The organism is Streptomyces silvae (genome assembly GCF_016745505.1).
Lineage (GTDB): Bacteria > Actinomycetota > Actinomycetes > Streptomycetales > Streptomycetaceae > Streptomyces > Streptomyces silvae.
In genome coordinates this window covers 1-56,339 of sequence record NZ_JAERUC010000140.1, presented here as the reverse complement: position 1 = coordinate 56,339, position 56,339 = coordinate 1, and the positions used below count along the sequence as shown (strand labels likewise).

The window sequence follows — 56,339 nt, the reverse complement described above, 5'->3', positions numbered from 1 at the left end:
TGGCCAGCTAGTGTGAGCGCTCCGGTGCAGCCGCCCTCCCAGGTCGGCACTGCCGTAAGACACACCGCGCGCCTTGAAGGGGGAGGCGCCGCGTGGCCCCGACGGAGGACGCAGCAACCGTGGACGCGCAAGGCCGTGGGCGGGACGAGGGCATCGACCCCGCAGACCAGTGGGTACTCAACCCCGACACCGGTGATTACGAACTGCGACTGACCCCTTCCTCAGGGCGATCGTCCGCACCGGCCGGTACGTCCGGGGCCAGAACACCTGGGCCGCGCCGCAGGCCGAAGCCGGAGGCGGCACCGTCCGGCGACCGGGCCTCGGTGCCCGGCCAGCGCGGCGGCCGCCGGGCCGCCGGCGGCGGACGCGGGGGCCGGGACGAGGGGCGGAAGGCGGGCAGCCGGGCGGCGGCACCCACCACCGGGCGCCGCAAGGCGAAGCCCGGCAAGTCCCGCAGGAAGAAGGCCCTGGTGTGGACCGGCGGCGTGCTCGCCTTCCTGCTGGTGGGCACCGGCACCGCCGGCTACCTCGTGTACCAGCACTTCAACGGGAACATCACGGCCGTCTCCACCGACGGGGCCGGCACCGGTGGCTTCAGCAAGGACCGCGCGATCAACGTCCTGGTGATCGGGACCGACAAGCGGACCGGCGAGGGCAACGAGGGCTACGGGGACGCGGGCAGCGTCGGCCACGCCGACACCAACATCCTCTTCCACGTCTCCAAGGACCGTACGAACGCGACCGCGCTGAGCATCCCGCGTGACCTGATAACGGACATCCCGAACTGTCCGACGACCCTGGAGAGCGGGGAGAAGAAGGACATCCCCGCGACCACCGGCGACCGCTTCAACACCAGCCTCGGCCAGTCCGACCGCACCCCCAGCTGCACCATGCGGACCGTCACCGAGCTCACCGGCCTGGAGGTCGACCACTTCATGGTGGCCGACTTCAACGCGGTCAAGTCCCTGACGACCGCGGTGGGCGGCGTGGACGTCTGCCTCGCCAAGGACATCGACGACAAGGACTCCCACCTCAAGCTGACCAAAGGGGAGCACACCCTCGAGGGCGAGCAGGCCCTGGCATTCCTGCGCACCCGGCACTCCGTCGGCTTCGGCAGCGACCTGAGCCGCATCGAGATCCAGCAGCAGTTCCTCAGCTCGCTGATGCGCAAGCTGAAGTCGAACGACACCCTGACCAGCCCCACCAAGATGTGGACGCTCGCGGAGGCGGCCACCAAGGCCCTCACCGTCGACGACAAGATCGCGGACATAAACCAGCTCCGCAAGCTGGGCATGGAGCTGGCGTCGGTCGACCCGAAGAACATCACGTTCACCACGGTCCCGGTGCTGGACAACCCGGACGACAAGGCGACCGTCATCCTCGACAAGTCCAAGGCTCCGCAGGTCTTCTCGATGATGCGGGGGGACGTCTCCTTCACCGCGGTGGAGAAGCAGGAGAAGGCCGCGGCGAAGGCCAAGAACGACGCCAAGCTGAAGGGCGCGATGGCCGACGCGGCGGACGTGCGGGTCGACGTCTACAACGGCGGCGCGCCTCCCGGCTCCGCGCAGAGCGCCCTGGACTGGCTGCAGAACGAGGAGGGCGTGCTGAAGTCCACGAACAAGGCGAACGCGCCCGAGGACGTGAAGAAGACCCAGCTCGTCTACGCCCCCAACCAGGCGGACCAGGCCCGGCGGCTGGCCGACATGATGGGCCTGTCGGCCTCGGCCCTCAAGCCGACGACGACGGACGCGGGCGCGATGGACCCGATGGTGCTGACCCTGGGCCCGGACTTCACGGAGGCGGGCAGCCCGCTCTCGGCCCCGCAGAAGGCACCGGACAACATCCAACGAGTGGAAGCGGACAAGGCGGTCTGCGCGAAGTAACCCGCCCCACCCGGGCCGGCCACTCCCAGCGGGCCCGGGCAATCCCCGTCAGCCGGGCCACTCCAGCCTGTCCGGCGTTTGAGGACGGAACCCTGGAGCAAGGTCCGGGCGAACTGACGCGGCACGCGGACGCGGCACGCCCAGCCCGTCCGGCGCCTGAGGACCCCACCCCCGCCCCCACGACCGGCATGCTGGCCCCATGCCCGCCACCGACCTCACCCGCGCCCTGGCCCAGGCCCTCCACGGCGACGTGGAGTCCGACGCGACCGCCCGCGCCCTGACGACCATGGACGCGTCCAACTACCGCCGCGTCCCCCACGCCGTCGTGGCCCCCCGCGACACCGCGGACGTCGCCGAGGCCCTCCGCATCTGCCGCGAGCACGCCACCCCCGTCGTTCCCCGTGGCGGCGGCACCTCCATCGCGGGCCAGGCCACCGGCACCGGAGTCGTCCTGGACTTCACCCGCCACATGCGGCGCATCCTCGACCTGGACCCCGCCTCCCGCACGGCCGTCGTCCAGCCCGGCGTCGTCCTGGACGACCTGCGGGCCGCCGCCGCCCCGTACGGCCTGACGTTCGGCCCGGACCCCTCCACCCACAGCCGCTGCACCCTCGGCGGCATGATCGGCAACAACTCCTGCGGCGCGCACTCCGTCGCCTGGGGCACCACCGCCGACAACCTCCGCAGCCTCCGCGTCGTGCGCTACGGCGGCGGCGAGACCCTCCACCTCGGCCGGGGCCTGCCCGACGCCCCGCCCGGCCTCCACGCGTTCGCCGCCGACCACCTCGCCCTCCTGCGCACCGGCTTCCCCGAACTCCCGCGCCGTATCTCCGGATACGCCCTCGACGCGCTGCTCCCCGAGCACGGCCCCGACCCCGCCCTCTGCGGCAGCGAGGGCACCCTCGCCGTCGTCACCGAGGCGACCGTCCGCCTCGTCGCGACGCCCGGCGCCCGCGCGCTCGCCGTCCTCGGGTACGCCGACGAGGCGGCCGCCGCCGAAGCCGCCCCCGGCCTCCTCCCGTACGGCCCGCTCACCGTCGAGGGCATGGCCGCCGACCTCGTACGCGAGCCGGCCGGTCTGCCCCGCGGCGGGGCCTGGCTGTTCGTCGAGACCGGCGGCGACACCCCCGCCGAGGCCCACGCCCACGCGGCCCGGATCCTGCGCGCCGCCGACGCCCTCGACTCCACCGTCGTCACCGAGCCCGGGGCGATGCGGACCCTGTGGCGCATCCGCGAGGACGCGGCGGGCACCGCGACACGGATGCCCGACGGTGGGGGCACCTCCCGCGGGAGCGGAGCCGGACGTGGGGGAGAGGCATGGCCCGGCTGGGAGGACTGCGCCGTACCGCCGGCCCGCCTCGGCCCGTACCTCCGCGACTTCCGCGCCCTGCTCGCCGCACACGGCCTGCGCGGCACCCCGTACGGGCACTTCGGCGACGGCTGCATCCACGTACGCATCGACTTCGACCTGCTCACCGACGACGGCATCGCCCGCTTCCGCCGCTTCTCCGAGGACCAGGCGGACCTCGTCGTCGCCCACGGCGGCTCACTCAGCGGCGAACACGGCGACGGGCAGGCGAGGGCCGAACTCCTGCCCCGGATGTACGGGGACGAGATGGTCGGCCTGTTCACCCGCTTCAAGGACCTCTGGGACCCCGACGGCGGCCTGAACCCCGGCATCCTCGCCCGCCCCGCACGGCTCGACGAGAACCTCCGCTTCGCCGTGCTCCCCCGCCGCCCCGTGGACGTCGCCTTCGGCTACCCGCACGACGGCGGCGACTTCTCGGCCGCCGTACGCCGCTGCGTCGGGGTCGCCAAGTGCCGTACGCAGACGGCGGGTCCGGACGTGATGTGCCCCTCCTTCCGGGCGACCGGCGAGGAGGCCCACTCCACCCGGGGCCGCGCCCGGCTGCTCCACGAGATGCTCGCGGGCGAGGTGATCACGGACGGCTGGCGGTCCACGGAGGTACGGGACGCCCTCGACCTGTGCCTGTCCTGCAAGGGCTGCCGCACCGACTGCCCGGTCGGCGTCGACATGGCCACGTACAAGGCGGAGTTCCTCCACCATCACTACAAGGGCCGGCCGCGCCCCGCCGCGCACTACGCGATGGGCGGCCTCCCGAGGTGGCTGCGGCTGGCGGCTCCCTTCGCGGGCCTGCTCAACGCCCTCGCCCGCGTCCGACCCCTCGCCGCCCTCGCCAGACGGCTCGGCGGCATCGACCCGCACCGGACGCTCCCGGTCCTGGCACGGCGGACGTTCCGCTCCTGGGTGCGCACCCGCCGGGCCCCGGGTGCCGGGCCGGACGTCGTCCTCTGGCCGGACACCTTCACCGACCACCTCTCACCGGAGGTCGGCCGGGCGGCGGTCCGGGTCCTGGAGGCGGCCGGCCGTACCCCGGTACTGCCCCGGCGGGGCGTCTGCTGCGGTCTCACCTATGTGTCCACCGGCCGGCTCGACGCGGCCCGCGCCGTCATGCGCCGCACCCTCGACCGGCTGGACCACGCCCCCGGCACCCCCGTCGTCGTCCTGGAACCGAGCTGCGCCGCCACCCTGCGCATGGACCTGCCCGAGCTCCTCCCCGACGACCCGCGTGCCGCCCGGCTCGCCGCGTCCGTACGCACGCTGGCCCAGTACCTGGAGGAGTACGCCCCCGACTGGACGCCACCTCGGCTGGACCGCCGGATCGCCGGCCAGACCCACTGCCACCAGCACGCGGTGCTCGGCGACGCGGCCGAGCGCCGGCTCCGCGAGAAGGCCGGGCTGACCGGGGAGCTGAGCGGCGGCTGCTGCGGGCTGGCCGGCAACTTCGGCTTCGAGAAGGGCCACTGGGACGTCTCGGTGGCCTGCGCCGAGGACCAGCTGCTGCCCTCCGTACGGGCGACGGAACCCGGCACGGAGCTGCTGGCCGACGGCTTCTCCTGCCGCACCCAGCTGGACCAGCTGGCCGGCCGCCGGGCCCGCCACCTCGCCGAGGTGCTGGCGGAGGGCCTCGACGGCTGACCACCCGACGGCTTCTGGCACACCGGCGTCAGAGCTTCGCGACGGCCTCGCTCACCGCCGCCGACAGCCGCTCGTTCTCCGGGGCCGCCCCGCCGGGGAGGGCGAAGCGGCGCCGGGTGTAGCCGTAGGCCACGCCGTTGACGGGATCGGCGTACGCCTGCGAGCCCGCCGCCCCCGAGTGCCCGAAGGCGCCCTCGCCCAGGGCCGGGTAGTGGCCCCGCTGCGCCTCGAAGCCCAGGGCGAAGGGGTCGGCGACGTCGGTCACCACGTCGGTCCCCTTCCACCGCACCCGGCCCACCTCGGCCACCGTCTCCGGCGTGAGCAGCGGTGCCCGGCCGTCCAGCCCGGAGACGGCCGCCGCGTACATCCCCGCGAGGCCGCGCGCCGAGCCCACCCCGCCGACCGAGGCCGGGCCGAGCGCGCGTACCGCCCGGGTGTTGGCGAGGGCGACCAGGTCGAGCGGCGGGTCCTCGGCGAAGCCGAAGGCGAGCGCCATCAGGCCGTCCAGGTCGACCGGGTTCGCCGCGGCCTCGGCGGCCTGCTCGGGGGTGGCCACGCCGGGCCGGATGTGCGCGTAACGGGGTTCGAGCTCCTCGGGCAGACCCAGGTGGAGGTCCAGCCCGTACGGGACGCGGACCCGCTCCTCGTAGATCTCCTGGATGGACCGCCCGGTGGCCCGCCGTACGACCTCGCCGGTGAGGGCGCCGATCGTCAGCGCGTGGTAACCGGCCTCCGTGCCCGGCGTCCAGTACGGCCGCTGGCCCGCCAGCCGCGCGGCGATGACGCGGTCGTCGGCCAGCTCCTCGACGCCGAAGCCGCCGTCCGCCCAGATCAGTCCGGCACGGTGCGACATCAGCTCCCGCACGGTCAGCTCGCCCTTGCCCTCGGCGGCGAACTCCGGCCAGTAGGACGCGACCGTACGCTCCAGATCGATGACGCCGTCCTGGACGAGCAGCGCGACGACGAGATGGGCGGCTCCCTTGGTCGAGGAGTACACGGCGGGCAGCGAGTCCCCGGTGATGCCCTCGCCGGCCCACAGGTCGACGACGAGGCGCCCCTGGTGGTACACGGCGAGCTGGCTGCCCGGCTCGGTGTGGTCCGCGGCGAGCACGGCGGCGTACTCCTCCCGTACGCCTTCGAAGCCCGCGGCGACCGTGCCCCGCACGGTGATGGTGGTGTCGACGGTGTCCGTCATGGAACGCCCCCTGGAGTGATGACCCGACCGGTACAGGAACCCCCAACTCCCGTACGTCAGGCCTTCATTCCCGCTCGGCGCCGGAATTTCGCGGCCGTGTCCGCTGTTCACGCGCGACGATCTCCCGGGCCAGCGCGGCCAGTCGGGGCAGCGCGGGATGGCCGGGCCCGTCACGGCGGGCCAGCAGGACGGGCAGCGCGGGGGCGTTGTCCAGCGGGAGATAGGCGACCCCCGCGTGCGGGTGCATCTGGGCGGTGGACGCCCCCGAGACCCCGGCGCCCCGCCCGGCCGCGATGGCGGTGAGCCAGTCGTCGGTGTTGGCGACGGTGACGGTGGCCGCCGGCCGGGTGTGCGGGGGCCACAGGGCGAGCGTGGTGGCGCCCGAGACGGTGTTCAGGACGACCGCGTCCCCGGCCAGATCGGCCAGCGACAGCGAGGCGCGCGCGGCGAGCGGGCCGTCGGCGGCGACGGCCGCCACCCGGGCCTCCGTGAACAGCACCTCGGTGACGAGACCCGGGGTGTCCACGGGCCCGCGCAGCAGCGCCGCGTCCACCTCCCCGCGCGTGAGGCCGGCCGTGCGGTCGTCGATGCGCAGCAGTTCGAGCGGGGTCCCCGGGTGCCGTTGCTGCCAGGTCCGCAGCAACGGCGTGGTGTACGGGCCGAACGCCGACCAGGCGTGCCCCACCCGCAGGGGCCGTGCGTGCAGCCGTCCCGGGTCGAGGGCCTCGTCGAAGGCGCCCACCGCCGCGGCCGCCCTGTCGCGGAAGGCGACGCCCTCGGGCGTGAGGGCGAGGTGGTGGGTGGAGCGGTCGACGAGCCGGACGCCCAGGTGCCGCTCCAGGGCGGCGAGCGTGCGGGAGACGACGGGCTGGGTGACCCGGAGCCGGGCGGCGGCGCGGGTGACGCTGCCCGCGTCGGCGACGGCGAGGAAGGCCCGCAGATGCCGGACCTCGATGGCGCGCCCACCGCTGCCCGTGCCCTGTCCAGTGCTCATGCCTGCGGAGCATAACGGGAGCGCAATCGGCATTTCACGGGAGGCGCGCGGGTCCCTACCTTAAGGAGGTGACCGACGCCGTCCCGGTGCCGTACTGTAAACCTTCTGGTGCACTGTATTGAACTCGATGGAAGGTTCCCGGTGAATGACCCGCGTGCTGCCGCAGAGCCGGCAGCTGCCGTTGCCGTACCCGAGGCGGTGTCCGCTCTCGACGAGCCCGGACACGGCCGGCCCGGGCGCCCCGGCGCCCGGAGAGCGGCACTCGGTCCGGTCGCGCTGGTCGTGGCCGGCGGGCTCTCCGTGCAGTTCGGTGCGGCGGTCGCCGTCCTGCTGATGCCGAAGGCCGGCGCGCTCGGCGTCGTCAGCCTGCGCCTCGCCGCCGCCGCGCTCGTGCTGCTCGTCGTGTGCCGGCCGAAGCTGCGGGGGCACTCGCGCGCCGACTGGGGCACCGTGCTCGCCTTCGGCGTCGCCATGGGCGGCATGAACACGCTCTTCTACCAGGCCGTCGACCGCATCCCGCTGGGCGCGGCCGTCACCCTGGAGGTGCTCGGCCCGCTGGTCCTGTCCGTCGTCGCCTCCCGCCGCCTGGTCAATCTCCTCTGGGCGGTCCTGGCGCTCGGCGGCGTGGTCCTGCTCAGCGGCGGCGGCTTCGACCGGCTGGACCCGGTCGGCGCGGTGTACGCCCTGAGCGCGGGCGCCATGTGGGCGGCGTACATCGTCTTCAGCGCCCGCACCGGGCGCCGCTTCCCGCAGGCCGACGGGCTGGCGCTGGCCATGGTGGTCGCGGCGGTCCTCTCGCTGCCCCTCGGCATCATGGAGTCCGGCTCGAAGCTCCTGGTCCCCAGCACCCTGGGGCTCGGGGCGGCCGTGGCGCTGCTGAGCTCGGTCCTTCCGTACACCCTCGAACTCATGGCCCTGCGGCGGCTGCCCGCGCCCACCTTCGCGATCCTGATGAGCCTCGAACCGGCCATCGCGGCCACGGCGGGCTTCCTCCTGCTCGACCAGGCACTCTCCACCACCGACGCGCTGGCCATCGCCCTGGTCATCGGCGCGAGCATGGGCGCCGTACGCAGTCAGACACGGCGCTCCCGGAAGGGGTGAGCGCGCCACTTCCGGGGACCTGTTCCGTTCCGCCTGCGCGGCCGGGCATCCGCTCCTAGGGTGGTCGCGACGGCCGATCTGGAGGAACGCCCATGCCTGAACGCGACGACCTGCTCGCGCTCGTGACCGATCAGCGCACCAATTTTCTCTACACCGTCGCGGAACTCGACGACGCGGGCGCCCGCGCCCGGACGACGGTCAGCGAGCTGACCCTCGGCGGACTCCTGAAGCACCTCGGAAGCGTGCAGCGCAGCTGGCTCGACGTCGTCGAGGGCACCGCCCCCGCCAAGATCGACTGGGCGGACCTCGACCCCGACGGCAACCGGATGACCGACACCGAGACCGTGGCCGGGCTGCTGGAGGCCTTCCACACGGCGGCGGCCGCCTTCGACCGCACGGTGCGCGAGGAGGCCGACCTCGACCGCGAGGTCACGCTGCCCGCCTACCCCTGGTCGCCGCCCGAGCCGGTCGTCTGGACCGTCCGCCGCGTCCTGTGGCACATCTTCCGCGAGATCGCCCACCACAGCGGTCACGCCGACATCATCCGCGAGGCGCTGGACGGTGCCAGCACCACGGCGAAGATGGCCGAGGCGGCGTCGAAGGGCCAGTAGCGAGCGCGCGGGGAGCGGGGCCGGGGGGCACGATGGAAGGGAGCGGAGGAAGGAGGCCCGCGCATGGGATCCGTGAAGGGAACCGACGAGTACGACGGGCTGTACGCGCACACGCCCTCGCAGGCGGAGGGTGAACGCGACGACCCGGCCGTGCGCGGCACCGCCGCCGACACCCACCCCGACGTCCCCCGGACCGAACCCTCGCAGGCGGAGGGCGACCGCACGGAGTAGGCCGCGGACGGCGTCAGCCGTCGACGGGCAGGATCCGGAACGCGGTGAAACCGGGCGTCAGCGGCCTGACGGCCCTGAAATCCCGCTGGTCGAGGGTGAAGATGCGGTCGGTCCTGTACCGGTGGGCGAGGACGACACCCACCGCGTCCGCGAGGTCCAGCCGCAGTCCCTCGTAGTCGCGACGCACGTCGTGTGCGGCGGCCAGGTCGGCCGGCTTCAGTTCGGCGAGTCTGTACTGCCCGTCGGCCATCCGCGAGTTGAGTGCCTCCATGACCTGCATGGTCGCCGAAAAGCCGAGGTCCCGGTGCACCAGGTGGTCCAGCTCCGTGACGACCAGCGGGGAGACGGCCAGCGACTCGTTCTCAAGGATCTTCGCGGCGCCCGAATGCTCCGGTTGTGCGGTGTCGAAAGCCGCGTAGAGCGCGGATGTGTCGGCGACGATGATCAACGGCGCGCTGCTCGTTCCTTGATGTGCTCGTACACCGCGTCGTCCATCGCCTCAGGGGTGAGCGGGCGTCCGCTGTCGAAGACCGGGAGCTTGCGGCTGCGCTTGGGCCGTTCCGCGTCGTCGAGGACCATGGCGATGCCCCGCCTGATGAGCTCCGCCTTGCTGACACCGGTGGCCGACGACTCGGCGTCCAGCCGTGCTTCCAGCTCCTCCGGAAGGTACACAGTCGTCTTTATCATGCCCCCAGACTACCACCCTGCCCTACGTAGGGCAGGGTGGAACAGGCCGCGTCCGCCCTGTGAGCCGGAGCGGGCGGGCTGTTACGTTCCGGGTCATGAACGACGGCGTGTACGTGGGTCACGCGGCGGAGGACGCGGCGCTGGACCGGGGATGGCTGCTCGGCCATTTCAAGGACCCGGAAGACCCGCGCCACAGCGAGGCCCTGGAGATCAAGTGGGGCGTCCACCCGCGGGGTGACCGGCGCGCGGAGTGGGTCAGGGGCGAGGAGCGCACCGCCCTGCTCGTGCTGATCAGCGGCCGGTTCCGGATGCGGTTCCCCGGGCGCGAGGTGCTGCTGGAGCGCCAGGGCGACTACGTCGTCTGGGGCCGGGGCGTCGACCACTCCTGGTGCGCGGACGAGGAGTCCGTGGTGCTGACCGTGCGCTGGCCCTCCGTCCCGGGCTACCGGGCCGACTGATCCCGCCGCTGTCCCCGGGAGGGCGCGTACCGCTCATAAAATCATGCAAGCATGCTTGCTTGTTTCCTGGGGCGCTGGCATGCTCCGGGGCACACCGCCACGCCCCGAGGGGAGCGCACCGTGCCCGACGCATCGGCCGTGACCGCCGCCGTGCTCGACGACATGCGTGAGGAGAGCGACGAACTCGACCTGCTGGTAGCCGGGTTGAAGGCCCCCGAGTGGGCCGCGCCGACCCCCGCCGAGGGGTGGACCGTCGCCCACCAGATCGCCCACCTCAACTGGACCGACGAGGTGGCCCTGACCGCCGCCACCGACCCCGACGCCTTCGCCGCCGAGGTCGAGAAGGCGCTCGCCGCACCCGGGACCTTCGTCGACGAGGCCGCCGAGGAGGCCGTCACCGCCCTGACCCCCGAGGCGCTGCTCGTGGAATGGCGCGAAGGCCGCGCCCGGCTCCGGAAGGCACTGCGCGAGGCACCCCCCGGGACGAAGATCCCCTGGTACGGCCCGCCCATGAGCGTCGCCTCGATGGCGACCGCCCGCCTCATGGAGACCTGGGCCCACGGCCAGGACATCGCCGACGCCCTCGGTGTCACCAGGAAGCCGACCGCCCGGCTGCGGCACGTCGCCCGGATCGGCGTACGGGCCCGGGACTACGCCTACGCCGTACGTGGAATGCGGCCGCCCGCCGAGCAGTTCCGCATCGAACTGCGCGCCGAGGACGGCGGACTGACCGTGTACGGGCCCGAGGACGCCGCCCAGCGGGTCACCGGGCCGCTCCTCGACTTCTGCCTGCTCGTCACCCAGCGCGCCCACCGCGACGACCTCGCCGTCGAGGCCGTCGGCCCGGACGCCGGGCAGTGGCTGGACATCGCGCAGGCCTTCGCCGGGCCCGCAGGACCCGGCCGCCCCCGGAAGGCGGACCGGTGACCCGGCCGCTGCGCATCGGCAACGCGTCCGGCTTCTACGGCGACCGCTTCGACGCGCTCCGCGAGATGCTCACCGGCGGCCCGCTCGACGTCGTCACCGGGGACTACCTCGCCGAACTCACCATGCTGATCCTCGGCCGCAGCCGCCTCAAGGACCCGGCGCGCGGATACGCGACGACCTTCCTGCGACAGCTGGAGGAGAGCCTCGGCCTCGCCCACGAGCGCGGCGTGAAGGTCGTCACCAACGCCGGCGGGCTGAACCCGGCCGGACTCGCCGACGCCGTGCGGGAGTTGGCCGACCGTACCGGCGTACCCGTACGCGTCGCGCATGTCGAGGGCGACAGCCGGCCCGTGCCCGACGGTTACCTCACCGCCAACGCCTACCTCGGCGGCGGAGGCATCGCCGCCTGTCTGCGCGCCGGGGCCGACATCGTCGTCACCGGGCGGGTCACCGACGCCGCCCTCGTCACCGGGCCCGCCGCCGCCCACTTCGGCTGGGCGCCCGACGCCCACGACGCCCTCGCCGGGGCGGTCGTCGCCGGGCACGTCCTGGAGTGCGGAACCCAGGCCACCGGCGGCAACTACGCCTTCTTCGGCGACCACGACGTCCGCCGCCCCGGCTTCCCGCTCGCCGAGATCCACGAGGACGGCAGCAGCGTCATCACCAAGCACGACGGCACGGGCGGCGTCGTCGACACCGGCACCGTCACCGCGCAACTGCTGTACGAGACGGGTGGCGCCCGCTACGCCGGACCCGATGTCACGGCCCGGCTCGACACCGTACGGCTCACGCAGGACGGGCCCGACCGGGTGCGGATCAGCGGCGTACGCGGCGAGGCCCCGCCGCCCACCCTCAAGGTCGGGCTCAACCGGCTCGGCGGGTGGCGCAACGAGGTCGTCTTCGTGCTGACCGGACTCGACATCGAGGCCAAGGCCCGGCTCGTGAAGGACCAGTTCGCCGACGCCCTCGACCGCGCCGGCTCGAAACCCGCCGAGGTGCGGTGGGAGCTGGCCCGCACCGACCGGACCGACGCCGCGACGGAGGAGACCGCGAGCGCCCTGCTCCGGCTCGTCGTACGCGACCCGGACGCGGAGGCCGTCGGACGGGCCGTGTCCGGGGCGGCCGTCGAGCTGGCGCTCGGCAGCTACCCGGGCTTCCATGTGACCGCCCCGCCCGGGAAGGGCGCGCCGTACGGGGTGTTCGAGGCCGCGTACGTACCGGCCGGCGAGGTCGGGCACGTCGCCGTACTGCCCGACGGGACCCGCGAGGCCGTGCCGGCGGCCGGTGCCTGCCGGGAACCCGACGAGGTGGAGGCGCCGGCCCTCCCCGAACCGCTGCCCGCCGGACCCGCCCGTACCGCCCCCCTCGGCCGGATCGCCGGTGCCCGCAGCGGCGACAAGGGCGGGGACGCCAACGTCGGAGTCTGGGTCCGCGACGACGACGCCTGGCGGTGGCTGGCCCACGAGCTGACCGTCGCGCGCTTCCAGGAACTGCTGCCGGAGACCGCGGGACTCACCGTCGTACGCCATGTCCTGCCGCATCTGCGGGCGTTGAACTTCACCGTCCACGGCCTGCTCGGCGAGGGCGTCGCCGCGCAGGCCCGCTTCGATCCGCAGGCCAAGGCGGTGGGGGAGTGGCTGCGGTCCCGGCACGTCCCCGTGCCCGTACGGCTGCTGGACCGACCGGAGGTGCACGCATGACCGTCCTGCCCACCGCCCTCGACACCACGGGGCCCGAATACGCGGCGAACCGCGAGGCGATGCTCGCGAAACTCGCCGAGCTGGACACCGAGCACGCCAAGGCCCTGGCCGGCGGCGGCGAGAAGTACGTGGCCCGCCACCGGGGGCGCGGCAAGCTGCTGGCCCGCGAGCGCATCGAGCTGCTGGTCGACCCGGACACCCCGTTCCTGGAGCTGTCCCCGCTCGCCGCCTGGGGAAGTGACCACGCCGTCGGCGCCTCGCTCGTCACCGGGATCGGGATCGTGGAAGGCGTCGAGTGCCTGATCACCGCCAACGACCCGACCGTGCGCGGCGGCGCCTCCAACCCCTGGACCCTGAAGAAGGCCCTGCGCGCCAACGAGATCGCCTTCGCCAACCGGCTGCCCTGCATCTCGCTGGTGGAGTCCGGAGGCGCCGACCTGCCCTCGCAGAAGGAGATCTTCATCCCCGGCGGGGCGCTCTTCCGCGACCTCACCCGGCTGTCGGCCGCAGGCATCCCCACCGTGGCCGTCGTCTTCGGGAACTCCACGGCGGGCGGCGCGTACGTCCCCGGGATGTCCGACCACACCGTGATGATCAAGGAGCGGTCCAAGGTCTTCCTCGGCGGCCCGCCCCTGGTCAAGATGGCCACCGGCGAGGAGAGCGACGACGAATCGCTCGGCGGCGCCGAGATGCACGCCCGCACCTCCGGCCTCGCCGACCACTACGCCGTCGACGAGCACGACGCCCTGCGGCAGGCCCGGCGGATCGTCGCCCGGCTCAACTGGCACAAGGCCCACCCCGATCCGGTCCCCGCCGCACCACCGAAGTACGACGAGGACGAGCTGATCGGGGTCGTGCCCGGCGACCTCAAGGTCCCCTTCGACCCGCGCGAGGTCATCGCCCGGCTGGTCGACGGCTCCGACTTCGACGCGTTCAAGCCGCTCTACGGGCCCAGCCTGGTCACCGGCTGGGCGCGCCTCCACGGCTATCCCGTCGGCATCCTCGCCAACGCGCAGGGCGTGCTCTTCAGCGAGGAGTCGCAGAAGGCCGCCCAGTTCATCCAGCTCGCCAACCAGCGTGACATCCCGCTGCTCTTCCTCCACAACACCACCGGCTACATGGTCGGCAAGGAGTACGAGCAGGGCGGCATCATCAAGCACGGCGCGATGATGATCAACGCCGTGTCCAACTCCAAGGTCCCGCACCTGTCGGTCCTCATGGGCGCCTCGTACGGCGCCGGGCACTACGGCATGTGCGGCCGCGCCTACGACCCGCGCTTCCTGTTCGCCTGGCCCAGCAGCAAGTCCGCCGTCATGGGCCCCCAGCAGCTCGCCGGGGTCCTGTCGATCGTCGCCCGCGCCTCGGCCGCCGCGAAGGGACGTCCGTACGACGACGAGGCGGACGCCGGACTGCGCGCCATGGTCGAGCAGCAGATCGAGTCCGAGTCCCTGCCGATGTTCCTGTCCGGGCGGCTGTACGACGACGGGGTCATCGACCCGCGCGACACCAGGACCGTCCTCGGGATGTGCCTGTCCGCCATCCACACCGCACCGGTCGAGGGCGCCCGGGGCGGATTCGGCGTCTTCCGGATGTGAGGGTACGCATGATCAGCACGCTGCTCGTGGCCAACCGGGGCGAGATCGCCTGCCGGATCTTCCGCACCTGCCGTGAGCTGGGCGTCTCCACCGTGGCCGTGTACTCCGACGCGGACGCGGACGCCCTGCACGTACGGGAGGCCGACACCGCCGTACGCCTGCCGGGCGCCGCCCCGGCCGACACCTATCTGCGCGGTGACCTCGTCGTCGCCGCCGCGCTCGCGGCGGGCGCCGACGCCGTGCACCCCGGGTACGGCTTCCTCTCGGAGAACGCCGGGTTCGCCCGGTCCGTGGAGGACGCCGGTCTCCTCTGGGTGGGGCCGCCGGTCAAAGCCATCGAGCTGATGGCCTCCAAGACCCGGGCCAAGGAGCTGATGGCCGCCGCCGAGGTGCCGCTGCTCGCCCCCGTCGACCCGGGGAACGCCACCACCGCCGATCTGCCCCTGCTGTTGAAGGCGGCGGCGGGCGGCGGCGGACGCGGGATGCGGATCGTACGGGAACTGGCCGCCCTGGAGGCCGAACTGACCGCCGCCTCGGCAGAGGCCGCCTCCGCCTTCGGGGACGGCGAGGTCTTCGCCGAGCCGTACGTCGAACGGGGCCGGCACGTCGAGGTCCAGGTGATGGCCGACGCCCAGGGCACGGTCTGGGCGCTCTCCACCCGGGACTGCTCGCTCCAGCGCCGCCACCAGAAGGTCATCGAGGAGGCCCCCGCTCCCGGCCTCGACGACACGCTCCGCCGGACGCTGCACGACGCCGCGGTCGCCGCCGCGCAGGCGGTGGGCTACCGGGGTGCGGGGACCGTCGAGTTCCTCGTGTCGGCCGAAGGGCGCCCGTACTTCCTTGAGATGAACACCCGCCTCCAGGTCGAACACCCCGTCACGGAAGCCGTGTTCGGCCTCGACCTCGTCGCCCTGCAACTGCGGATCGCGGAAGGCGCGGCCCTCCCGGCCACCGCACCGCCGCCGCCCACCGGACACGCCGTCGAGGCCCGGCTGTACGCCGAGGACCCGGCGCGAGACTGGCAGCCACAGACCGGAGCACTGCTCACCCTCGATGTGCCCGGCGGCCCCGGCATCCGCCTCGACACCGGATACACCGGCGGCGACACCGTGGGGGTGCACTACGACCCGATGCTCGCCAAGGTCATCGCCCACGCCCCCACCCGCACCGAAGCCGTCCGCCTCCTCGCCCGCACCCTGGAACGCGCCCGCATCCACGGCCCGGTCACCAACCGGGAGCTGCTCGTACGCTCCCTGCGCCACCCGGACTTCGCCGCGGCCCGCCTCGACACCGGCTTCTACGACCGCCACCTGGCCGCCCTGACCACGTCCGCCGCCCCCGGTGGCGAGGAGGCCCGCCGCCTCGCCGCCACCGCCGCCGCGCTCGCCGCCGCCTCGGCGGGGCACGGCGGTCCGGGCCCCGCACGCTTCGGCGCCTGGCGCAACCTCGCCTCCCAGCCGCAGACCAGGCGCTACCGGAGCGAGCCCGACGGCACCGAGCACGAGATCGCCTACCGCACCGGCCGAGACGGCACCCCGGCCCCCGTGTCCGGCGAGCGGGTCCTCACCGCACGGCCCGACACGGTCACCCTCGAAACCGGCGGGGTGACCCGGCACTTCACCGTCACCGCCCACGGCGACCGGGTGTACGTGCACACGGCCGCCGGCGCGCACACCTTCACCGCCCTGCCCCGCTTCACCGACCCCGCCGCACGCACCGAGCCCGGCTCCCTCCTGGCCCCCATGCCCGGCACCGTCGTCCGCCTCGCCGACGGCCTCGCGCCGGGCGCGGCCGTCGAGGCCGGGCAGCCGCTGATCTGGCTGGAGGCGATGAAGATGGAACACCGCATCCTCGCCCCCGCCTCCGGCACCCTCACCGCGCTGCACGCCGCCCCCGGACTCCAGGTCGAGGTCGGCGCCCTGCTCGCCGTCGTGCAGGACGCGGCGCCCGGTGCACAGGACGCCGCGCCCGACCCCGCGCACCCCACCGAGGTCACCGCGCCCGCGCACTCCACCGACGTCACCGCGTCCGCGCCCTCGCACGCCGCCGCGCCCGCGCACGCCCCCTCGCACGCATCCGCGCACCAGGAGGAGACGACCCCATGAGCACCGTCCTCGAAACCGAAGAGCACCAGGCACTCCGTGCCGCCGTCGCCGCCCTCGGCAAGCGCTTCGGCCGCGCCTACGCCACCGAGCTGTTCCGCAACGGCGAGCACCCCCGCGAACTCTGGGAAGAGGCCGGCAAGCTCGGCTACCTCGGCGTCAACCTCCCCGAGGAGTACGGCGGCGGAGGCGGCGGCATGGCCGAACTCTCCATCGTCCTGGAGGAGCTCGGCGCCGCCGGAAGCCCCCTGCTCATGATGGTCGTCTCCCCGGCGATCTGCGGCACCGTCATCGCCCGCTTCGGCACCGAGGAGCAGAAACAGGCCTGGCTCCCCGGCCTCTCCGACGGCTCCCTGACCATGTCCTTCGGCATCACCGAGCCCGACGCCGGCTCCAACTCCCACCGCATCACCACCACCGCCCGCCGCGACGGCGGGGACTGGATACTCAACGGCCGCAAGGTCTTCATCTCCGGCGTCGACAGCTCCGACGCCACCCTGATCGTCGGCCGCACCGAGGACGCGAGGACCGGCAGCCTCAAGCCCTGCCTCTTCATCGTCCCCCGCGACACCCCGGGCTTCTCCCGCACACAGATCGACATGGAACTCCAGGCCGCCGAGAAGCAGTTCGAGCTGGTTCTCGACGACGTACGCCTCCCCGCCGGCGCACTCGTCGGGGAGGAGGCGGACACGGGACTGCTCCAGCTCTTCGCCGGACTGAACCCCGAGCGCATCATGGGCGCCGCCTTCTCCATCGGCATGGGCCGCTACGCGCTCGAACAGGCCGTGGAGTACGCGAAGACCCGCACCGTCTGGAAAGGCGCCCCCATCGGCGCCCACCAGGCCATCGCCCACCCGCTCGCCCAGGCGCACATCGAGCTGGAGCTCTCCCGGCTGATGATGCAGAAAGCCGCACGGCTCTACGACGCCGGCGACGACATCGGCGCCGGCGAGGCCGCGAACATGGCCAAGTACGCCGCCGCCGAAGCCTGTGTCAGGGCCGTCGACCAGGCCGTCCACACCCTCGGCGGCAACGGCCTCACCCGCGAGTACGGGCTCGCCTCCCTCATCACGGCGGCGCGAGTCTCCCGTATCGCCCCCGTCAGCCGGGAAATGATCCTGAACTACGTCTCCCACCAGACCCTGGGCCTGCCGAAGTCGTACTGACGGCGCAGGGACGGCGCACGGAACGGCGCACGGAACGGCGTACGGACGGCGCACGGACAGCGGACCGTCCGGAATGCCGTCCCGACGAGTCCGGACACGTCCCAGGTCTCCCCATCCGCCCCGGCAGGGGCGATTCTGGCTCTCCACCCGCGTCGAAGGGGACCGAAATGGTGTTCCACAGCGAGTACGCAGACGTCACGCCCCTCGAAACACCCATCCACGAAGCGGTCCTCGGGAGCGCCGCCGACTTCGGTGACACACCCGCGCTGATCGACGGCACCAACGGGATGACCGTCACCTACGGCCAGCTCGACACCTTCCACCGGCGCATCGCCGCCCACCTCGCCGCGAACGGCCTGCGCAAGGGCGACGTCCTCGCCCTGCACAGCCCGAACACCATCGCCTACCCGCCCGTCTTCTACGGGGCGACCAGGGCCGGCGCCACCGTCACCACGATCCACCCGCTCGCCACCCCGGAGGAGTTCGCCAAACAGCTGGCGGACTCCGGCACCCGCTGGATCGTCACCGTCTCTCTCCTCCTCGACGTCGCCCGCCGGGCCGCCGAACTCGCCGGCGGCGTCCAGGAGATCTACGTCTGCGACCAGGCCGAGGGCCACACCTCCGTACTCGACATGCTGGGCTCCACCGCGCCCGAACCCGACATCACCTTCGACCCCGCCGAGGACATCGCCGTCCTCCCGTACTCCTCCGGCACCACCGGAACCCCCAAGGGCGTCATGCTCACCCACCGCTCCATCGCCACCAACCTGGAGCAGCTGCGGCCCCTCGTCCCCCTCGGCGAGAACGAACGCATCCTCGCGGTCCTCCCCTTCTTCCACATCTACGGGCTGACCGCCCTCATGAACGGGCCACTGCGCTACGGCGCCACGGTCGTCGTCCTGCCCCGCTTCGACCTCACCCAGTTCCTCGAAACGATCCAGACCCACCGCATCACCGGCCTCTACGTCGCCCCGCCCATCGTGCTGGCCCTCGCCAAACACCCGCTCGTCGGCGACTACGACCTCTCCTCGATCGACTACATCGTCAGCGCCGCCGCCCCGCTCGACGCCGAACTCGCCGTCGCCTGCTCGAAACGGCTCGGCGTCCCCTCCGTACGGCAGGCCTACGGCATGACGGAACTCTCGCCCGGCACCCACGTCGTCCCCCTCGACGCGCAGAACCCGCCGCCCGGCGCCGTCGGGAAGCTGCTGCCCGGCACCGAGATGCGGATCGTCTCGCTCACCGACCCCGGCATCGACGCGGGCAGCGGCACCGACGGCGAGATCCTCATCCGCGGCCCCCAGGTGATGAAGGGCTACCTCGGCCGCCCCGACGCCACCGCCGCCATGATCGACGAGGACGGCTGGCTGCACACCGGCGACGTCGGCCGCGTCGACGCGGACGGCTGGCTGTACGTCGTCGACCGGGTCAAGGAACTCATCAAGTACAAGGGCTACCAGGTCGCGCCCGCCGACCTGGAGGCCCTCCTCCTCACCCATCCCTCGATCGCCGACGCCGCCGTCATCGGCGTCCACGACGCCGACGGCAACGAGGTCCCCAAGGCCTACCTGGTGCGCGGACCCGGCGGGGGCGACCTCACGGAGGACGACGTCATCGCGTACGTCGCCGAGCGCGTCTCCCCGTACAAGAAGGTCAGACAGGCCGAATTCATCGAGGCCGTACCCCGCGCGGTGTCCGGCAAGATCCTGCGGCGCGAGCTGCGCGACCGGGAGAAGGCGCGATGACCCTGGCACCCACCGTCCACGAGCGGGGAATCACCACCCTCACCCTCGACTCCCCGGCCAACCGCAACGCGCTCTCGGCCGGCCTCGTCGGCGAACTCACCGAGGCCCTCGCGCAGTGCGCGGCCGACACCTCCGTAAGGGCCGTCGTCCTCACCCACACCGGCACCACGTTCTGCGCGGGCGCCGACCTGACCGCACCGCCCGAACCCGCCGCGTTCGTCGCCCTGATGCGCGCGATCGTCGCCCTGCCCAAGCCCGTCGTCGCCCGGGTCACCGGGCACGTTCGCGCCGGCGGCCTCGGGCTCCTCGGGGCGTGCGACATCTCGGCGGCCGGACCGGACGCCACCTTCGCCCTCACCGAATCCCGCCTGGGCCTCGCCCCCGCCGTCATCTCCCTGCCCCTGCTGCCCCGCCTCGACCCGCGCGCCGCCACCCGCTACTACCTCACCGGGGAACGCTTCGACGCGGCGGAGGCCGCCCGGATCGGCCTCATCACGCTCGCCGCCGGACCCGAGGAGGTGGACAAGGCGCTCGAACCGGTACTCGACGGACTCCGCAGAGCCTCACCGCAGGGGCTGAAAGCATCCAAGGAGCTGGTCACGGCTACTGTGCTGAAGAGTTTCGACAGTCACGCCGAAGACCTCATCGCCCGCTCGGCCGCGCTCTTCGCCTCCGACGACGCACGGGAGGGGATGACGGCCTTCCTGGAACGACGGGATCCCCCATGGGTGCTGTGACACCCCCCAGAACCCCCGCCTCGAAGCCCCCCGCGAAGTCCGCCGCAGCGACGTCCGCAGCCAAGTCCGCCGCGAAGTCCCCCAAGCAGGACCGCAGCCGTGCCACCCGGCAACGGCTGCTCGAAGCCGCGGTCGCCTGCCTCGCCGAACACGGCTGGGCGGGCTCCACGGTCTCGGTCGTGGCCGAACGCGCCGGGGTCTCACGCGGCGCGGCCCAGCACCACTTCCCCACCCGCGAGGACCTCTTCACCGGCGCCGTCGAATACGTCGCCGAGGAACGCTCCGCCGCCCTGCGCGCCCTGCCCGTCCAGGGCCGCACGGCGGTCCTCGCCGCCCTCGTCGACCTCTACACCGGCCCCCTCTTCCGCGCCGCCCTCCAGCTGTGGGTGGCCGCCTCCAACGAGGCCCAGCTGAGGCCCCGGGTCACCGAACTCGAAGCCCGCGTCGGCCGCGAGACCCACCGCATCGCCGTGGAACTCCTCGGCGCCGACGAATCCCGCCCCGGCGTACGCGAAACGGTCCAGGGCCTCCTCGACATGGCCCGCGGCCTCGGCCTCGCCAACCTGCTGACGGATGACACCGCGCGCCGCGAGAGGGTGGTCACCCAGTGGGCGGCCCTGCTCGACGCCGCCCTGGACTGACGGCACCGGAGGCACGGATGACCCCTTCCCGCGACACGCCCTCACCCCGGCGGCGCCCCCGGTACCGCTCCGCGCCGACGAGCTCACGCACCTTCGTGCTCGGGATGTGCATGGCGGTCGGCGGGATCGCCGGCTCCATCCGGGGTGTCATGGAAGGCGCGCGGTTCCTCGAAACCGCCGCTCTGCTCGGACTGGGCCTGCTCGGAGGGCTGCTGACGGTCGCCTGGATCCTGAACCACTCCTCGAAGCGGTGACGGCCCGCCGGTGCGGAGGGCCGCGGCTCAGGCGTGGCCGGTCACCCGCGTACGGAGGAAGTCCAGCAGCGCCGCGTTGAACCGCCCCGGCTGCTCCACGCCCGGCAGATGTCCGGCCCGGTCGATGACGGCCAGCGTGGCGTGCGGGACCAGGCGCCGCATGTCCTCCGCGCTGCTGACCGGGGTGTAGAAGTCGTCCGCGCCCACCACGATCAGGACCGGCGCCTCCACACCGGCCAGCGTCTCGCGGTAGTCGGGGCGTTCGGCCCGCCCCCGCAGCGCCGCGGCGGCGCCCTCCGGGTCGGTGGACCGGATCATGCCCAGCACATGCGCCGCCACCTCGGGCAGGGCCGTGACGTTGTACGGGGCGAGCATCTTGTCGATCACCTCGGCCGCGTACCCGTCCATCCCCTCCGCCAGCAGTCGGTCGGCCAGGGCATTGCGGAACGCCCTGCCCTCCTCCGTCTCGGCGGGCGCGGACGTGTCGGACAGCACCAGCGCCAGCACCCGCCGCGGATGGCTGCGCTGGAACTCCATGGTGATCTGGCCGCCCATGGACACCCCGCCGACGACCGCACGCTCCACGCCCAGATGGTCGAGGAGCGCGGCGAGGTCATCCGCGAAACCGGAGAGGAAGACCTTCCCGGGGGTGACGTCGCTGGCGCCGTACCCCCGCAGATCCGGAGTGATCACGCGGTACCCGGCCGCCGTCAGCGCCTCGACGGACGGTGCCCACAGGGTGCGGTTGAACGGATGGCCGTGCACGAGGACGACCGGCAGGCCGTCGGACGGCCCCCGGTCGTCGTAGTGCACCGTGCAGTCGCCCGACACGAAGTGACTCATGCCGGTCACCCTAACGCGGTGAACGGCGGCGCCCCCGGGGAACAACTGCCTTGGCCGGAAAGGTCAGTTACCCAGGTCCGCCAGCTGGTCGTACCCCTCGATCGAACGCGGGTCGCGGGTGCCGGGACCGACGTACGTCGCCGAGGGGCGCACCAGACGGCCCGTGCGCTTCTGCTCCAGGATGTGCGCCGACCAGCCCGCCGTACGGGCACAGCTGAACATCGACGTGAACATGTGCGCCGGGACCTCCGCGAAGTCCAGCACGATCGCCGCCCAGAACTCGACGTTCGTCGCCAGCACCCGGTCCGGGCGGCGCGCGTGGAGCTCCTCCAGGGCCGCCTTCTCCAGGGCCTCCGCCACCTCGAAGCGCGGCGCGGCCAGCTCACGGGCCGTACGGCGCAGGACGCGGGCCCGGGGGTCCTCGGCACGGTAGACACGGTGGCCGAAGCCCATCAGCCGCTCGCCCTTGTCCAGCGCCTGCTTCACGTACGCCCGGGCGTCACCGGTCCGCTCGATCTCCTCGATCATGCCGAGGACCCGGGACGGGGCCCCGCCGTGCAGCGGGCCCGACATCGCGCCCACCGCCCCGGACAGCGCCGCCGAGACGTCCGCGCCGGTCGACGCGATGACCCGGGCGGTGAACGTCGACGCGTTCATCCCGTGCTCGGCGGCCGACGTCCAGTAGGCGTCGACGGCCTTGACGTGCTTCGGGTCCGGCTCACCGCGCCAGCGGATCATGAACCGCTCGACCACGGACCCCGCCTTGTCGATCTCGCTCTGCGGAACCATCGGCAGCCCCTGGCCACGGGCCGACTGGGCCACGTACGACAGGGCCATCACGGCGGCCCGCGCCAGGTCGTCACGCGCGGTCTGCTCGTCGATGTCGAGCAGCGGTTTCAGGCCCCACACCGGCGCCAGCATGGCCAGCGCGGACTGCACGTCGACCCGGATGTCGCCGGAGTGCACGGGGATCGGGAACGGCTCGGCGGGCGGCAGACCGGGGTTGAACGCCCCGTCCACCAGCAGACCCCAGACGTTGCCGAACGACACATGGCCGACGAGGTCCTCGATGTCGACGCCGCGGTAGCGGAGCGAGCCGCCTTCCTTGTCGGGTTCGGCGATCTCCGTCTCGAACGCGACGACTCCTTCAAGTCCGGGTACGAAGTCGGACATCGGGCGGCTCCCTCGACTCGGCGGCTGCGATACGGCCACGAAGGCCGTTCCACGATACTGGCGGGTTACCACGACGCGGGGAAGGGTGACGTCCGGCACAGCCCACGCGGCTCGCGGACCGGGGATCGAGCCCCTCCCTGGGGGATTCCGGCCCGCTGCGGCAGGATGGCCCCGTGCCCACAGCAGATGCCACTCCGTCTTCCGCTTCCGCCTCCTCTCGCGTCCCGTCATCCGATTGCACCACCGATCCGGCCGCGATGCGCGAGCAGTACCGCTCCGAGGACTTCACCGAGAAGGACCTCGCCGCGAACCCCATGGACCAGTTCGCCCACTGGTTCCGCCAGGTCGCCGGGGGCGGCGCGCTGCACGAGCCGAACGCGATGGTGGTCTCCACGGTCGGCCCCGGAGGCCGCCCGTCGTCCCGGACCGTCCTGCTCAAGCACTACGACGACCGCGGCTTCGTCTTCTTCACGAACTACGGCTCCCGCAAGGGCCGCGAGCTCACGGCGAACCCGTACGTCTCGCTGCTCTTCCCCTGGCACCCGCTCGCCCGCCAGGTCATCGTCACGGGCACCGCGGACCGCGTCGGGCGGGAGGAGACCGTCGCGTACTTCCGCACCCGCCCCCACGGCTCCCAGCTGGGCGCCTGGGCCAGCGACCAGTCGACGGTGGTCGGCTCCCGCCAGGAGCTGGTCGACCGCTACGAGGAGCTCGCCGCCCGCTACCCGGAGGGCGAGAAGGTCCCCGCACCCCCGCAGTGGGGCGGCTTCCGCGTCGTACCGGACGCGATCGAGTTCTGGCAGGGCCGCGAGAACCGCCTGCACGACAGGCTCCGCTACGTCCGCGAGACCCCGGCCGCGGACTGGCACGTGGAGCGCCTCTGCCCATGAGGGCCTGAGCGGCCGGCCCCGCCCCCGGCGGGGCGGGCACGCCCCGGACATGCAGAAACCCGCAGGCTCTGGTCTCTCCTTGCGGAGGAGCCGGCCGGACTTACCGGCGAGCCTGCGGGTCGGTGACTGCTTGGGATTGGCCGGCGACCGGCCTGCACTGCAAAGAGCGCGACGACGGGCGTCAGCCCGCAGTCACCTCACGAGTCCGAGAAGAAATCACTTCCGGAACACCTCCTTTCTTCGCTGCCCACAGCCTAGGAACGTCCCCCGGTACCGCACAAGCGAATTAACGGATCCCTCGGTGGACACCGGATTTCCTGGAAGTGGCTGTGTGGTGGCTCACGTTCGAGTTCAATGGTCTGACGTGCGGCAATGCGGAACGCGAAGCGGAATACGCCCTGCAGGAGGTACGGAGTGAGTGCTTCCAGGAGCACCGGGACCACCGACGCGCTGGGCCCCGACGAGGACCCCGGGCGGGAGCCGTCGGCGATCCCGGGATCCCGGCTTCTCGCCGCGCTGCTCGACGGCATGGACGCGGCGCTCTGCGCGTTCGACGCCCACGGCACCATCACCCACTGGAACCGTGAGGCCGAGCGGATCCTCGGCTGGACCGCCGACGAGGCCGTCGGACGCCGGGGCTTCGCGGGGTGGGCCGTACGGAGCGCGGACGCGGGGGACGTGCAGGGGCGGCTGCTCGCCGTCATGGAGACTCCTGGGCGGCAGGTCCACGAGTTCGCCCTGCTACGCAAGGACGGCGGGCGCGTCCTCGTGCGGACCCAGTCGTCGGGGGTGCGCGGCGAGGACGGCAAGCCCGCCGGGGTGTACTGCGCGTTCAGCGAGGTGCACGCGCAGATCGATCTGGAACGGTCCATCGCGCTCAGCGAGTCCCTCTTCGAGGACGCGTCCTGGGGTGTCGTCGCCGTCGACGTCGACCTGCGCCCGACCGTGGTCAACGCGTACGCCGCCCGGGCGCTGGGCGGCGGGCGCACCACGCTGCTGGGGCGGCCGCTGGGCGAGCTGATCGTGCGGGGGGTCGAGGACCTGGAGGGGGCGTTGCAGCATGTGCTGGCCGAGGGCGCCCCGTCCGCACCGGCCGAGCTGTGGGTGACCCTGCGGACCGCCGAGGGCGAGCGGCGGCGCTGCTGGCGCAGCGGGTTCCTGCGGCTGGCCTCGCCGCTGGCGGAGGAGCCCGTGCCGCTGGGGGTGGGATGGCTGTTCCGGGACGTCACGGCGGCGAAGCTCGCGGAGCAGGACGCGGACCGGGTGCGGTTCCGGTCCAACCAGCTGCACCGGGCGGCCCGCCAGGCGGCGGAGTGCGAGGACCCCATGGAGGCGGCGACGACGTCGCTGGACTACGCGCTGGCGGGGTTCGCCGACCATGTGGTGGTGGACCTGCTGGAGGACCTGGCGGTGGGGGTGAAGCTCGTACGGGCCGCGTCCACGCCGTCCGACGCGCCGGGGCCCTGCCTGCCGGTCTCCGGGGGCTCGCTCCCCGTGCGGTACGCGCCGGGGCATCCGGCCCTGCAGGCCGTGGAGCGTACGGGCTCCGTGCGTGCCGTGGCGCCGGCGGGCGCGGGGGAGACGTGGGCGGTGGAGCACCAGTGGCCGGGCGACTCGGTGCACGCGCTGTGCGCGGTGCTGCGGAGCCGGGGGCGGACGCTGGGCGTGGTGACGTTCCTGCGGGCGGCGAGCCGGGGCGCGTTCGAGCGGCCCGACGTGATGTACGCGGAGAGTGTCGCGGTCCGGGTCGCCTCGGCGGTCGACCTGGCCCGGCTGACGGCGAAGCCGGGAGTCTGAGGGGTCCGGGGCCGGCGGCCTGGGCCCCGGCCCTGTGCTGCTCCTCAGTGCCGGTAGAAGATGCGGTCGCCGTACTCCCGCATCACGCGCCCGTTCCACTCGTGGCCGCCGTCGACGTTGCCCGAGCGCAGCAGCGGCGGTTCGATCCCCCGGGCGACGAGCTCCTCGGCCGCGGTGGCCATCATGGCCTGCATCAACGCGCTGGTGACGACCGTCGAGGCGGGTGCGAACGGCGCCTCGACGCCCTCCGCGCTCAGCTCCGCGTCACCGATCGCGATCTTGCTGTCGAGCACGATGTCGCAGTGGTCCCGGAGGAATCCGCCCGAGACGTGCCGGGACTTGGTGCCCGTCGTGTACGCGACCGAGGTGACCCCGACGACCGTCAGCCCGAGCGCTCGCGCGTTCTGCGCCATCTCCACGGGCAGGGCGTTGCGCCCGGAGAGCGAGATGATCACGAGGAGGTCGCCGGCCCGGGCGGGGCTGGAGTCGAGCACGGCGCTCGCCAGGCCGTCCACCCGCTCCAGCGCGGAGCCGAGCGTGGCCGGCATGACGTCGACGCCGACGGTGCCCGGTACGGCGAGCAGGTTCATCAGGGCCAGTCCGCCGGCGCGGTAGACGACGTCCTGGGCGGCGAGCGAGGAGTGCCCGGCGCCGAACGCGAAGAGCCGGCCGCCCGCGGCGACGGTGTCGGCGATGGCGGCCCCGGCGGCGGCGATCGATCCGGACTCCTCGTCGCGCACCCGCTCCAGCAGGCCGATCGCTGCGTCGAAGAACTGACCGGCGAGCTTGCTGTCGCTCATCGAGGAGGCCTTTCCTGCGGGGTGTGGGGCGGGGCGGGGGTCCGTGCGGTGCCCGTGTCGCGGATCACGTTGCGGTCTGGACCAGTGGGCTGTCAATAGCGCTCGGGGCGGGCCGTGGGGACGGACTCCCGACGGCGGGGCACGGTTGTCGGTGCTATGCGTCAGAATTGGCGCAGGGCCATCGCACGACGACTTCATGTCACAGCATCGAGGGGCACGTATGTCCGGACTGATCGATACAACGGAGATGTATCTCCGCACCATCCTCGAGCTCGAAGAGGAAGGCGTGGTCCCCATGCGCGCCCGGATCGCCGAACGGCTGGACCAGAGCGGTCCGACGGTCAGCCAGACGGTGGCGCGTATGGAGCGGGACGGGCTGGTCCAGGTCGCGGGCGACCGCCATCTGGAGCTGACCGAGGAGGGGCGCAGGCTGGCGACGCGGGTGATGCGCAAGCACCGGCTCGCCGAGTGTCTGCTCGTCGACGTCATCGGCCTGGAGTGGGAGCAGGTCCACGCCGAGGCCTGTCGCTGGGAACACGTGATGAGCGAGGCCGTGGAGCGCCGGGTTCTGGAGCTGCTGCGGCACCCGACGGAGTCTCCGTACGGGAACCCGATTCCGGGGCTGGAGGAGCTGGGCGAGAAGTCCGAGGCCGATCCGTTCCTGGACGAGGGCATGGTGAGCCTGGCCGAGCTCGACCCGGGCGCGGAGGGCAAGACCGTGGTGGTGCGCCGGATCGGTGAGCCGATCCAGACCGACGCACAGCTGATGTACTCGCTGCGGCGGGCGGGCGTGCAGCCCGGCTCGGTCGTCAGCGTGACGGAGTCGGCGGGCGGCGTGCTCGTCGGTTCCAGCGGTGAGGCGGCCGAGCTGGACGCCGAGGTCGCCTCGCACGTCTTCGTCGCGAAGCGCTGAGCAGCGCGTTCGTGCGCACCGGTGACCTGCCCGCACGTGCAGGCGCCGGTGCGGATGCACGTGCAGATGTGGGCGGGTAAGCCCGCTTTCTGTTTTCCGTCCGGAATCGCAGCGCCCGGGCGAAACGCGTGCCAGGCTGTGGCCAGGCATATGACCTGAGGGTGCCGGCAGAGGCTGCCGCGCGGTCGGGGAGGGAGCAGGGAATGCGCCCGTCGCACTGGCACGTGCACCAGGAGGTGGCTGCCGGGCTTTCCGGCGCCCCTGTTCGAATCACCCCGGAGGGCCACGGCCCCGCTCCGGTGGCCGGCCGGGCTGCTCCGGTGACCCGTGGGACCGCTCCGGCGGCCGGTCGCCGAGCCCTCTCCGTGGTCCGCCCCGAGCGCGGACCCGTTCGTTCCGTAACGGTGGAAGGCCCCGGCGCCCGAAGGTGCCGGGGCCGGTCCTCCCCTGCGCTGACCTGGAGCCCCGAGCTCTCGAGGTCAGTCCCCGCGGACCCCTGTCCCCGAGTGGTCCGCTTCCCGGAGAAGGTCTCCCCTGGGGGGCCGTCGTCAATCCTGAACCGCTGTCACTCAAACGTGGGATGTTGCGAGCCGGAAGCGAGTTTTCGAATAAAGGTTCGATAGTCTGGCGTGCACGCACACACGGTGATCGAGGACGAGAAGGGGGTGCCAGAACCTATGGTGCGGCGCATCGATGTGACCGGATCGGACGGCGTACGCCTGGCGGCCTGGGAGTTCGCCGATCCGCCCAAGGGGCGCGCGGAGGCCGGGCACGCCCCCGGGGTCTTAATGCTCCACGGGCTGATGGGCCGGGCCACGCACTGGGCCTCCACCGCCCGCTGGCTCTCCGAGCGGCACCGGCCGGTCGGCCTCGACCAGCGCGGCCACGGGCGCAGCGAGAAGCCCGCCGACGGCCCGTACACCCGCGATGCCTACGTCGCGGACGCCGAGGCCGCGATCGAACAGCTCGACCTCGGCCCGGTCACCCTGATCGGGCACTCGATGGGCGCGCTCACCGCCTGGCAGCTCGCCGCCAAGCGCCCCGACCTCGTCAAGGCCCTGGTCATCTGCGACATGCGGGCGTCCGCGCTGGGGGCGGCCTCGCAGCGCGAGTGGGCGGACTGGTTCGACTCCTGGCCGCTCCCCTTCGCGACGCTCGCCGACGTACGGAAGTGGTTCGGCGAGGACGACCCCTGGGTGGAGCGGCCCAACCCCTCGCGCGGTGAGTTCTTCGCCGAGGTGATGGCCGAGAGCTCCGACGGCTGGCGGCCCGTCTTCTCCCAGGAGCAGATGCTGACGTCCCGGGCCACCTGGGTCTACGACGCCCACTGGGAGGAGCTGGCGCAGGTGCGCTGCCCCACCCTCGTGCTGCGCGGGATCGACGGCGAGCTGGGCAGGGCCGAGGCCCAGGAGATGGTCCGCGTCCTGCCGCGCGGGCAGTACGCGGAGGTGGAGGACGCCGGCCACCTCGTCCACTACGACCGGCCGGAGGGCTGGCGCAGGGCGGTGGAGCCCTTCCTGGAGCGCCTCGGCGACGGCTTCCGGGACGACCGGGAAGCCGTCAGCCCCTGACCCCGGCGGCCTGTTCGGCCCGTTCGGTCCGGGCGATCAGGATGTCCCGGCGCCCCGGACGCAACGGCACCCCGGCCCCGTCCCGGCGGTCCGCCCCTCAGCCCTTGCTGACCGCCGCCAGGATCTCCGGGAGCCGGCCCGCCGCGCGCGGCGCCGCCAGCCGTACGCCCAGCCACCCGATGAACGCCCCGTACACCGCGCCCACCGGCAGCAGCAGCCACAACTGGTCCTGGTGGTCCGCCACATGCAGCCAGATCGTCAGCGCGATCACGGGACCGCTGAGCACCGCGGCCGCGATCATGCCGCCGAAGATGGAGATCCAGGCGAGCCCGGCCTGACCCGGCACGACGTTCTTGAACGCGCCGTCCTGCGGGATGGAGTACGGGAACTGCGCCGAGGCCAGGGCGCCCGTCGCCAGCATCGCGCCCAGCAGGGCGAACGACAGCCCCATGGCCCCCGGCAGCGCCGTCCAGCTGCCGAGCACCGCGGCCGTCACCACCGTCACCAGCACCGTGTACGGCAGGGTGATCAGCAGCAGCGCCAGGGCCCGCGCCCGGAGTTCGAGATAGGCGTCCCTGGTCGAGGAGACCGAGAGCGCCACCATCCAGAAGGCGGAGGTGTCCTGCCCGAACTGGTTGTACATCTGCATGCCGAGCATCCCCGCGGCGAAGCACGCGAAGTACACCGACCCGGATCCCTGCACCGCGTTGAGCACCGGCACGATCATGCCGATCGCCAGCGCCGTCACCCAGGACGCCTTGGTCTTCGGATCGCGTACGACATAGCGCAGGCTCCGCTGCATCACCGGGCCCGTGCGCCCCTCCGGGAACAGCGAGAAGAGCCCGGAGCCGGAGGCGTCCCCGCCCGACCGGCGGGCCGAGGGTTCGGCGGCGGCGAGCGTGGAGCCGTCAGGCGACGTCATCAGCTTCACCAGGCTCCGCTGCCACAGCCACATCAGGCCGCCCAGCGCGAGCACCGAGACCAGCAGCTGGCCGAACGCCGTCCCGTACGCGCCCTCGGAGGCGGACCCCACGGCTCCGAGCGCCGAGGCCGGCGGCAGCCAGCGCACCACGTCCGCGAGCGGCTCCAGCGAGGACAGCCCGCCGGCCCGGCCCAGACGCTGCGCGCCGAAGTTCACGAACTGGATGCCCACCGCGATCACCAGCCCGCTGAGCACCGCCAGATCGCGGCCCTTGCGCGAGGTGAGCAGCCGGATGTTGGCCGTGGCGACGGACCGGGCCAGCGCCACACAGACCAGCAGTGTCAGCGGCACGGCGACCACGCCGAGGACCACGGCGGCGGCTCCGTGCGCCACCGCGATCACCGAGCCCAGGGCCAGGGCGAGCGTGAAGAGCGGGCCGATACCGATCAGCGAGGACACCAGCAGCGCCCCGATCAGGGGGCGGGGCCGCAGCGGCAGCATCACCAGCCGGCTCGGGTCCAGGGTCTCGTCGCCGCTCGGGAAGAACAGCGGCATGACCGCCCAGCCCAGCGCCACCACCGCGGTCAGCAGCACCACCAGGGTGCCCGCCTGCGCATGGCCGCGGAGTGCGACCAGGCCGATCACCTGGGCCACCGCGAACAGCAGGGTGACGACGAGGGAGGCGACATAGGCGGCGCGCCGCCCGGACGACTGGCGCAGCCCGTTGCGCAGGAGCGTCAGCTTGAGCCGTACGAAGACGGGGACGATGCCCCGGCCCGGCACGGCCGGGACGGCGGAACCCGCGGGCGCGTCCAGCACCGTCATCGGGCACCGCCCAGCCAGTCCAGGGAGTCGCCGGTGTCCCGGGCGCCCGCGCCGACGAGCTCCAGGAAGGCGTCCTGGAGGGAGGCCGCGTCGCCGCGCACCTCGGTCAGCGTGCCCTGGGCGCGGATCCGGCCCGCCGCCATGACGGCCACCCAGTCGCAGAGCGACTCCACGAGCTCCATCACATGGCTGGAGAACACCACGGTCGCGCCGGAACGGGTGTAGCGCTCCAGCACCCCCCGGATGGTCTGCGCCGACACCGGGTCGACGCCCTCGAAGGGCTCGTCGAGGAACAGCACCTCGGGGTTGTGCAGCAGCGCGGACGCCAGCCCGATCTTCTTGCGCATGCCGGTGGAGTAGTCGACGACCAGCTTGTGCTGCGACCCGGCGAGATCCAGCACGTCCAGGAGCTGGGTGGCCCGCTTGTCCACCTCGGCGCCCGGGAGCCCGCGCAACCGGCCGGTGTAGCCGAGGAGTTCGCGCCCGGAGAGCCGCTCGAAGAGCCGCAGGCCCTCCGGCAGCACCCCGATCCGGGACTTCACCTCGACCGGGTCACGCCATACGTCGTGGCCGCCGACCTCGATCCGCCCCATGTCGGGCCTGAGCAGCCCGGTCACCATGGAGAGCGTGGTCGTCTTGCCCGCCCCGTTGGGTCCGACCAGTCCGATGAACTTGCCCGCGGGCAGGTCGAGATCGATCCCGGCGACCGCGACCTGCTCCCCGAACCGCTTCCACAGCCCCTCCACCCGCACCGCGGGCGGTGGCGCCGGAGCCACACCCGCCGTGTCCGTCCCGCCCGCACTCTCCGCCTGGTCCGGCATGGCACTGCCTTTCGATATCCCCGCGTGTGGGGACCACCCTACGAAAGACGGGTACGGGCGTCGGCCGCCTCCCGTGCGCAGGCGTACGCGAGCGGGCTGATCAGCTGGTCGGCGTCGGGCAGCCACAGATCGGCGCGGGAGGGGCGGCGGGCCCACTGCACGGCGCCGCGGCCGGCCACCCGGGTCGGCGGCGCGGCCACGTAATGACCCTCGCCGCGCCCCACCAGGCCGATCGCGGCGCTGTCCCAGCCCAGCTGCCGTACGAGCGCGGGCGCCTCGGCCGCCGCGCCCGGTAGGGCGAGGAACAGCATCCGGCGGTCCGGGGTGCGGGTCACCGGGCCCGTCGCGAGGCCCATCCGCTCCATCCTCGCCAGCGCCAGGAAGCCGGCGGGCTCCGGCACGTCCAGGGCGTCGAAGGTCCGGCCGGCCGGCAGGAGGACCGACGCCCCCGGCTGCCTGGACCACATCCGGCGGGCCGCGGCGGCGCTGCCGGTCGCCAGGCCCGCCCAGTCGGGCCCGGCCGGATGGGCCCCGGGGGCGGCGCAGCCCACGTCACCGCACGAGCAGCGCTCCGTCCCTCCGGCGGCCTCCAGCCAGGTGCCGGGGAACACGTCCCAGTGCCGCTCCTGGGCGTACCAGGCGGCGGCCTCGCGCAGCTGCTCACCTCGCTGTTGGGGGATCCGGGCTGCTTCCGTCACTCCGATGGGCTCTTCCACGCCCCGCTCAACTCCCTTTGCAATGAAGGGTTACGGGCGCGCGTGCGCCCTTCGGGAGGGATCGATCCTGCATATGGGGCGCACGGATGCATGGCCGGGGGCGCGTGGGCTGAAAGGCCCCGATGTGGGGGTAATCAGGTGCAGGACTGTGCCAACTCGCCACCACTCGTACCCGATACAGATGAATATGCGCATTTCTTGTGCCGTGCCGGGCAGTGATCTCCTCATCGAATCACTGCGGTCTCAGGGGGAAATATGGCAGCCAGGCCTCTCGTCGCCCGCCAGCCGAACGAACGGCTCCAGACGCTCATCCAGGAGGCGGCGTGTTCCAACGCCGGTCTCGCCCGCCGGGTCAACATGGTCGGGGCGGAGCGGGGGCTCGACCTGCGCTACGACAAGACCTCCGTGGCCCGCTGGCTGCGGGGGCAGCAGCCGCGCGGACGGGCGCCGGGGATCATCGCCGAGGCGATCGGACGCAAGCTCGGCCGCACGGTCACGATCGACGAGATCGGCATGGCCAACGGCAAGAGCCTGGCCTCCGGCGTCGGCCTGCAGTTCGCGCCGACCGTGCTCGGCGCCGTCGAGCAGGTCTGCGAGCTCTGGCGCAGCGACGTGGGCCGCCGCGACCTGCTGTCCGGATCGGCGGTGGCCGCCTCCGCCCTGGTCGAGCCCAGCCGCGACTGGCTGATCACGGGCGCCGACCCGCAGGTGGCGCGGACGGCCGGGAGCAGGGTCGGCATGCCGGACGTGGCGGCGGTGCGGGCGATGACGGCCGCGCTCGTCGATCTGGACCACCGCTTCGGCAGCGGGCATGTGCGGCCCGTCCTGGTGCACTACCTCAACAGCGTGGTGTCCGGGCTGCTTTCGGGCTCGTACCGCGAATCGGTCGGCCGTGAGCTGTTCGGCGCCGTCGCCCGGCTCACGGAGCTCGCCGGGTACATGGCCGTGGACACCGGCCAGCCGGGCCTCGCCCAGCGGTACTACATCCAGGCGCTGCGGCTGGCCCAGGCGGCGGGGGACCGGGCCTACGGCGGCTATGTGCTGGCCGCGTCGATGAGCCACCTCGCGGCCCAGCTCGGAAACCCGCGTGAGATCGCCCAGTTGGCGCGGGCCGCGCAGGAAGGGGCGCGGGGGCGGGTGACCCCGCGGGCGGAGGCGATGTTCCACGCGGCGGAGGCCCGGGGGCACGCGCTTATGGGCGACGCCCGCACCTGCCAGGCCGCCGCGGGCCGCGCGCTGACCGCGCTGGAGCAGGCCGACCCGGAGAAGGGCGACGACCCGGACTGGATCAGCCACTTCGACGCGGGCTACCTCGCCGACGAACTGGCCCACTGCCACCGGGACCTGGGGCAGGCCGAGCCGGCCGCCCGCCGGGCGAAGGAGGCCCTGGCGGCCCTCCCGGAGTCCCGCACCCGGCGCCGCGGCATCGGCCTGGTGCTGCTGGCCACCGCGCAGGTGCAGCAGCGCGAGGTGGAGCAGGCGTGCCACACGGGGCTGCGGGCGATGGAACTGCTGGGGACGGTGCGCTCCAGCCGGGGTGCCGAATATCTCGACGACCTCCAGCAGCGGTTCGAGCCGTACGCCGACGAGCCCGCGGTGCGGGAGTTCGGCGCCAGGCTGGAGTTGCAGGCCGCCTGACCGGCGTATTCGGCGAGTTGACCATGAACAGCGCCGTGGGTGCCGCATGTGTTACCCGCGGTGTGAAGGGGTGGTGAGCGCTCCTGGGCGCTTGGCGCCGGGCTCCGGACACCCGGTAGCGTGAGCCGACGATTCCATAGGTTCACACGTAGGAGTCCCGGTGACGCAGAGCGGACAGGGTGACGAGCGGCAGCTTCCCGCTGTACGGCCCGCGCACGAAGGTGTCGTGCTGCCCGCGGAGGGTGGTGCCCCCTGGAGCGCGGGCGGGCCGGCGGGCGGGCAGCCGGACCAGGCCGTCCCCGCGGGCGGGCAGCCGTGGGGCCAGCCCTGGGGGCCGGGGGCCGCGCACCAGGACGGTCCGGGGCAGCTGCCACCGGAGCAGCACCAGCAGGGCGGCTACCAGCAGCAGGGGCAGTACCAGCAGCCCCAGCAGCCGTACGCCTCCCAGCCGGGCGCGTACCAGCAGGAGTCGTACCAGGACCCCTACCAGCAGCAGCCGCAGCAGTTCGCCCAGCCCCTGCCGCCCGAGGCCGCGCCCACGGGGCAGCAGGGCATGGGCCAGGGCGGGGACGCGGACGCCACGCAGTACATCGCGCCCGTTCCCGGCGGGCCCCTCCCCGGGGGGCTGCCGCCCGAGCGCCAGGCGGAGTCCACCCAGTACCTGGGGCAGTCCTCCGGTGCTCCCGGGCAGCCGTCCGACGCCGACGCGACCCAGTACATACCCCCGGTTCCCGGCGGCGCTCCGTACGGGATCCGGCCGGGAGCCCCGGGCGACCGGCAGCCGCCCGCGGAGTTCGACAGCCTCTTCCGCAGCGACGAGCCCGCGGGCGCCACGCAGCAGATGCCCCGCTTCGACGGGCCCCCGCAGCGGCGCCCCCCGCAGGCGCACCAGCCCCACCAGGGCCCTCAGGCCGCCCAGCAGCCGCCCCAGGCCGCCCAGCCGTACCAGTCGGGCCTCCAGGGCCTCCAGGGCTTCCACGGCGGGCACGGGGGCCATGACACGGGCGAGCAGGACCAGGGCGGTGAAGCGCCGCGCAGGCGGTCCGCGCACATCCCGCTGATCGCGGCCGTCGTCGTCGGCTGCGCCGTCGTCGGACTGGGCGCCGGAGCCCTGATGAGCGGGGGCGACGACAAGGCCTCGGACGACAAGCAGCCGGTGGCCGCGCAGAGCTCGTCCGCGGGCGAGGCGTCCCCGAAGGCCGCCGACGACCCCGCCGAGCCCCAGGCCCAGGAGCTCGACAAGCTCCTCGCGGACAGCAACAACAGCCGCTCGGCCGTGATCAGCGCCGTGGAGAAGATCAAGACCTGCCGCGAACTCGACCAGGCGGCCACCGACCTGAAGGGCGCAGCGGCCCAGCGCCGGGACCTGGTGACCCGGCTGGAGTCGCTGAACGTCGACCAGCTGCCGAAGAACGCCGAGCTGAAGGACTCCCTCACCAAGGCGTGGCAGGCATCGGCGGAGGCCGACGACCACTACGCCACGTGGGCGGGCCAGGCCAAGAACAACAAGAAGGTCTGCAAGGGCGGCAAGGCCCGTTCGACCGACGCGACCGCCAAGGCCGGTGCGTCGAGCAGCGACGCCACCATCCAGAAGCGCAAGGCCTCCGGGCTGTGGAACACCATCGCGCAGAAGTACGGGCTCACCGAGCGGGCCCCCACGCAGCTCTGACGCGACGGCGAGCGGTTCCCCGGAGGCCACCGGGGGACCGGAGGCGGGGCGGCCGGGTCAGGCGCCGGGCCGGGCGCCCACCAGGGTCTCCGTGACGTCCACGAAGCCCTTCTTCTCGGCGGTCAGACGCCCCTGGCGGACCACCTGGAACGTCACTCTGCCGTTGACGATGCGGCCGTAGGCGGCCGTGCCGATCATGTCCTGGAAGCGCCAGCGCAGGACCGGGGTCAGCCCGCCGGTGTCCACCTCGGTGCCGCGGTTGAGGCTGACGGAGATCCCGCCCGCCGTGATGTCGGGCCGGTCCATCGCCTCGACGACCGCCTTCAGCGCGGTGTACGCGATCCAGGTCGTCTGCACCCCCGTGTCCGTCGGGTCGATCCTGTTGTCCCCGAAGGCGTACTTCTCGATCACCTCGCGCATCTCGTTCCAGCGGGAGTCCCCGGACTCCGGGTACCAGCCGGTGACGAGGGCCCCCTCGAAGGGGCTGTCCGGGCCGCCCGACCGGTTGATGAGGCCCTGCCCGACGCTGCCGAGCACGGACGAGATCCGCACCTGGCTGCCCTCGGGTTCGAGCCGCCGGAAGGAGTCGAAGAAGGTCTCCGTGCCCTGGCCGAGCACCGCGGTCACACAGCCGTCGCCCGCGTTGTCGAGGGCCCGGGCCGCCTCGGAGTCGTACGAGGTGGCCCCCTCGGCCGCACTGATGTCGTACGACGCCGGGCGGTCGCTGCGGCCGAGGCTCGCGTCAAGGAGACCGGGCATGCTGTCGCCGACCAGCGTGTCGGGCCGCACGAGCGAGACCCGTTCGCAACTGGCCGCCAGCTGCTCGCCGTTGCCCGCCATGAGCGCCGGCTGGCCGCCGTTGACCGGGTAGGAGAGATAGCTGGTGAACTCGTCGGACGAGGCGCCGTAGCCGCCGATGTACGGGATCCCGGCCGCCTCCAGCGGAGCGAGGAACGCCCGCCCGTGCCGGCTGTACGAGCCGACGACCGCCGCCACGTCCGCGTCGGCCGCCCGCCGGGCGCACTTCGATGCCCCGGCCGAGGTGTCCTGCTCGTTGCAGGTGAGCACCTTCAGCTCGTGGCCGTCGATCCCGCCGTTCTCGTTGATCCAGCGCGCGTAGGTCCGCGCCATGGCGGGCATGCCCGCCATGTTCACCAGGTCGGCGCCCGTGGTGTCGGGGGCCCACGTCATCACGGTGACGGGCTCCCTGGAGCCCCCCGAAGCTCCAGGGATGACGCCGCAGCCGGACATCAGCAGCGCCCCGGCCGCCACCGATGTGAGGAATCCGTAGGGACGGGGGGAGGTGAGGCGTCGCCATCCGGTCATGGGCATGAACCTTTGCGGTCCCCGGGTAACGCCTCGGTGTGGGGCGGTCAACGCACGGTGACGTGGAGGTGAATTACGGGGGGCCGCGCACGGGCCCGGGGAGGGAACGTACGATCGGCAACCGTGCAGCAAGGTTCGGAGAACACTTCCCGTCGCGGCCGTCGCTCCTCCACCATGGGCGGCATGCCGCTCAACGACATGCCGTGGTGGCGCTGGCGCAGCAACGTGCGCTCGGCGCTGCACATGCTCTCCGACCCCGTCTTCCACCACGAGTGCTGGCTGGCCGGCCGGGAAGGGTACGGCGACGTCACCGACGCCGTGTACCGCCTGGTCGAGGACACCTGGCTGGACAACTGGTCCGCCGAGAAATACGTGGGGACGATCTTCCGCGACTCCGCGGAGGCCGCCCTCGTGGACGTCGCCGCCCTGCGGGTGCTGCGCATCATGCACCAGATAGGCGCCGACGCCCCCGTCTCCGCCTACCTGGAGCACCCGGGCTGGCAGGAGGCGGTCGTCGCCGCCCGCGAGGCCCATGTGATGCTCGCCACCAATGACGCGGAGGACCCCGACACCCCGCCGCGCTCCCTGGACGTGCTCCGCATCATGACCAGATCGGCGTGACCTGCGGACGGTGTGGCACCCTACGGGGATGACCGCGCCGCAGCCCGCCGAATCCGTACCCGCTGCCTCGGACACCGCCGCCGAGCAGTACGTCCTCACCCTGTCCTGCCCCGACAAGCAGGGCATCGTGCACGCCGTGTCGAGCTATCTCTTCATGACCGGCTGCAACATCGAGGACAGCCAGCAGTTCGGCGACCACGACACCGGTCTCTTCTTCATGCGCGTCCACTTCTCGGCGGACGCCACGGTCACCGTGGACAAACTGCGCGCCAGCTTCGCCGCGATCGGGGACTCCTTCCGGATGGAGTGGCAGATCCACCGGGCGAGCGACCGGATGCGGATCGTGCTGATGGTCAGCAAGTTCGGGCACTGCCTCAACGACCTGCTGTTCCGCTCCCGCACCGGCGCGCTGCCCGTCGAGATCGTGGCCGTGGTCTCCAACCACACGGACTTCGCCGAACTCGTCGCCTCCTACGGCGTTCCCTTCCGGCACATCCCCGTGACCAGGGAGAACAAGCCGGAGGCCGAGGCGCAGCTGCTGGAGCTGGTCCGCGGGGAGAACGTCGAGCTCGTCGTCCTGGCGCGCTACATGCAGGTGCTCTCGGACGATCTCTGCAAGCAGCTGAGCGGCCGGATCATCAACATCCACCACTCCTTCCTGCCGAGCTTCAAGGGCGCCAAGCCCTACCACCAGGCCCATGCGCGCGGGGTGAAGCTGATCGGTGCGACGGCGCACTACGTGACCGCCGACCTCGACGAGGGGCCGATCATCGAGCAGGAGGTCGAGCGCGTCGGGCACGGCGTCACGCCGGACCAGCTCGTGGCCGTGGGGCGGGACGTGGAGTGCCAGGCGCTGGCCCGCGCGGTCCAGTGGCACGCCGAGCGGCGCATCCTGCTCAACGGCCGCCGTACGGTCGTCTTCCCGTAGGGACCCCGCGCTCAGAGCCGGCTGAGGGAGGCCGCGGCGAACAGGACGTCGCGGATCGCCTCGCGGTCGCCCTCCTGCCCCGCCGCCGCGTCGACCGGCAGCACATGGCCGGCGACCAGCCGGCAGAACTCCACCCCGTCGAGCGCGACCTGCGCGACCGCGTGGTCGGGGGAGCCCAGAGCGGCCGGTGAGTCCAGCGCGATGTACCAGTCGCCGCCGCCACGGCCCTCGACCTCCAGATGGAGGGAGCGGCCCGGGGACCCCGCGGTGACCAGGTGGCGCGCCGGTGCGGCCAGTCCCGCCCGGCGGCGCGCGGCCAGGGTGGCGGGCAGCAGCCGGGCCGCCAGGTCGATCATCCCGTGGAGATGGGCGGCGGCGGGCGGCTCGTACGGGTAGTCCACCGCGTCCGCGATGTCACCGCCGTGCACCCAGCACTCGAAGGCCCGCTCCAGGAGCGAGTCCTGGAGCGGAAGAGCGAAGTGCCCGTACGGGACGGAGAGCTCCGCGACGCCCCGGCCGGCGAACGACACCGTACGGACGAGGGAGTGGCTCTGGTCACGCCAGGGGTCCCGTACGGTCCGGGTGGGCGGCCGGCGGGCGGCCGACCAGTACGTCTCGGTGCGCTCGGTCGGCGGCAGCGGCTTGTCGCCCCCGCCCAGCGGGTCGTCCAGGCCGAGCGCCTTGGACACCAGCCCGTCGACGGCCGTCAGATGGCTGATCACCCCGGCGACCGTCGTCTTGCGGTTCACCTGCTGGTCGCCCTCGAACCACTTCAGCCGCACCGGCGCGTGCCACTCCGCGTCGCCGATGTCGCGCAGCAGCGCGTCGAGCCGTGCGGTCTCCGCGTCGTACGGGGCGGCCCAGGAGGGCACGGGGATCCGCGCGGGGCGACGGCCGAGACAGCCCTCCAGGACGCGGGACCGGAGCATCGGGTCCAGGTCCAGGGTGCCGTCGGTGTGCAGCAGGCCCACCGCGTCGCGCAGCCTCAGCGCCTCGTCGGCGCAGGGCGCGCACGAGGTGAGATGGTCCTCGACCGCCGCCGTCTCCTCGGCGGAGCAGGCGGCCAGGGCCCAGGCGCCGAGGAGGGACTTCAGCACCTTGTGGGGGAGCGGCGGGGCGGGCGGCTCCGCCTGTTCGGGCGGCCCCGGTGGTTCGGGAGGTTCGGGCGGCACGGGCGGAGGCGACGGCTCGGCGTCAGCCGTCCGGGCCCGAGGCGACGGCTCGGCGTCGGCCTGCGAGACCGGAGGCGCCGCGTCGGCCTGTGGGACCGGAGGCGCCGCGTCGGCCTGTGGGACCGGAGGCAGCGGTTCCGTGTTTGCCGGCCGGGCCGGGGGCAGCGTCTCGCGGTCGTCGGCGGCCGGCCGCGGGCCCGGTATGCGCCGCTCGACCGGCGGGCGCTCCCCGTCGCGGCCGTCGCCGCCCTGGGACCCGCTCACGGCGTCGGTCCGTATCCGGGAGGGGCGGAGTCCGCCGACGGCCTGGTGTTCGCCGTGGAGAGCAACTGGAGGCCGAGCCGCAGCCGGCGCCTGGCCTCGTCCCCGGTGACCCCGAGGTCGGCGGCCGCCTGGCGGTAGTCACGGCGCTGTACGTACGCGAGCTCCAGGGCGGCGCGCAGCGGCGCGGGCATGGAGGCGACGATGTAGTCCGCCCGGGCCGCCGCGGTCGCCCTGAGCACCCGGTGCTCCAGCTCCTCGGCCCGCGCGGCGGCGTCCGGCCCGTCGGTCCCGCCGTCCGCGCCGCGGAGCCGCTGCACCGAGCGGCGGTGGGTGAGCCGCGCCACCCAGGAGCGCATGGAGCCGTGCTTGGGGTCGTAGGCCTCGGGGTTCTCCCAGACATAGCCGAAGACCTCGCGCGTGACCTGGTCAGCGGCGTCCTCGTCGTCCAGCATGCGGTGGGCCTGGCTGTGCACGAGGGCGGCGAACCGGTCGTAGAGCTCGCCGAGGGCGGCCGCCTCGCCACGCGCCAGACGCTGCTGCATCCGGCGGTCCCAGCGCGGTGGTGCGTCCTTCACCATCCAGCCCCCAGCCCTGTGCCTCTCGTCCTGTCGAATGTAGTCGGCGGCATGGTCGGAGCACGCACCTTTGCGGCAAGTACGTCCCTCAAGTGGCGCCGAATGATAGGGAATGCTTCACCCCTTGCCCTTTCCTGATCGCGTAAACGATCCTCAAGTGATCATTTCTGGATGGAACCTGTGCCAGGCCGGTGGGCGGAAGGGTGTTTCACGGGCGGGTATGCGGGCAGCCGCGAGGAGGAACGGAAACTTCCGGATCCTCCGGAGCCCCGGACGAGAGGCCGAGTCGCGTGACGCTGAAGGTGTACGAGACGGAGCAGGACGCGTGGACCGTGCTGCGGATCCACGGCGAGCTCGACCTCGTGAGCTCACCCGTCGTGCGCCAGTCCGTACACGGCGCGGTGGCCGAGGGCCGGCACGACGTGATCCTCGACCTCTCCGGCGTCCTGTTCTGCGACTCCAGCGGCGTCGGCGTCCTGATCGCCTCCCGCCGGCTCATGAAGTCCTGCGGCGGCCGGCTGCGGATCGTCCTCCCGGCCCGCGGCGCGGTCGACGGCTCGCACGTCAACAAGGTGCTCGGCGCGCTGGGCGTACGCCGGCTCTTCGACGTCTACCCCGACTCGGACGCCGCCACCGACGACGAGTGCCGGCCGCTCAGCGCGTGACCCGGGGTCCGGCACGCCGGACCGGCGCCAAGTTGTCACACTCCTGAACAGGCTCGGTGACACGTGACGCCGCTCGGCGTCGTACGCTCCCCGCATGGACAGCGCAGAGTACGAGCGCAAGATCGCGCACCGGTTCGCCGCCTTCGACCAGGACGGCAACGGCTACATCGATCGTGCCGATTTCAACGCCGCGGCGGCCCGTCTGCTCGCCGAGTTCGGTACGGCGGCCCGCTGCGACCGGGGTCAGTCGCTCTACACGGGCGCCGAGGCCTTCTGGCAGGGCATGGCGGGCATCGCCGACGTGGACGGGGACCAGCGCGTCAACCGTCAGGAGTTCGTCGGCGGGGCGGTGAAGCGGCTGCGGGACAGCCCCGAACGCTTCGCGGAGATCGCACGGCCCTTCCTGCGCGCGGCCCTCGCCGTCGCCGCCGGCGAGGACCCCGAGGGTGCGGGCCCCGTCTCCGCCCCGGTCGCGGCGGTGGAGCGCGCCCTGCGCGTGCTGGGAGCCGCCGACGACATCGCGAGCGTCGCCGCCCGGAGCCTGGACACCGACCAGGACGGCCGGATCGGCGAGACGGAGGCGGTGGCCGCCTTCTCCGCGTACTTCACCGTGATCGAACCCGACGCGTAGGCCCCAGGGCCTGACACACAGGCCCCAGGACGGGACACGTAGGCCCCAGGAGCCTCACGGGCCCCGCGTCCCCGGCGCCCTCCGCGTCAACACGCCCAACCGCATGAGCAGTTCGTGCCCCTCCGCGGCCCGGCCCCGGCCTCTCCGGCGCCGGGCCGCGGTGCCCGTTCAGGCGTGGTCGTGGCTGACGGGGGGCGTACGGACCGTGCCGCGCGGGTGACGCAACGCATCCGGAGAGCGCGTGCGCCCCCGGGGCGGCCTGTCACCGGGCGGAGTCGTGGGCCCGCGCTCGGGTACGCTCCGTTGGATGCGAGTGGTACTGGAACCGGAGGCTCCGGGTACGGCCCCTGTGGCCGCCCCGGGCGCGGTGCGGTGCCCTGCTCGCGACCCACGGAGCTGCGACGGGCCCGCCGGGGACTCGGTCCCCGGGGCGCCGCTACGGCTCTGTTCGACTCTCCGCAGCACGCGTCGCACAGTATGGACCACGCGTACTCCTTCGCGCTGGAATATGCCCGAAGCGCTTGTTGCGGTGACTGTACGTCAACCATGCTGTCTCGCAGGGGAGTCACGTTCCGTGACCCTGAGGAGGCGCTAGGCGATGTGTCCGCCGGTTCGGATGGTGTGAGCGGTGCAGGTGCTTCAGGTTCAGCTGGAGGTCGGGCCGGATCCCGCAGAGGTGGGGCGGGCCCGTAGATGGGCGCGTTCGCGCCTGATCGGGTCCGGGATGGAGGACGACGAGCCGCTCGCGGAGACCCTGATCCTGCTGATCTCCGAGCTCGTCACCAACGCGGTGGTCCACACGGGCTGTCCGGCCGTGCTGCGGATGCTGTTCGGCTCGGCGAACCCGGCCGGCTCCGCGGGGACCGTGCGGGTCGAGGTGGCCGACACCAGCTGCCGCCCGCCCCAGCCGCGTCATGCGGAGGGCGAGGACACCGGCGGGCGCGGGCTGGAGCTGGTGGACGGCCTGGCGGACCGCTGGGGCTGGCAGCCGGAGGGCGCCGGCAAGCGGATCTGGTGCGAGGTCGACCGCGGGGGGCCGGTGATGATCCCGGTGGTCCAGGAACAGCCCGGCGACCGCGCCCGCGCCTGAGGACCCCGCGCCCGAGGGTCTCGCCGCGTCCGAGGGCACGGCAGCCCCAGGGTGCTCCTCAGCGCCCCGCGACCGTCGACCTGAACGTCCGCCGGTAGACCGTGGGAGACACCCCCAGCGCGGCCTGCACATGCTGCCGCAGGGAGGTGGCCGTGCCGAACCCGGCGTCCCGCGCCACCTGGTCGACCGAAAGGTCCGTGGACTCCAGCAGCTGCCGCGCGCGCTCCACCCGCTGCTGGGCGAGCCACTGCCCCGGGCTGATGCCGACCTCCTCGCGGAAGCGGCGGGTGAAGGTGCGTACGCTCATCGACTCCTGGCGCGCCATGTCCCGCAGCAGGATCGGCTGTTCCAGCCGCCCGAGCGCCCAGGTCCGTGCGGCCGTCGTGGTGGCGAGCCCCGCCTCGGGCATCGGACGCCGGATGAACTGCGCCTGGCCGCCGTCGCGGTGCGGGGGCACGACGGTGCGACGGGCGACGTCGTTGGCGACGGCGGTGCCGTGGTCGCGGCGCACGATGTGCAGGCAGAGGTCTATCCCGGCGGCCACACCGGCCGAGGTCAGCACGTCCCCGTCGTCGATGAACAGGACGTCCGGATCGACACGGACCTTCGGGAAGAGCCGCTGGAAGTGCTCGGCCGATGACCAATGGGTGGTGGCGGGGCGCCCGTCGAGGAGCCCGGCCGCGGCAAGGACGTAACCCCCGGTGCAGATGGAGACCATGCGGGCCTCCGGTCTGATGTACGCGAAGGCGGCGGCCAGTTCGCCGGTGAGACGGCCCTCCTGGTGGACCGGGCCCAGCTCGTACGAGGCCGGGACGACGACCGTGTCGGCGGTGGCGAGCGCCTCGGGCCCGTGCTCGACCATGATGCTGAAGTCGGCGTCGGTGCGGACCGGACCGGGCGGTCGCACGGAGCAGGTCACCACCTCGTACAGCCTCGCGCCGTCGCCGGCGGCGTCCATGTCCCGCGCGAGACCGAAGATCCTCTGGGGGATGCCCAGTTCGAACGGGATCACCCCGTCCAGGGCGAGCACCACGACACGTCGGCGCATCTGGCTCCTGCTCTCTCTCCCGCGGATTGTGTGGGACCGGTGACGGCCTGATAAACGTACCGGCCATGAACGTAAAGCCGGGGCCCCTCGCGACCATTCCCAGGACCGTCACCGTCCGCACGGCGCCTCTGGCCGCTGCGCTCGTGACCGTGGCGGCGGGCCTCGGCGTCCGTGCGGCGGCCGGCGGGGACGCGGCGGGCGGGGACGTGGCGAAGTACGCGGGCGACGCCCTCTACACCGTGCTGATCCACACCCTCGTGGTGCTCCTCGCGCCCCGGGTGCGGCCCCTGACGGCGGCGGGCGTCGCGCTGGCCTTCAGCTGGGCGGTCGAACTGGCCCAGCTCACGGGCGTACCGGCGGACCTCGCCCGGCACAGCACCGTGGCGCGGCTGGTGCTCGGCTCGACGTTCAACGCCCCGGACCTCCTCTGGTACGCGGTGGGGGCGGCCCTCGCCTGGGCCGTCCACCGCGGTCTCCGGTCCCGGCCCGCCCGCGCCCGGTCCTGAGCCGTGGCCCGATCCCTGCGAACAGTGTCTCCCGGGCCACTCGTCCGGGGCGGGCCTCCGGCCCGATGCTGAGCGGCGTGACCCAGACAACCGACAGCGCGGTGACCGAGCGCGCCCCTCGCCGCGGTTCCCGTCCGCTGATGCACCGCGCGTGGATCGTCGCCGCCGTCACCTTCGTGACGATCATCGGCGGCGCGGCCTTCAACTCCCTGCCGGGCCTGCTCATCGACCCCCTCAACACGGAGTTCGGCTGGTCACGCGGCGAGATCGGCCTCGCCGTCTCCCTCGACATGGCGCTGTACGGGCTGACCGCGCCGTTCGCCGCGGCGCTGATGGACCGCTTCGGCATCCGCCGGGTCGTGGTCGTCGCGCTCGGCGCCGTCGCGACCGGGGCGCTGGCGAGCGTCTGGATGACGGCGTCCTGGCAGCTGCTGCTCTACTGGGGCCTGCTCGTCGGCCTGGGCACCGGCTCGATGGCGCTGGCCTTCTCGGCGACGGTCACCAACCGCTGGTTCGTGGCCCGGCGCGGCCTGGTGACCGGCGTCCTGACCGCGGCCGGGGCCTCCGGCCAGCTGGTCTTCCTCCCGCTCTGCGCCTGGATCGTCAAGGACCACGGCTGGCGCCCGGCCTCGGTGACCGTCGCGCTGGCGGCGCTCGTCGTCATCCCCTTCGTCTGGCTCCTGATGCGCGACCACCCGGCCGACGTGGGCCTGGCCCCGTACGGCGGCGCGTACGTCGAGAAGCCGGCGCCCGTCACCGGCGCGGCGAAGCGCACCGTACGCGTGCTGTTCGACGCGGCCCGCACGGGCCCCTTCTGGCTGCTGGCGGGCTCGTTCGCGATCTGCGGAGCCTCCACCAACGGCCTGATCCGCACCTACTTCGTGCCCTCGGCCCACGACCACGGCATGCAGATCACCGCCGCGGCCTCGCTGCTGGCCGTCATCGGCGTCTTCGACGTCATCGGCACGGTCTTCAGCGGCTGGCTCACCGACCGCTTCGACGCCCGCAGGCTGCTGGCCGTCTACTACGCGCTGCGCGGTGTCTCGCTGCTGTTCCTGCCGATGCTGATGGCCCCCACGGTCCACCCGCCGATGGTCTTCTTCATCGTCTTCTACGGCCTCGACTGGGTCGCCACGGTCCCGCCGACCCTCGCCCTGTGCCGGGAGCAGTACGGCGAGGACAGCGCGATCGTCTTCGGCTGGGTCCTGGCCTCCCACCAGGTGGGTGCGGCCCTGGTGGCGTTCCTCGGCGGGGTGGTGCGGGACGTGACCGGCTCGTACGACCCGGTCTGGTACGCGGCGGGCGCCCTCTGCGCGACGGCGGCCCTGATGGCCCTGGTCATCCGCCGCAGGGACACCGCCACCGCCGTCACCCTCTGACCACGGGGCCGGCCGCGCCCCCTCAGCCCTTCCTGGCCAGTCGGCCGGCTATCTTCCGCGCGTCCAGGGCGATCTCGCGGAGCATTCCGCTGATCGGGTTGGTGAAGCCCGTGAAGTAGAGGCCCGGTGCTCCCTCCGGGGTGCGGGCGCCGTGCACCACCGGGCGGCCACGGGCGTCCAGGACGCCGAGGTGGCCGACCAGGTCCTCCAGGGCGCGTTCGTACCCCGTCGCGGCGATCACGGTGTCCGGGGTGATCCGGGTGCCGTCGGCCAGCACCACGGCGTCCCCGTCGAACGACTCCACCGCCGCCACCGGGACCACCCGGCCGTTCCTCACCGCGTCGATCAGTCCGACGTCCTGGACGGGGATCGCGCCCTCCCTGACCCGGGAGTACAGGCCCGTGGAGGGGCGGGGGAGGCCCTGTTCCGCCAGGTCGGGGACGGAGACGCGGCACATCAGGCGGCCCGCCCGGTCCACCAGCCGGACCGGCAGTCTGCGGACCAGGACGGCGGTCGCCTGGGCGGGCCAGCCGGCCGTGGAGCGGCGCACGATGTGCGGGGTCGTACGGACCGCGATCCGCACCCGGGAGGCGCCGCCCTCGACCAGGTCCACGGCGATCTCCGCCCCGGTGTTGCCGATGCCGACGACGAGGACGTCCTTGCCCGCGTACGGGGCCGGGTCGCGGTACTGCGCGGCGTGCACCAGGTCGCCGGTGAAGCCCTCACGGCCGGGCCATGCGGGGATGCGCGGAGTGTGGTTGAAGCCGGTGGCGACCACCACCGCCCGCCCGGTGAGCACCCGGCCGCCGGTCGCGCTCAGCTGCCAGGCGGTGCCGTCCTCGGTCCGGTCGATCCGGGACACCTCGACGCCCGTCACCACCTCCAGCTCGTGGTGCTCGGCGTACTTCTCCAGGTAGCGCACCATGTCGTCGCGCGACACCCAGCGCCCGAAGCGCCGGGGCATCGCCAGCCCCGGCAGCGCCGACCAGCGCCGGATCGTGTGCAGGTGCAGCCGGTCGTAGTGGCGGCGCCAGGACGCCCCGACGCTGCCGGACTTCTCCAGGACCACCGCCCGCAGGCCCTGTTCCCGCAGGGCCGCCGCGGCGGCGAGGCCGCCCGGGCCGCCGCCGATCACATAGACCGGCCGGCCGTCGGTGCGGTCGATGGAGGCGGGCAGGGCGGCGCCGGGCGCAGGGGCTGATTCGGGCATGCTTCGGAGCGTAATAGGACATGGACATGATGGGTCCCGGTCCGGGCGGGAATCGGTTGCGAAATGATCACGGGCCCGTGGGCGGGTCCCGTCAGAGCCCGGGGGCACCCCACACCGGGAACCAGCGCGAGAGGTCCTCCTCCACCCGGAGGTCGTCGCCGAGCACGGCCCGCACCTGGAGTTCCAGCTGGTTGTCGCGCTTCTCGCCACCGCCCGGAGCCGGGGCGAACGGGTAGAACGTACCCCTCTTGTAGAGGTAGACCAGCGCCAGCGAGCGCCCCTCCGGATCCCGGAACCCGATCATCGAGCAGAGCAGATGCGGGCCGAAGCCGCCGTCCTGGAGGAGGGTGTTGACCGCGTGCAGATCGTTGACCAGGGCGGCCGTGTCGTCGGGCGCCTGCCGGGCGAGCAGCCAGGTGTAGCCGTAGGAGTCCCGGCTGAACTCCACCGGGATCCCGCCCCGCCCCGTGTCCGCGTCGAGCAGCTCCCTGACGTCCTGCTGGATACGGGCGAACGTGCCGCCCTCCACCCCCGCGAAGCACACCGAGCCGAGCCCGGTCGGCGTGAAACCGGTGCCTGCCTGGAGGGTGAGCGCGGCGGACGGCACGGCGAAGAGCTGGTCGAGGTCGGGGCGGACCGGTTTGCTGCGCCCCAGGATGCTGTCGAGCAGGCCCACGGAGGCTCCTTACGGGTGGGACAGGCCGGCGGAGATGCGGGCCAGCTGGTCCAGACGCTGTTCGAGGGTCGGGTGGGAGGAGAGCAGGCGGCCCAGGCTCTCCTTCGCGGCGAACGCGGGCACGAAGTAGAACGCGTTGTACGGCTCCGCCTTCCGCAGGTCCTCCGTCGGGATCCTGGCCATCTGCCCGCTCACCTTGGTGAGGGCGGAGGCGAGCGCAGAGGGCCGCCCGGTGAGCAGGGCGGCCGTGCGGTCGGCGGAGAGCTCGCGGTAGCGGGAGAGCAGCCTGGTCAGCAGGAAGCTCAGGGCGTACACCACCGCGCTGATCAGCGGGATGAGCATGATGATGATGCCCGCGGGGTCGTTGCCCCGGCTGTTGCGGGCGAAGCCGCCCCACAGGGCGACGCGGGTGATGATGCCGGCCAGGACGCCCAGGAACGACGCGATCGTCATCACGGCGACGTCGCGGTGCGCGACGTGCGACATCTCGTGGGCCAGGACCCCTTCGAGCTCCTCGGGCTCCAGTCTGCGCAGCAGCCCGGTCGTGGCGCAGACCAGGGCGGTCTTCTCGCTGCGGCCGGTCGCGAAGGCGTTCGGGACGTCGCTCTGCGCGATGGCCACTCGTGGCTTGGGCATGTCGGCGAGGGCGCAGATCCGGTCGATCGCACCGTGCAGCTCCGGCGCCTCCTGCGGGGTGACCTCCCTGGCGCCCATGCCGTACGCGGCGATGCGGTCGCTGAACCAGAACTGGGCGATGAACAGACCGCCCGCGATGACCAGGATCACCGGCCAGGCGCCGCGCAGGACAGCCAGCAGTACGCCCACGAGGACCACGTACAGCAGGCCGATGAAGAACATCGTGCTCACCATGCGGGTGGTCAGTCCCCGGTCGGGGGCGTAACGGGAACGTGTTCGTGCCATGGGTGCCTCCAGCCGCTCACCTGACTCCCATAGTGCTCCTTTCCCGGGTAAACCGGAGGTGAGGGCTCAGGGCCAGAGCAGCTCGCGGGTCCAGCCGGCGCCGTCCCGGCGGTAGCGCAGCCGCACGTGCCGGCGCCGCTCGTCGCCCTGGAAGAACTCCACCTCCCGCGGCTCGACCACATAGCGCGTCCAGGTCTCCGCCTCGGCGTCCGGTTCCTCCCGCGCGCGCTCCCAGGCCGCCTCGGAGGCCCGTACGAGGTCCTCGTACGCCGGGAGCACCTCGCTCTGCGCCCCGGTCAGCGCGGCGGCCAGCGCCCCGGTGGACCTGGCCCGCAGATCGGCCCGGCTCTCCTCGCGGTCCGCGGGGACGGCACTGCCCCGTACGCGCACCTGGCGGCCCTGGGCGGGCCAGTAGAAGCCGAGCGCCGCGTCCGGGCGGGCGGCGAGCTGTCGGCCCTTCGCGCTGGTGGCGTGGGTGGCGAAGTGCCAGCCGCGCTCGTCCGCGTCGTGCAGCATCAAGGTGCGCACATCGGGCCGGCCCTCCGCGTCCGCCGTCGCCAGGGTCATGGTGTGCGGCTCGGTCTGCCCGGCGGCCACCGCCTCGGCGAACCAGGTGTGGAAGAGGGGCAGGGGAGCGGCGGGGGCGGCGGACGGGTCGAAGCGGGGGAGGGGCACGTCCCAGACGCGCTGCGCGTGGAGCAGGTCGCGGAAGTCCTTCTGTGCATCGCTCATGGCCCCATTCCACAGCGTTCCGGGCCGGTGCGGAAACGCCGACGGCGGACCACAGGAGTGGTCCGCCGTCGGTGAGACAGGACGTAGGGGCCGCGGAGGGACGCGGCGCCCGGCGTGTACGGGGAGTCTCCGGCCCGGGCCTACCTGACCGGCTTCTTGCCGGTGATGCCCAGGTGGACCAACAGGGCGAGGTTCGGCCGGATTTCGGCCTGCTTCACGCCCCAGGTGGTGAAGCCCTTCTGGTGCGAGGCGACCCCGGCCAGCATGACGACCAGGGAACCTGCCACCGCGCCGGGACTGACGTCCTTGTCGACCCTGCCCTTGGACTGGAGCTCCTTGACCGCGTCCGTAAGGGAATTGGTGACGGAGCTCAGGACCTTCATGCGGATCTTGTAGAACCGCTTGTCGCCCTCGGCCGCGCCGAGGTCGACGACGCGGAGGATCGCGTCATGTCGTCGCCAGAAGTCGAGGAATCCGTCGACGAGTTCTTCGGAGGCCTGCCAGCCGGCCTTGCCGACCCAGGAGCGGCCGCCGACCAGTTCGGTCAGTCCGGCACCTTCCTTGGCCATTTCCTCGGCGAGTTCGAGAACGGCGCCCTCGACGTCGGGGAAATACTGGTAGAAAGTCGCGGGTGAAGTCCCCGCCTTCCGTGCGACGTCGATGACTTTGACGTCCCGGTACGGCGAGGAGCTGAGCATCTCGCTGAGGCAGTCGAGCAGCTTCTGCCGCGTCGCCTGACCTCGCCGACCAGCCACGCGGCCGTCGACGGTGCGTACTTGTCCTGTCATGCCCGTCAGCTTACCGAGGGGTGATCCGAGCGCGATCTGACCGACTGCAAATGGGGAACGCCCCAGTGCGTACGGGGTGAACAGCGCAATTCCCTGGAGCGGTGCGATCCGTTTCCGGTCCGTTTCCGCGCGGGCGTACGCGTTTATGGAATTCCGCTTCTTCCGTGTCGCGCGGCCGGGCCGCACGTGCCCTGGTGCGATGTTGTTATCAACAGCCTGTGGATAACTTCGGTGGACAACTTCCGTCCATGCGGGTCGCAGGGCCTTCACGATTCGGGCAAAGGTTCTATTCGGCCCCTCGGGGCGCGCCGGAAGGCCCCCGACGTTACGTTGAGTGTGACGGGCGTCACGGCTGCCCTCGCGACCGCGCGGCGCATGCACCGCGACCTCACCGCCACCTCACTGCGACGGAAGGACCCGGGCCATGGCCGTATTCGCGCAGTCCGCGCCGTGCTGGGTGGATGTGCAGCTCTCCGACCTGGAGGCCGGCAAGCGCTTCTACGGCGGGCTCTTCGGCTGGACCTTCCACGCGGAGGACGGCATGCCGTTCGCGGACGCGTACAGCGAAGGCGAGCTGGTGGCGGCGCTCGCCGCCAAGCAGGACGGCCGCATGCCCACGACCTGGGGCGTCTACTTCTCCACCGACGACATCCGCGCCACCGTCGCCCTGATCCGCGAGGCGGGCGGCCAGGTGATCACCGATCCCGTACGGGCCGGCGCGGCCGGTGTCCTGGCCCAGGCGGCCGACCCGGGCGGGGCGGTCTTCGGTCTCTGGCAGGCGGGTGAACGCGCGGGATTCGAGAAGCAGAACGCGCCGGGCGCCTTCTGCTGGACCGAGGTCTACACCCGCCTGCCCGAGCGGGTGGACGCCTTCTACGAAGAGGTCTTCGGCTTCCAGGGCACCGACATCGAACTGCCCGGCGCCGAGGGCGGTGCCGGGGCCACGGAGCCGTTCCGGACCTGGTCCCCCGCCGGGACCGAACCCGGCGAGGACACCGCGGTCGGCGGACGTGCGGTCCTCACGGACGCGTTCCCCGCGATGCTGCCGAGCTACTTCCTCAGCTACTTCGCGGTCACCGACTGCGATCGCGCCGCCGACACCGCCGTACGCCTCGGTGGCCGGATCACCGCCCCTCCCCAGGACATCCCGTACGGGCGGATGGCGGTCCTCCAGGACGACCAGGGTGCGGCTTTCGCCGTCCTCCAGCCGACCGAGCTGCTTCCGTAGCCCTCCCGGAGCCGTCCCGGCGGTGTCCTGAAAGGGATGGAGTGCCACACAACACTCCGTTCCGCCCCCGGGTTCGCAACCGGGCCCCGAGCCAGGAAGAATCAGGGTGCGCACCGCCAAGTGGTGCCCAGTGGTGAGACGCTGCACAGGGCGGGATTTCGCGGGCTTCTGTTCCTGAGGTCCGTACGGGGAGGTGGCAGGCAAGTGGAGCAGCTGACGCAGCATGACCCGAGGCGGATCGGCCCGTTCGAGGTGCTGGGACGGCTCGGGGCCGGCGGCATGGGGCTGGTCTATCTCGCGCGGTCGGCGTCGGGCCGACGGGTGGCGATCAAGACGGTCCGCACGGAACTGGCCGAGGACCAGCTGTTCCGGGTCCGCTTCACGCGCGAGGTGGAGGCCGCACGCGCGGTCAGCGGGTTCTACACCGCCGCCGTGGTCGACGCCGACCCGAGGGCGGCCGTCCCCTGGCTGGCCACCGCCTACGTCCCCGCCCCCTCCCTCGAGGAGATAGTGAATGAGTGCGGGCCGATGCCGACCCAGGCCGTGCGCTGGCTGGCCGCCGGGATCGCGGAGGCCCTCCAGTCGATCCACGGGGCGGGGCTCGTCCACCGCGACCTGAAGCCGTCCAACGTCCTGGTGGTCGAGGACGGCCCGCGGGTGATCGACTTCGGTATCGCGTCCGGGGTCTCCAACACCCGGCTGACCATGACGAACGTCGCGGTGGGCACGCCCGCGTACATGTCCCCGGAGCAGGCCCGCGACTCGCGCAGCGTGACGGGCGCCAGCGATGTGTTCTCGCTCGGCTCCACCCTCGTCTTCGCCGCGACGGGCCACGCGCCCTTCCACGGGGCGAATCCGGTCGAGACGGTGTTCATGCTGCTGCGGGAGGGCCCCGACACCGAGGGGCTGCCCGACGACCTGCGGCCGCTCATCGAGTCCTGCATGCAGATGGACGCGGCCCGGCGGCCCAGCCCGGCGGACCTCCAGTCCCAGCTGGCCCCGCACCTGTTCGCCTCCGGCAGCGACGACAGCGGCACGGCCTCGGCCTGGCTGCCGACCGTCGCGACCGCGATGATCGAGCAGCGCCGCGGCGGTGGCCGCGCCGTCGCCGTCGCGCCCGCCCCCGTGGTCGTACCCCCGCCCCCGCAGCAGCCGCCGCCCGGTGCCGACCGGTACGAGGCCTGGCGCAGCGGAGGCGACCTGCGGACCGCGCCGGCACCCGCGCCGGCACCCGTGCCGGTGCCGGCGCCCGCCCCCGACGGCGGGCCCGTGCAGCTGCCCGGCGCCAAGGTGCCGATCGGCCCCGGGCCGCGCCCCGTGGACGTACGGGGTCCCGCCGCCGCGCACGCCGACCCGGCCACCGGCTGGGTGCGCCCGCCCGGCGGTCACACGGCGGCGGCCCCGGCCGCTCCGGTGCCCGCCCCGGCACCGGCCCCCGACGCGGCGCCGGACCGCTGGCGGCCGTGGCGCTTCCGTATGTCGAACGACGTGTGGGGCACGCCCGTCGTGGTGGGCGACCTGCTGTACGTGACGTCCTTCGAGGTCCACGCCCTGGACGTGGGCAACGGGCGCCGCCAGTTCAAGACCCGCGACGTGGCCTGGTCGATGGCCGTCGACGGCGGCCGGATCCACGCCTCGGACGGCCCGTCCCTGTACGCCCTGGACGCGGCCACCGGTGCCGAGCGGTGGCGGCTCCAGACCGACGCCTGGGTGTACGCCCTCAAGGCCGACCGGGGCACCGTCCTGACCGGGACGCGGGGCGGCGGCGTACAGGCGTGGGAGGCGTCCAGCGGCGAGAAGCTGTGGGAGACCTCCGGGGTCCAGACGGACTTCGAGACGCCGGAGGCCGGGCCCGTCATCCACGAGGGCACGGTCTACCTCTGGCAGGACGCCCGGCTGCGGGCCGTCGACGCGCGCACCGGCACGGAACGCTGGTCCTACCCCGTCGGCGACGCCGCCTCCTGCGGCGGGGTCCCGGTCCGGGTCACCCCCGCGCCCGACGGCTTCGTGTACGTCGCGGCGGGCACCCGGGTGCTGGCAGTGGACGCGGTCTCCGGCCGGGTCCGCTGGCACTTCGAGTCACCGGCCGTCTTCCTCTCCGCGCCCGCCTTCGCGCCGGGCCCCGCGGTCACGGGCGGCGGGGTCTACCTCGCCGACTACCTGGGCACCGTGTACGCCCTGGACGCGGCGACCGGCAAGGACCGGTGGCGGATCGCGACGGAGGCCCGGCAGTCCATCGAGCCCGTGCTGGTCACGGCGGGCAACGTGCACGTCGGCAGCGGCAGCGCGCTGTACACGCTGGACGCGGTGACCGGAACGCCCAAGTGGCGTTTCGCGGCGGGCGGCGAAGTGGTCGGCGCACCCGTGGTCGCGGACGGCCGGGTCCACTTCGGCTCGGCGGACCACGTGCTCTACACGCTGGACGCGGCAGGCGGCCAGCTCCGCTGGAAGCTGGCCACGGGCGGCGAGATCACGGGCTCCCCGGTGGCGCAGGCGGGCGTCGTGTACGCGTGCAGCAAGGACCGCTGCGTGTACGCCCTGGACGCGCTGAAGGGCACGGGGACGGGCAGCAGGGCCCGGACCTGACCTGACGGATCAGGGGTGGGGCGGGTTGTAGCGCCCCTGGTCCCGCGGCTCCCCTTCGTCGGGATACGGGTCCTCTTGGTACTGGCCTTCCGGATGCTGGACCGGGTACGGGGCGGTGTCCTCGTCGGCGGGTGCCGCCCGGTGCCGGCCCGGCCCGGTGTACGGGTCCCTCTCGGGCTCCGGCGCGGGAGAGGTCTGCGCGGCCGGGCCCGGCTCCTGGGTCGGCGGCCAGGTGTCCGGACGGTCGTCCGGCGGTACGGGATAGGGGTCGGCGGTGTACCGCTCCCGCGCCGCCCGCTTCCGCCGTCCCGACATCAGCAGCGCGCCCAGCAGGAGAAGGAGACCGCCCGCCAGCGCCTGCGCCACGCCCCAGCCCAGCCCGTTCCCGTCACCGTCGACCGTCAGGCTCCCGGCCTCCTGCCCCTGCCGGACCATCCACAGCACGGTGAAGCCGATCACGATCAGTCCGGCCAGGACCACCACCCAGCGCAGCCGGAGCACGACCCCCACAAGTGTCACCAGTGCGGCGAAGAGGAAGGGCAGCAGGATCGAGCCCATCACGGACGACGAGACACCGCTGATGCCGTTGAACAGGTCCTGGACGCGGTAGTCCCGCCCGAGGCGGTCGTCGAACCAGCTGTGGAAGGGGCTCTGCACGGCCGCCGCCGCTCCCACGAGCGCGACGACGGAGCCGAGGACATTGCGGATCATCGACAGCCTCCCGGGCCAAGGCGCACGGCTGTGCGCACCGCTCCCCGCGCTCGACGCTACGCCTGGCCGATCTTCCCTGCCATCGGAGACGGACGGAGGCAGCCGGGGCTCGCCGTCGCGCCGCCGGGAGACCATGACGAGACCGTGACAGGGTCATGACGGGACTGGCCGTGAGCGCCCGGGATGCTGTGCGTTACGGTGTCGCGCGGCCGCGCGGCGGCCGGGAAGCCGACTACAGCAAGGGGGGCTGCATCGATGATGCGGCGACAGATGAGGTTCGCGGCCGTACTGGTCGTGGTGGTGCTCGCGCTCACCGGATTCTCCACGTCCAGCAGCGGCGGAAAGAGCGGGAAGAGCCGCAGCGGCAAGAGCAGCAGCTCAGGGGGCGGCTGCTCCAACTCCAAGAAGAGCAACGGCAGCTACCACCACTACGACGACGATGACTACGACAGCTCGTCCAGCTCGTCCGGCGGCTCCGCCTACGAGTCGGCCACCCCCGCCGCGACCGCCTCGGAGTCGCCCGCCTTGCGCGTCATCCGCTGTGCCCAGCCCAAGAAGGGCAAGCGCAGGGCCACGACCGCCTCGTCCGTCGAGATCCGCTCGACCGCGGCGGTCACGCACACCTACGAGGTGGACGTGACGTTCGTCGACGCCAAGGGCCTGACGGTGGACACCGGCGAGACCGACATCGAGGTGGACGCCGGGGAGAAGCAGATCATCTCGGTCGCCATGGACAGCCCCCGTGCGGTCTCCCGCGTGGCGCGCTGCCTGGTGACGGCGGAGCTGCGCTACTGACGGCGGAGCCGGTATGGTGGTCGGTATGGCAACCAAGAAGTACACGGTCACACTGCCGGAGGAGCTGGCGGAGGAGATCCGCAGCGAGGTGGGCCCGGGCGCGTTCAGCGCGTATGTCACGCATGCCATAGAGCGCCAGCGTGAGCAGGACCGGCTGGGCGAGCTGGTGGAGTGGATGGAGGAGAAGCACGGACCGGTGTCCGAGGCCGAGTTGGCGGCGGCAGAGTCTGAGCGGCGTGAGATCGAGCGATGGTTCGATGAGCACGAAGCGCAGGCTGCCGGGCGCGAGGCCGCTTGATGGCCGGTGTCTGCTATGTGCTCGACTGTGAGGCGCTCTCACGGGCCGTGCTCGGCGAGCCACGGATGAAAGCGCAGCTCAAGGACGCTCATCGGGCGGGGGTCCGCGTGGTGACCAGCTCCATGACCCTCATCGAGGCGTACCACGGCAAGGTCCGTCGCTCGGAGTGGAACTGGGTGATGTCCCGCATCGTCGTGGAGCCGGTCACCAAGGACGTCGCCGACGAGGCGATCGGCTCGCTGAGTGAGACCGGCCTGCACGGCCACAAGTACGCCATCGACGCGGCGCTCGCGGTCATCGCCGGGCGGCAGCGCGGGCGGGTCGCGGTCCTCACCTCGGACGAGGACGACATGCGGAAGCTGTGCCGACCCGAGGTCCAGGTCCGGGCGTTGTGAACCGGAGCGCGGACAAGGCCCGAGCCGACCGGCTCGGGCCCTGCCTGTGTGCGCGGACATGCCGCGGCCGCGGCGGCTCCCCCTCCGCGCCGCCGCGGCCGCTCCCCGTGCGGGTGAGGTCTACTTGGCCGGCTCGCTCGTGGCGTGCGCGTCCTGGGTGGTGATCTCCTCGCCGGTCGCGTGCGCGT

At 72.9% G+C, this 56,339-nt stretch carries 53 protein-coding genes; 33 read left to right on the top strand and 20 right to left on the bottom strand.

Going from position 1 to position 56,339, the window contains the following annotated elements:
- Positions 1-119: 119 nt before the first annotated feature.
- Positions 120-1,883, top strand: coding sequence for an LCP family protein (locus tag JKV81_RS21340; protein WP_129267090.1), 1,764 nt, complete (start codon positions 120-122; stop codon positions 1,881-1,883).
- 199 nt (positions 1,884-2,082) lie between these two features.
- Positions 2,083-4,884, top strand: a complete 2,802-nt coding sequence (locus JKV81_RS21335) for an FAD-binding and (Fe-S)-binding domain-containing protein (protein ID WP_202077260.1) — start codon at positions 2,083-2,085, stop codon at positions 4,882-4,884.
- A gap of 28 nt (positions 4,885-4,912) precedes the next feature.
- On the opposite strand, the gene JKV81_RS21330 is transcribed toward JKV81_RS21335, so the two are convergent.
- Positions 4,913-6,079: a serine hydrolase domain-containing protein gene (locus tag JKV81_RS21330; RefSeq protein WP_202077257.1), complete on the bottom strand. Its 1,167-nt coding sequence runs from the start codon at positions 6,077-6,079 to the stop codon at positions 4,913-4,915.
- A 64-nt stretch (positions 6,080-6,143) separates the two neighbouring features.
- The gene (locus JKV81_RS21325; RefSeq protein ID WP_202077254.1) at positions 6,144-7,073 is read right to left on the bottom strand and encodes a LysR family transcriptional regulator; all 930 of its coding nucleotides are present in this window, start codon (positions 7,071-7,073) and stop codon (positions 6,144-6,146) included.
- Between the two features lie 141 nt (positions 7,074-7,214).
- On the opposite strand from JKV81_RS21325, the gene JKV81_RS21320 reads away from it, so the two are divergent.
- The 3 genes from JKV81_RS21320 (at position 7,215) to JKV81_RS21310 (ending at position 9,016) form a co-directional block, all read left to right on the top strand.
- Complete coding sequence (locus tag JKV81_RS21320; RefSeq protein WP_124274139.1) at positions 7,215-8,174, top strand: EamA family transporter; 960 nt, start codon at positions 7,215-7,217, stop codon at positions 8,172-8,174.
- A gap of 92 nt (positions 8,175-8,266) precedes the next feature.
- Positions 8,267-8,785: a DinB family protein gene (locus tag JKV81_RS21315; protein ID WP_129264970.1), complete on the top strand. Its 519-nt coding sequence runs from the start codon at positions 8,267-8,269 to the stop codon at positions 8,783-8,785.
- Between the two features lie 63 nt (positions 8,786-8,848).
- Positions 8,849-9,016: a hypothetical protein gene (locus JKV81_RS21310; RefSeq protein WP_202077252.1), complete on the top strand. Its 168-nt coding sequence runs from the start codon at positions 8,849-8,851 to the stop codon at positions 9,014-9,016.
- A gap of 13 nt (positions 9,017-9,029) precedes the next feature.
- Here the strand turns inward: JKV81_RS21310 and JKV81_RS21305 are convergent, their stop codons facing one another.
- The gene (locus JKV81_RS21305) at positions 9,030-9,464 is read right to left on the bottom strand and encodes a PIN domain-containing protein (protein ID WP_202077249.1); all 435 of its coding nucleotides are present in this window, start codon (positions 9,462-9,464) and stop codon (positions 9,030-9,032) included.
- Positions 9,461-9,703, bottom strand: coding sequence for a ribbon-helix-helix protein, CopG family (locus JKV81_RS21300; RefSeq protein WP_202077246.1), 243 nt, complete (start codon positions 9,701-9,703; stop codon positions 9,461-9,463). Before JKV81_RS21300 ends, JKV81_RS21305 begins: the two co-directional genes overlap by 4 nt.
- Positions 9,704-9,798: 95 nt before the next feature.
- On the opposite strand from JKV81_RS21300, the gene JKV81_RS21295 reads away from it, so the two are divergent.
- The 10 genes from JKV81_RS21295 to JKV81_RS21250 all read left to right on the top strand — a co-directional run bounded on the left by JKV81_RS21295 (position 9,799) and on the right by JKV81_RS21250 (position 21,028).
- Positions 9,799-10,161 (top strand): cupin domain-containing protein, encoded by a 363-nt coding sequence (locus tag JKV81_RS21295; RefSeq protein ID WP_129264973.1) that lies wholly within the window; start codon positions 9,799-9,801, stop codon positions 10,159-10,161.
- Between the two features lie 120 nt (positions 10,162-10,281).
- The gene (locus JKV81_RS21290; RefSeq protein ID WP_129264974.1) at positions 10,282-11,088 is read left to right on the top strand and encodes a TIGR03084 family metal-binding protein; all 807 of its coding nucleotides are present in this window, start codon (positions 10,282-10,284) and stop codon (positions 11,086-11,088) included.
- Positions 11,085-12,788: an acyclic terpene utilization AtuA family protein gene (locus JKV81_RS21285; protein ID WP_129264975.1), complete on the top strand. Its 1,704-nt coding sequence runs from the start codon at positions 11,085-11,087 to the stop codon at positions 12,786-12,788. The genes JKV81_RS21290 and JKV81_RS21285 overlap by 4 nt, the downstream gene beginning before the upstream one ends.
- The gene (locus tag JKV81_RS21280) at positions 12,785-14,383 is read left to right on the top strand and encodes an acyl-CoA carboxylase subunit beta (protein WP_202077243.1); all 1,599 of its coding nucleotides are present in this window, start codon (positions 12,785-12,787) and stop codon (positions 14,381-14,383) included. The genes JKV81_RS21285 and JKV81_RS21280 overlap by 4 nt, the downstream gene beginning before the upstream one ends.
- Before the next feature lie 8 nt (positions 14,384-14,391).
- Positions 14,392-16,488, top strand: a complete 2,097-nt coding sequence (locus JKV81_RS21275) for an ATP-binding protein (RefSeq protein WP_202077240.1) — start codon at positions 14,392-14,394, stop codon at positions 16,486-16,488.
- The gene (locus tag JKV81_RS21270; protein ID WP_202077237.1) at positions 16,485-17,651 is read left to right on the top strand and encodes an acyl-CoA dehydrogenase family protein; all 1,167 of its coding nucleotides are present in this window, start codon (positions 16,485-16,487) and stop codon (positions 17,649-17,651) included. Before JKV81_RS21275 ends, JKV81_RS21270 begins: the two co-directional genes overlap by 4 nt.
- Positions 17,652-17,818: 167 nt before the next feature.
- Positions 17,819-19,396: a 4-coumarate--CoA ligase family protein gene (locus JKV81_RS21265; RefSeq protein ID WP_202077235.1), complete on the top strand. Its 1,578-nt coding sequence runs from the start codon at positions 17,819-17,821 to the stop codon at positions 19,394-19,396.
- On the top strand, positions 19,393-20,133 hold the full coding sequence (locus tag JKV81_RS21260; RefSeq protein ID WP_129264980.1) for an enoyl-CoA hydratase family protein: 741 nt from the start codon (positions 19,393-19,395) through the stop codon (positions 20,131-20,133). Before JKV81_RS21265 ends, JKV81_RS21260 begins: the two co-directional genes overlap by 4 nt.
- Positions 20,121-20,774, top strand: coding sequence for a TetR/AcrR family transcriptional regulator (locus JKV81_RS21255; RefSeq protein ID WP_372444232.1), 654 nt, complete (start codon positions 20,121-20,123; stop codon positions 20,772-20,774). The genes JKV81_RS21260 and JKV81_RS21255 overlap by 13 nt, the downstream gene beginning before the upstream one ends.
- A gap of 17 nt (positions 20,775-20,791) precedes the next feature.
- Positions 20,792-21,028, top strand: coding sequence for a hypothetical protein (locus JKV81_RS21250; RefSeq protein ID WP_202077233.1), 237 nt, complete (start codon positions 20,792-20,794; stop codon positions 21,026-21,028).
- Between the two features lie 27 nt (positions 21,029-21,055).
- On the opposite strand, the gene JKV81_RS21245 is transcribed toward JKV81_RS21250, so the two are convergent.
- Together JKV81_RS21245 and JKV81_RS21240 are read right to left on the bottom strand one after the other, a co-directional pair.
- Complete coding sequence (locus tag JKV81_RS21245; protein ID WP_202077231.1) at positions 21,056-21,871, bottom strand: alpha/beta fold hydrolase; 816 nt, start codon at positions 21,869-21,871, stop codon at positions 21,056-21,058.
- 63 nt (positions 21,872-21,934) lie between these two features.
- Positions 21,935-23,044 (bottom strand): citrate synthase 2, encoded by a 1,110-nt coding sequence (locus JKV81_RS21240; RefSeq protein WP_099173973.1) that lies wholly within the window; start codon positions 23,042-23,044, stop codon positions 21,935-21,937.
- Between the two features lie 257 nt (positions 23,045-23,301).
- Here JKV81_RS21240 and pdxH point away from each other — a divergent pair, with 257 nt between their 5' ends.
- Positions 23,302-23,934 carry a pyridoxamine 5'-phosphate oxidase gene (gene pdxH, locus JKV81_RS21235; RefSeq protein ID WP_202077228.1) on the top strand — a complete coding sequence of 211 codons (633 nt, stop codon included), beginning with the start codon at positions 23,302-23,304 and terminating at the stop codon, positions 23,932-23,934.
- Positions 23,935-24,348: 414 nt separating this feature from the next.
- Positions 24,349-25,731 carry a PAS domain-containing protein gene (locus JKV81_RS21230; protein WP_202077225.1) on the top strand — a complete coding sequence of 461 codons (1,383 nt, stop codon included), beginning with the start codon at positions 24,349-24,351 and terminating at the stop codon, positions 25,729-25,731.
- Positions 25,732-25,775: 44 nt separating this feature from the next.
- Here JKV81_RS21230 and JKV81_RS21225 read toward each other — a convergent pair whose 3' ends face one another.
- A complete protein-coding gene (locus JKV81_RS21225) occupies positions 25,776-26,531 on the bottom strand; it encodes an SIS domain-containing protein (protein WP_202077222.1) in 756 nt (251 codons plus the stop codon).
- 220 nt (positions 26,532-26,751) lie between these two features.
- Between JKV81_RS21225 and JKV81_RS21220 the strand changes: the two genes are divergently transcribed.
- Together JKV81_RS21220 and JKV81_RS21215 are read left to right on the top strand one after the other, a co-directional pair.
- Positions 26,752-27,444, top strand: a complete 693-nt coding sequence (locus tag JKV81_RS21220; RefSeq protein ID WP_099173969.1) for an iron-dependent transcriptional repressor DtxR — start codon at positions 26,752-26,754, stop codon at positions 27,442-27,444.
- A 677-nt stretch (positions 27,445-28,121) separates the two neighbouring features.
- Positions 28,122-29,015, top strand: coding sequence for an alpha/beta fold hydrolase (locus JKV81_RS21215; RefSeq protein WP_124275972.1), 894 nt, complete (start codon positions 28,122-28,124; stop codon positions 29,013-29,015).
- Between the two features lie 97 nt (positions 29,016-29,112).
- Here JKV81_RS21215 and JKV81_RS21210 read toward each other — a convergent pair whose 3' ends face one another.
- The 3 genes from JKV81_RS21210 to JKV81_RS21200 are packed head-to-tail and all read right to left on the bottom strand — an operon-like array spanning position 29,113 to position 32,299.
- On the bottom strand, positions 29,113-30,762 hold the full coding sequence (locus tag JKV81_RS21210) for a transporter (RefSeq protein WP_129264985.1): 1,650 nt from the start codon (positions 30,760-30,762) through the stop codon (positions 29,113-29,115).
- The gene (locus JKV81_RS21205) at positions 30,759-31,583 is read right to left on the bottom strand and encodes an ABC transporter ATP-binding protein (protein ID WP_129264986.1); all 825 of its coding nucleotides are present in this window, start codon (positions 31,581-31,583) and stop codon (positions 30,759-30,761) included. The genes JKV81_RS21210 and JKV81_RS21205 overlap by 4 nt, the downstream gene beginning before the upstream one ends.
- Positions 31,584-31,621: 38 nt before the next feature.
- Positions 31,622-32,299 (bottom strand): bifunctional DNA primase/polymerase, encoded by a 678-nt coding sequence (locus JKV81_RS21200; RefSeq protein ID WP_129264987.1) that lies wholly within the window; start codon positions 32,297-32,299, stop codon positions 31,622-31,624.
- A 255-nt stretch (positions 32,300-32,554) separates the two neighbouring features.
- Here JKV81_RS21200 and JKV81_RS21195 point away from each other — a divergent pair, with 255 nt between their 5' ends.
- Together JKV81_RS21195 and JKV81_RS21190 are read left to right on the top strand one after the other, a co-directional pair.
- Positions 32,555-33,937 carry an NsdA family TPR-like regulatory protein gene (locus tag JKV81_RS21195; RefSeq protein ID WP_129264988.1) on the top strand — a complete coding sequence of 461 codons (1,383 nt, stop codon included), beginning with the start codon at positions 32,555-32,557 and terminating at the stop codon, positions 33,935-33,937.
- Positions 33,938-34,097: 160 nt separating this feature from the next.
- Positions 34,098-35,606, top strand: a complete 1,509-nt coding sequence (locus tag JKV81_RS21190; protein WP_202077220.1) for a hypothetical protein — start codon at positions 34,098-34,100, stop codon at positions 35,604-35,606.
- Between the two features lie 57 nt (positions 35,607-35,663).
- Here the strand turns inward: JKV81_RS21190 and JKV81_RS21185 are convergent, their stop codons facing one another.
- On the bottom strand, positions 35,664-36,932 hold the full coding sequence (locus tag JKV81_RS21185; RefSeq protein WP_202077217.1) for an ABC transporter substrate-binding protein: 1,269 nt from the start codon (positions 36,930-36,932) through the stop codon (positions 35,664-35,666).
- Positions 36,933-37,106: 174 nt separating this feature from the next.
- Here JKV81_RS21185 and JKV81_RS21180 point away from each other — a divergent pair, with 174 nt between their 5' ends.
- Entirely contained in the window at positions 37,107-37,553 is a 447-nt protein-coding gene (locus tag JKV81_RS21180) for an SCO4402 family protein (RefSeq protein WP_033297487.1), read from the top strand.
- 28 nt (positions 37,554-37,581) lie between these two features.
- Positions 37,582-38,481 carry a formyltetrahydrofolate deformylase gene (gene purU / locus JKV81_RS21175; RefSeq protein ID WP_099173962.1) on the top strand — a complete coding sequence of 300 codons (900 nt, stop codon included), beginning with the start codon at positions 37,582-37,584 and terminating at the stop codon, positions 38,479-38,481.
- 11 nt (positions 38,482-38,492) lie between these two features.
- On the opposite strand, the gene JKV81_RS21170 is transcribed toward purU, so the two are convergent.
- Together JKV81_RS21170 and JKV81_RS21165 are read right to left on the bottom strand one after the other, a co-directional pair.
- Positions 38,493-39,917 (bottom strand): maleylpyruvate isomerase N-terminal domain-containing protein, encoded by a 1,425-nt coding sequence (locus JKV81_RS21170; protein ID WP_202077215.1) that lies wholly within the window; start codon positions 39,915-39,917, stop codon positions 38,493-38,495.
- Complete coding sequence (locus tag JKV81_RS21165) at positions 39,914-40,495, bottom strand: RNA polymerase sigma factor (protein WP_129264991.1); 582 nt, start codon at positions 40,493-40,495, stop codon at positions 39,914-39,916. The genes JKV81_RS21170 and JKV81_RS21165 overlap by 4 nt, the downstream gene beginning before the upstream one ends.
- A 287-nt stretch (positions 40,496-40,782) precedes the next feature.
- Here JKV81_RS21165 and JKV81_RS21160 point away from each other — a divergent pair, with 287 nt between their 5' ends.
- From JKV81_RS21160 to JKV81_RS21150, 3 genes are all read left to right on the top strand, one after another.
- Positions 40,783-41,157: an STAS domain-containing protein gene (locus tag JKV81_RS21160; protein ID WP_129264992.1), complete on the top strand. Its 375-nt coding sequence runs from the start codon at positions 40,783-40,785 to the stop codon at positions 41,155-41,157.
- A gap of 94 nt (positions 41,158-41,251) precedes the next feature.
- A complete protein-coding gene (locus JKV81_RS21155; protein WP_129264993.1) occupies positions 41,252-41,788 on the top strand; it encodes an EF-hand domain-containing protein in 537 nt (178 codons plus the stop codon).
- A gap of 628 nt (positions 41,789-42,416) precedes the next feature.
- The gene (locus JKV81_RS21150) at positions 42,417-42,878 is read left to right on the top strand and encodes an ATP-binding protein (protein ID WP_099173958.1); all 462 of its coding nucleotides are present in this window, start codon (positions 42,417-42,419) and stop codon (positions 42,876-42,878) included.
- 58 nt (positions 42,879-42,936) lie between these two features.
- On the opposite strand, the gene JKV81_RS21145 is transcribed toward JKV81_RS21150, so the two are convergent.
- The gene (locus JKV81_RS21145; protein WP_129264994.1) at positions 42,937-43,926 is read right to left on the bottom strand and encodes a GlxA family transcriptional regulator; all 990 of its coding nucleotides are present in this window, start codon (positions 43,924-43,926) and stop codon (positions 42,937-42,939) included.
- A 65-nt stretch (positions 43,927-43,991) separates the two neighbouring features.
- Here JKV81_RS21145 and JKV81_RS21140 point away from each other — a divergent pair, with 65 nt between their 5' ends.
- Positions 43,992-44,432: a ribosomal maturation YjgA family protein gene (locus JKV81_RS21140; RefSeq protein ID WP_129264995.1), complete on the top strand. Its 441-nt coding sequence runs from the start codon at positions 43,992-43,994 to the stop codon at positions 44,430-44,432.
- 77 nt (positions 44,433-44,509) lie between these two features.
- The gene (locus tag JKV81_RS21135; RefSeq protein WP_202077213.1) at positions 44,510-45,811 is read left to right on the top strand and encodes an MFS transporter; all 1,302 of its coding nucleotides are present in this window, start codon (positions 44,510-44,512) and stop codon (positions 45,809-45,811) included.
- A gap of 22 nt (positions 45,812-45,833) precedes the next feature.
- On the opposite strand, the gene JKV81_RS21130 is transcribed toward JKV81_RS21135, so the two are convergent.
- The 5 genes from JKV81_RS21130 to JKV81_RS21110 all read right to left on the bottom strand — a co-directional run bounded on the left by JKV81_RS21130 (position 45,834) and on the right by JKV81_RS21110 (position 50,138).
- Positions 45,834-47,021, bottom strand: a complete 1,188-nt coding sequence (locus JKV81_RS21130; RefSeq protein WP_129264997.1) for a flavin-containing monooxygenase — start codon at positions 47,019-47,021, stop codon at positions 45,834-45,836.
- Between the two features lie 91 nt (positions 47,022-47,112).
- Positions 47,113-47,697, bottom strand: coding sequence for a PspA-associated protein PspAB (gene pspAB, locus JKV81_RS21125; RefSeq protein ID WP_124274166.1), 585 nt, complete (start codon positions 47,695-47,697; stop codon positions 47,113-47,115).
- Between the two features lie 9 nt (positions 47,698-47,706).
- Entirely contained in the window at positions 47,707-48,618 is a 912-nt protein-coding gene (gene htpX / locus JKV81_RS21120; RefSeq protein WP_129264998.1) for a zinc metalloprotease HtpX, read from the bottom strand.
- A 66-nt stretch (positions 48,619-48,684) separates the two neighbouring features.
- Positions 48,685-49,350, bottom strand: coding sequence for a pyridoxine/pyridoxamine 5'-phosphate oxidase (locus tag JKV81_RS21115; protein ID WP_129264999.1), 666 nt, complete (start codon positions 49,348-49,350; stop codon positions 48,685-48,687).
- Between the two features lie 140 nt (positions 49,351-49,490).
- Positions 49,491-50,138, bottom strand: coding sequence for a TetR family transcriptional regulator (locus tag JKV81_RS21110; RefSeq protein ID WP_099173951.1), 648 nt, complete (start codon positions 50,136-50,138; stop codon positions 49,491-49,493).
- 424 nt (positions 50,139-50,562) lie between these two features.
- On the opposite strand from JKV81_RS21110, the gene JKV81_RS21105 reads away from it, so the two are divergent.
- Entirely contained in the window at positions 50,563-51,366 is an 804-nt protein-coding gene (locus JKV81_RS21105; RefSeq protein ID WP_202077211.1) for a VOC family protein, read from the top strand.
- Between the two features lie 204 nt (positions 51,367-51,570).
- Positions 51,571-53,952 (top strand): protein serine/threonine kinase AfsK, encoded by a 2,382-nt coding sequence (gene afsK, locus JKV81_RS21100; RefSeq protein WP_129265001.1) that lies wholly within the window; start codon positions 51,571-51,573, stop codon positions 53,950-53,952.
- 9 nt (positions 53,953-53,961) lie between these two features.
- On the opposite strand, the gene JKV81_RS21095 is transcribed toward afsK, so the two are convergent.
- Positions 53,962-54,663: a hypothetical protein gene (locus JKV81_RS21095; RefSeq protein ID WP_202077209.1), complete on the bottom strand. Its 702-nt coding sequence runs from the start codon at positions 54,661-54,663 to the stop codon at positions 53,962-53,964.
- Between the two features lie 255 nt (positions 54,664-54,918).
- Between JKV81_RS21095 and JKV81_RS21090 the strand changes: the two genes are divergently transcribed.
- Genes JKV81_RS21090 through JKV81_RS21080 form a run of 3 tightly spaced genes read left to right on the top strand, consistent with a single transcriptional unit; the run spans position 54,919 to position 56,151 of the window.
- The gene (locus tag JKV81_RS21090) at positions 54,919-55,458 is read left to right on the top strand and encodes a hypothetical protein (protein WP_129265003.1); all 540 of its coding nucleotides are present in this window, start codon (positions 54,919-54,921) and stop codon (positions 55,456-55,458) included.
- Between the two features lie 25 nt (positions 55,459-55,483).
- On the top strand, positions 55,484-55,756 hold the full coding sequence (locus JKV81_RS21085) for a hypothetical protein (RefSeq protein WP_202077207.1): 273 nt from the start codon (positions 55,484-55,486) through the stop codon (positions 55,754-55,756).
- A complete protein-coding gene (locus JKV81_RS21080) occupies positions 55,756-56,151 on the top strand; it encodes a PIN domain-containing protein (RefSeq protein ID WP_129265004.1) in 396 nt (131 codons plus the stop codon). Before JKV81_RS21085 ends, JKV81_RS21080 begins: the two co-directional genes overlap by 1 nt.
- Positions 56,152-56,339 lie beyond the last annotated feature (188 nt).

Coding starts and splice junctions, on each gene's coding strand:
- JKV81_RS21185 (WP_202077217.1), bottom strand. CDS start 36,932: ATGACCGGATGGCGACGCCTCACCTCCCCCCGTCCCTACGGATTCCTC.
- JKV81_RS21310 (WP_202077252.1), top strand. CDS start 8,849: ATGGGATCCGTGAAGGGAACCGACGAGTACGACGGGCTGTACGCGCAC.
- JKV81_RS21195 (WP_129264988.1), top strand. CDS start 32,555: ATGGCAGCCAGGCCTCTCGTCGCCCGCCAGCCGAACGAACGGCTCCAG.
- JKV81_RS21095 (WP_202077209.1), bottom strand. CDS start 54,663: ATGATCCGCAATGTCCTCGGCTCCGTCGTCGCGCTCGTGGGAGCGGCG.
- JKV81_RS21240 (WP_099173973.1), bottom strand. CDS start 23,044: ATGTCCGACTTCGTACCCGGACTTGAAGGAGTCGTCGCGTTCGAGACG.
- JKV81_RS21115 (WP_129264999.1), bottom strand. CDS start 49,350: ATGAGCGATGCACAGAAGGACTTCCGCGACCTGCTCCACGCGCAGCGC.
- JKV81_RS21145 (WP_129264994.1), bottom strand. CDS start 43,926: ATGCGCCGACGTGTCGTGGTGCTCGCCCTGGACGGGGTGATCCCGTTC.
- JKV81_RS21215 (WP_124275972.1), top strand. CDS start 28,122: ATGGTGCGGCGCATCGATGTGACCGGATCGGACGGCGTACGCCTGGCG.
- JKV81_RS21110 (WP_099173951.1), bottom strand. CDS start 50,138: ATGACAGGACAAGTACGCACCGTCGACGGCCGCGTGGCTGGTCGGCGA.
- JKV81_RS21325 (WP_202077254.1), bottom strand. CDS start 7,073: ATGAGCACTGGACAGGGCACGGGCAGCGGTGGGCGCGCCATCGAGGTC.
- JKV81_RS21080 (WP_129265004.1), top strand. CDS start 55,756: ATGGCCGGTGTCTGCTATGTGCTCGACTGTGAGGCGCTCTCACGGGCC.
- JKV81_RS21330 (WP_202077257.1), bottom strand. CDS start 6,079: ATGACGGACACCGTCGACACCACCATCACCGTGCGGGGCACGGTCGCC.
- JKV81_RS21245 (WP_202077231.1), bottom strand. CDS start 21,871: ATGAGTCACTTCGTGTCGGGCGACTGCACGGTGCACTACGACGACCGG.
- JKV81_RS21210 (WP_129264985.1), bottom strand. CDS start 30,762: ATGACGGTGCTGGACGCGCCCGCGGGTTCCGCCGTCCCGGCCGTGCCG.
- JKV81_RS21105 (WP_202077211.1), top strand. CDS start 50,563: ATGGCCGTATTCGCGCAGTCCGCGCCGTGCTGGGTGGATGTGCAGCTC.
- JKV81_RS21295 (WP_129264973.1), top strand. CDS start 9,799: ATGAACGACGGCGTGTACGTGGGTCACGCGGCGGAGGACGCGGCGCTG.
- JKV81_RS21265 (WP_202077235.1), top strand. CDS start 17,819: ATGGTGTTCCACAGCGAGTACGCAGACGTCACGCCCCTCGAAACACCC.
- JKV81_RS21085 (WP_202077207.1), top strand. CDS start 55,484: ATGGCAACCAAGAAGTACACGGTCACACTGCCGGAGGAGCTGGCGGAG.
- JKV81_RS21275 (WP_202077240.1), top strand. CDS start 14,392: ATGATCAGCACGCTGCTCGTGGCCAACCGGGGCGAGATCGCCTGCCGG.
- JKV81_RS21260 (WP_129264980.1), top strand. CDS start 19,393: ATGACCCTGGCACCCACCGTCCACGAGCGGGGAATCACCACCCTCACC.
- JKV81_RS21090 (WP_129265003.1), top strand. CDS start 54,919: ATGATGCGGCGACAGATGAGGTTCGCGGCCGTACTGGTCGTGGTGGTG.
- JKV81_RS21180 (WP_033297487.1), top strand. CDS start 37,107: ATGGGCGGCATGCCGCTCAACGACATGCCGTGGTGGCGCTGGCGCAGC.
- JKV81_RS21250 (WP_202077233.1), top strand. CDS start 20,792: ATGACCCCTTCCCGCGACACGCCCTCACCCCGGCGGCGCCCCCGGTAC.
- JKV81_RS21255 (WP_372444232.1), top strand. CDS start 20,121: ATGGGTGCTGTGACACCCCCCAGAACCCCCGCCTCGAAGCCCCCCGCG.
- JKV81_RS21280 (WP_202077243.1), top strand. CDS start 12,785: ATGACCGTCCTGCCCACCGCCCTCGACACCACGGGGCCCGAATACGCG.
- JKV81_RS21140 (WP_129264995.1), top strand. CDS start 43,992: ATGAACGTAAAGCCGGGGCCCCTCGCGACCATTCCCAGGACCGTCACC.
- JKV81_RS21300 (WP_202077246.1), bottom strand. CDS start 9,703: ATGATAAAGACGACTGTGTACCTTCCGGAGGAGCTGGAAGCACGGCTG.
- JKV81_RS21165 (WP_129264991.1), bottom strand. CDS start 40,495: ATGGTGAAGGACGCACCACCGCGCTGGGACCGCCGGATGCAGCAGCGT.
- htpX (WP_129264998.1), bottom strand. CDS start 48,618: ATGGCACGAACACGTTCCCGTTACGCCCCCGACCGGGGACTGACCACC.
- JKV81_RS21225 (WP_202077222.1), bottom strand. CDS start 26,531: ATGAGCGACAGCAAGCTCGCCGGTCAGTTCTTCGACGCAGCGATCGGC.
- JKV81_RS21220 (WP_099173969.1), top strand. CDS start 26,752: ATGTCCGGACTGATCGATACAACGGAGATGTATCTCCGCACCATCCTC.
- purU (WP_099173962.1), top strand. CDS start 37,582: ATGACCGCGCCGCAGCCCGCCGAATCCGTACCCGCTGCCTCGGACACC.
- JKV81_RS21315 (WP_129264970.1), top strand. CDS start 8,267: ATGCCTGAACGCGACGACCTGCTCGCGCTCGTGACCGATCAGCGCACC.
- JKV81_RS21155 (WP_129264993.1), top strand. CDS start 41,252: ATGGACAGCGCAGAGTACGAGCGCAAGATCGCGCACCGGTTCGCCGCC.
- JKV81_RS21335 (WP_202077260.1), top strand. CDS start 2,083: ATGCCCGCCACCGACCTCACCCGCGCCCTGGCCCAGGCCCTCCACGGC.
- JKV81_RS21205 (WP_129264986.1), bottom strand. CDS start 31,583: ATGCCGGACCAGGCGGAGAGTGCGGGCGGGACGGACACGGCGGGTGTG.
- JKV81_RS21130 (WP_129264997.1), bottom strand. CDS start 47,021: ATGCCCGAATCAGCCCCTGCGCCCGGCGCCGCCCTGCCCGCCTCCATC.
- pdxH (WP_202077228.1), top strand. CDS start 23,302: ATGCGCGAGCAGTACCGCTCCGAGGACTTCACCGAGAAGGACCTCGCC.
- JKV81_RS21270 (WP_202077237.1), top strand. CDS start 16,485: ATGAGCACCGTCCTCGAAACCGAAGAGCACCAGGCACTCCGTGCCGCC.